At 37.7% G+C, this 54,620-nt stretch carries 68 protein-coding genes and 1 other annotated feature (1 of these 69 running past the window's edge); of the genes, 26 read left to right on the forward strand and 42 right to left on the reverse strand.

Annotated elements, in window-relative coordinates; all coding sequences use genetic code 11:
• Nucleotides 1-115: 115 nt before the first annotated feature.
• From H9648_RS16080 to wecB, 4 genes are read right to left on the reverse strand one after another with little or no spacing between them, the layout of a single operon-like run.
• Entirely contained in the window at nucleotides 116-985 is an 870-nt protein-coding gene (locus tag H9648_RS16080) for an NAD-dependent epimerase/dehydratase family protein (RefSeq protein WP_191754841.1), read from the reverse strand.
• The gene (locus H9648_RS16085) at nucleotides 982-1,788 is read right to left on the reverse strand and encodes a dTDP-4-dehydrorhamnose reductase family protein (protein ID WP_318243552.1); all 807 of its coding nucleotides are present in this window, start codon (nucleotides 1,786-1,788) and stop codon (nucleotides 982-984) included. The genes H9648_RS16080 and H9648_RS16085 overlap by 4 nt, the downstream gene beginning before the upstream one ends.
• A 5-nt stretch (nucleotides 1,789-1,793) precedes the next feature.
• Entirely contained in the window at nucleotides 1,794-2,780 is a 987-nt protein-coding gene (locus H9648_RS16090; RefSeq protein ID WP_191754843.1) for a polysaccharide biosynthesis protein, read from the reverse strand.
• The gene (gene wecB / locus H9648_RS16095; RefSeq protein WP_191754844.1) at nucleotides 2,773-3,864 is read right to left on the reverse strand and encodes a non-hydrolyzing UDP-N-acetylglucosamine 2-epimerase; all 1,092 of its coding nucleotides are present in this window, start codon (nucleotides 3,862-3,864) and stop codon (nucleotides 2,773-2,775) included. The genes H9648_RS16090 and wecB overlap by 8 nt, the downstream gene beginning before the upstream one ends.
• A 175-nt stretch (nucleotides 3,865-4,039) precedes the next feature.
• Between wecB and H9648_RS16100 the strand changes: the two genes are divergently transcribed.
• Entirely contained in the window at nucleotides 4,040-5,098 is a 1,059-nt protein-coding gene (locus tag H9648_RS16100) for a glycosyltransferase family 4 protein (protein ID WP_191754845.1), read from the forward strand.
• A gap of 44 nt (nucleotides 5,099-5,142) precedes the next feature.
• Here the strand turns inward: H9648_RS16100 and H9648_RS16105 are convergent, their stop codons facing one another.
• Genes H9648_RS16105 through H9648_RS16115 form a run of 3 tightly spaced genes read right to left on the reverse strand, consistent with a single transcriptional unit; the run spans nucleotide 5,143 to nucleotide 7,086 of the window.
• Complete coding sequence (locus H9648_RS16105; RefSeq protein ID WP_191754846.1) at nucleotides 5,143-5,853, reverse strand: glycosyltransferase; 711 nt, start codon at nucleotides 5,851-5,853, stop codon at nucleotides 5,143-5,145.
• Between the two features lie 20 nt (nucleotides 5,854-5,873).
• Entirely contained in the window at nucleotides 5,874-6,794 is a 921-nt protein-coding gene (locus tag H9648_RS16110) for a glycosyltransferase (RefSeq protein ID WP_191754847.1), read from the reverse strand.
• 58 nt (nucleotides 6,795-6,852) lie between these two features.
• Nucleotides 6,853-7,086, reverse strand: coding sequence for a hypothetical protein (locus H9648_RS16115; RefSeq protein WP_191754848.1), 234 nt, complete (start codon nucleotides 7,084-7,086; stop codon nucleotides 6,853-6,855).
• Between the two features lie 244 nt (nucleotides 7,087-7,330).
• On the opposite strand from H9648_RS16115, the gene H9648_RS16120 reads away from it, so the two are divergent.
• Nucleotides 7,331-7,705: a hypothetical protein gene (locus H9648_RS16120; RefSeq protein WP_191754849.1), complete on the forward strand. Its 375-nt coding sequence runs from the start codon at nucleotides 7,331-7,333 to the stop codon at nucleotides 7,703-7,705.
• Nucleotides 7,706-7,849: 144 nt separating this feature from the next.
• Here H9648_RS16120 and fabI read toward each other — a convergent pair whose 3' ends face one another.
• The 3 genes from fabI to H9648_RS16135 form a co-directional block, all read right to left on the reverse strand.
• Nucleotides 7,850-8,629 (reverse strand): enoyl-ACP reductase FabI, encoded by a 780-nt coding sequence (fabI, locus tag H9648_RS16125; protein WP_191754850.1) that lies wholly within the window; start codon nucleotides 8,627-8,629, stop codon nucleotides 7,850-7,852.
• 101 nt (nucleotides 8,630-8,730) lie between these two features.
• Nucleotides 8,731-8,877 (reverse strand): hypothetical protein, encoded by a 147-nt coding sequence (locus tag H9648_RS16130; RefSeq protein ID WP_191754851.1) that lies wholly within the window; start codon nucleotides 8,875-8,877, stop codon nucleotides 8,731-8,733.
• A gap of 128 nt (nucleotides 8,878-9,005) precedes the next feature.
• Complete coding sequence (locus tag H9648_RS16135) at nucleotides 9,006-10,847, reverse strand: monovalent cation:proton antiporter family protein (RefSeq protein WP_191754852.1); 1,842 nt, start codon at nucleotides 10,845-10,847, stop codon at nucleotides 9,006-9,008.
• Nucleotides 10,848-10,996: 149 nt separating this feature from the next.
• Here H9648_RS16135 and H9648_RS16140 point away from each other — a divergent pair, with 149 nt between their 5' ends.
• Both H9648_RS16140 and prpE read left to right on the forward strand, forming a co-directional pair.
• Nucleotides 10,997-12,154 carry an FtsW/RodA/SpoVE family cell cycle protein gene (locus H9648_RS16140; RefSeq protein ID WP_137789844.1) on the forward strand — a complete coding sequence of 386 codons (1,158 nt, stop codon included), beginning with the start codon at nucleotides 10,997-10,999 and terminating at the stop codon, nucleotides 12,152-12,154.
• Nucleotides 12,155-12,221: 67 nt separating this feature from the next.
• Nucleotides 12,222-12,962 carry a bis(5'-nucleosyl)-tetraphosphatase PrpE gene (prpE, locus tag H9648_RS16145; protein ID WP_191754853.1) on the forward strand — a complete coding sequence of 247 codons (741 nt, stop codon included), beginning with the start codon at nucleotides 12,222-12,224 and terminating at the stop codon, nucleotides 12,960-12,962.
• 50 nt (nucleotides 12,963-13,012) lie between these two features.
• On the opposite strand, the gene H9648_RS16150 is transcribed toward prpE, so the two are convergent.
• From H9648_RS16150 to H9648_RS16165, 4 genes are read right to left on the reverse strand one after another with little or no spacing between them, the layout of a single operon-like run.
• Nucleotides 13,013-13,912, reverse strand: coding sequence for an RluA family pseudouridine synthase (locus tag H9648_RS16150; protein WP_191754854.1), 900 nt, complete (start codon nucleotides 13,910-13,912; stop codon nucleotides 13,013-13,015).
• Between the two features lies 1 nt (nucleotide 13,913).
• Nucleotides 13,914-14,708, reverse strand: a complete 795-nt coding sequence (locus H9648_RS16155; RefSeq protein WP_191754855.1) for an NAD kinase — start codon at nucleotides 14,706-14,708, stop codon at nucleotides 13,914-13,916.
• A 14-nt stretch (nucleotides 14,709-14,722) separates the two neighbouring features.
• Nucleotides 14,723-15,370 carry a GTP diphosphokinase gene (gene yjbM, locus H9648_RS16160; RefSeq protein ID WP_318243548.1) on the reverse strand — a complete coding sequence of 216 codons (648 nt, stop codon included), beginning with the start codon at nucleotides 15,368-15,370 and terminating at the stop codon, nucleotides 14,723-14,725.
• The gene (locus tag H9648_RS16165; RefSeq protein WP_191754856.1) at nucleotides 15,367-15,765 is read right to left on the reverse strand and encodes a UPF0738 family protein; all 399 of its coding nucleotides are present in this window, start codon (nucleotides 15,763-15,765) and stop codon (nucleotides 15,367-15,369) included. Before H9648_RS16165 ends, yjbM begins: the two co-directional genes overlap by 4 nt.
• Nucleotides 15,766-15,892: 127 nt before the next feature.
• Here H9648_RS16165 and H9648_RS16170 point away from each other — a divergent pair, with 127 nt between their 5' ends.
• The 5 genes from H9648_RS16170 (at nucleotide 15,893) to H9648_RS16190 (ending at nucleotide 18,944) form a co-directional block, all read left to right on the forward strand.
• Nucleotides 15,893-16,474 carry a CYTH domain-containing protein gene (locus H9648_RS16170; protein ID WP_191754857.1) on the forward strand — a complete coding sequence of 194 codons (582 nt, stop codon included), beginning with the start codon at nucleotides 15,893-15,895 and terminating at the stop codon, nucleotides 16,472-16,474.
• 42 nt (nucleotides 16,475-16,516) lie between these two features.
• A complete protein-coding gene (locus H9648_RS20910) occupies nucleotides 16,517-17,191 on the forward strand; it encodes a lytic transglycosylase domain-containing protein (RefSeq protein WP_263600345.1) in 675 nt (224 codons plus the stop codon).
• Between the two features lie 166 nt (nucleotides 17,192-17,357).
• Entirely contained in the window at nucleotides 17,358-17,771 is a 414-nt protein-coding gene (locus H9648_RS16180; protein ID WP_191754858.1) for a globin domain-containing protein, read from the forward strand.
• Nucleotides 17,755-18,657, forward strand: coding sequence for a ClpXP adapter SpxH family protein (locus H9648_RS16185; protein ID WP_191754859.1), 903 nt, complete (start codon nucleotides 17,755-17,757; stop codon nucleotides 18,655-18,657). Before H9648_RS16180 ends, H9648_RS16185 begins: the two co-directional genes overlap by 17 nt.
• A 110-nt stretch (nucleotides 18,658-18,767) precedes the next feature.
• Entirely contained in the window at nucleotides 18,768-18,944 is a 177-nt protein-coding gene (locus tag H9648_RS16190; protein WP_191754860.1) for a hypothetical protein, read from the forward strand.
• A gap of 49 nt (nucleotides 18,945-18,993) precedes the next feature.
• Here H9648_RS16190 and pepF read toward each other — a convergent pair whose 3' ends face one another.
• From pepF to mecA, 3 genes are all read right to left on the reverse strand, one after another.
• Nucleotides 18,994-20,811 (reverse strand): oligoendopeptidase F, encoded by a 1,818-nt coding sequence (gene pepF / locus H9648_RS16195; RefSeq protein ID WP_191754861.1) that lies wholly within the window; start codon nucleotides 20,809-20,811, stop codon nucleotides 18,994-18,996.
• Nucleotides 20,812-20,907: 96 nt separating this feature from the next.
• On the reverse strand, nucleotides 20,908-22,080 hold the full coding sequence (locus H9648_RS16200; RefSeq protein WP_191754862.1) for a competence protein CoiA: 1,173 nt from the start codon (nucleotides 22,078-22,080) through the stop codon (nucleotides 20,908-20,910).
• A 157-nt stretch (nucleotides 22,081-22,237) separates the two neighbouring features.
• Nucleotides 22,238-22,906 carry an adaptor protein MecA gene (gene mecA / locus H9648_RS16205; RefSeq protein ID WP_191754863.1) on the reverse strand — a complete coding sequence of 223 codons (669 nt, stop codon included), beginning with the start codon at nucleotides 22,904-22,906 and terminating at the stop codon, nucleotides 22,238-22,240.
• A gap of 324 nt (nucleotides 22,907-23,230) precedes the next feature.
• Here mecA and H9648_RS16210 point away from each other — a divergent pair, with 324 nt between their 5' ends.
• Nucleotides 23,231-23,899, forward strand: coding sequence for a TerC family protein (locus H9648_RS16210; RefSeq protein WP_191754864.1), 669 nt, complete (start codon nucleotides 23,231-23,233; stop codon nucleotides 23,897-23,899).
• Between the two features lie 92 nt (nucleotides 23,900-23,991).
• Here the strand turns inward: H9648_RS16210 and spxA are convergent, their stop codons facing one another.
• The 3 genes from spxA to H9648_RS16220 all read right to left on the reverse strand — a co-directional run bounded on the left by spxA (nucleotide 23,992) and on the right by H9648_RS16220 (nucleotide 25,514).
• Entirely contained in the window at nucleotides 23,992-24,390 is a 399-nt protein-coding gene (spxA, locus tag H9648_RS16215; RefSeq protein WP_066245987.1) for a transcriptional regulator SpxA, read from the reverse strand.
• A 340-nt stretch (nucleotides 24,391-24,730) separates the two neighbouring features.
• Complete coding sequence (locus H9648_RS20915; RefSeq protein ID WP_255548976.1) at nucleotides 24,731-24,865, reverse strand: hypothetical protein; 135 nt, start codon at nucleotides 24,863-24,865, stop codon at nucleotides 24,731-24,733.
• 34 nt (nucleotides 24,866-24,899) lie between these two features.
• A complete protein-coding gene (locus H9648_RS16220) occupies nucleotides 24,900-25,514 on the reverse strand; it encodes a GNAT family N-acetyltransferase (RefSeq protein WP_191754865.1) in 615 nt (204 codons plus the stop codon).
• Between the two features lie 129 nt (nucleotides 25,515-25,643).
• On the opposite strand from H9648_RS16220, the gene H9648_RS16225 reads away from it, so the two are divergent.
• The 3 genes from H9648_RS16225 to H9648_RS16235 all read left to right on the forward strand — a co-directional run bounded on the left by H9648_RS16225 (nucleotide 25,644) and on the right by H9648_RS16235 (nucleotide 28,348).
• Complete coding sequence (locus H9648_RS16225) at nucleotides 25,644-25,823, forward strand: hypothetical protein (protein ID WP_066393124.1); 180 nt, start codon at nucleotides 25,644-25,646, stop codon at nucleotides 25,821-25,823.
• A gap of 95 nt (nucleotides 25,824-25,918) precedes the next feature.
• Nucleotides 25,919-27,679 carry a UbiD family decarboxylase gene (locus H9648_RS16230; RefSeq protein ID WP_191754866.1) on the forward strand — a complete coding sequence of 587 codons (1,761 nt, stop codon included), beginning with the start codon at nucleotides 25,919-25,921 and terminating at the stop codon, nucleotides 27,677-27,679.
• 129 nt (nucleotides 27,680-27,808) lie between these two features.
• Nucleotides 27,809-28,348 (forward strand): HD domain-containing protein, encoded by a 540-nt coding sequence (locus H9648_RS16235; RefSeq protein ID WP_191754867.1) that lies wholly within the window; start codon nucleotides 27,809-27,811, stop codon nucleotides 28,346-28,348.
• A gap of 41 nt (nucleotides 28,349-28,389) precedes the next feature.
• Here the strand turns inward: H9648_RS16235 and H9648_RS16240 are convergent, their stop codons facing one another.
• From H9648_RS16240 to H9648_RS16265, 6 genes are all read right to left on the reverse strand, one after another.
• Nucleotides 28,390-29,241, reverse strand: a complete 852-nt coding sequence (locus H9648_RS16240) for a DegV family protein (RefSeq protein ID WP_191754868.1) — start codon at nucleotides 29,239-29,241, stop codon at nucleotides 28,390-28,392.
• 130 nt (nucleotides 29,242-29,371) lie between these two features.
• On the reverse strand, nucleotides 29,372-30,370 hold the full coding sequence (locus tag H9648_RS16245) for an ABC transporter ATP-binding protein (protein WP_191754869.1): 999 nt from the start codon (nucleotides 30,368-30,370) through the stop codon (nucleotides 29,372-29,374).
• Nucleotides 30,370-31,389, reverse strand: a complete 1,020-nt coding sequence (locus tag H9648_RS16250) for an ABC transporter ATP-binding protein (protein ID WP_191754870.1) — start codon at nucleotides 31,387-31,389, stop codon at nucleotides 30,370-30,372. The genes H9648_RS16245 and H9648_RS16250 overlap by 1 nt, the downstream gene beginning before the upstream one ends.
• A 16-nt stretch (nucleotides 31,390-31,405) precedes the next feature.
• Nucleotides 31,406-32,428, reverse strand: coding sequence for an oligopeptide ABC transporter permease (gene opp3C, locus H9648_RS16255; RefSeq protein ID WP_191754871.1), 1,023 nt, complete (start codon nucleotides 32,426-32,428; stop codon nucleotides 31,406-31,408).
• Between the two features lie 2 nt (nucleotides 32,429-32,430).
• Entirely contained in the window at nucleotides 32,431-33,357 is a 927-nt protein-coding gene (gene opp3b / locus H9648_RS16260) for an oligopeptide ABC transporter permease (RefSeq protein ID WP_191754872.1), read from the reverse strand.
• A 237-nt stretch (nucleotides 33,358-33,594) separates the two neighbouring features.
• Entirely contained in the window at nucleotides 33,595-35,274 is a 1,680-nt protein-coding gene (locus H9648_RS16265; protein ID WP_191754873.1) for a peptide ABC transporter substrate-binding protein, read from the reverse strand.
• Nucleotides 35,275-35,705: 431 nt separating this feature from the next.
• Here H9648_RS16265 and H9648_RS16270 point away from each other — a divergent pair, with 431 nt between their 5' ends.
• Together H9648_RS16270 and trpS are read left to right on the forward strand one after the other, a co-directional pair.
• Complete coding sequence (locus H9648_RS16270) at nucleotides 35,706-36,077, forward strand: DUF3899 domain-containing protein (protein WP_191754874.1); 372 nt, start codon at nucleotides 35,706-35,708, stop codon at nucleotides 36,075-36,077.
• A gap of 26 nt (nucleotides 36,078-36,103) precedes the next feature.
• Nucleotides 36,104-36,354 (forward strand) — a binding site (T-box leader).
• A gap of 58 nt (nucleotides 36,355-36,412) precedes the next feature.
• Nucleotides 36,413-37,402 carry a tryptophan--tRNA ligase gene (gene trpS, locus H9648_RS16275; protein WP_191754875.1) on the forward strand — a complete coding sequence of 330 codons (990 nt, stop codon included), beginning with the start codon at nucleotides 36,413-36,415 and terminating at the stop codon, nucleotides 37,400-37,402.
• Between the two features lie 308 nt (nucleotides 37,403-37,710).
• Here trpS and H9648_RS16280 read toward each other — a convergent pair whose 3' ends face one another.
• From H9648_RS16280 to H9648_RS16290, 3 genes are all read right to left on the reverse strand, one after another.
• Nucleotides 37,711-38,457: a YjbA family protein gene (locus H9648_RS16280; protein WP_191754876.1), complete on the reverse strand. Its 747-nt coding sequence runs from the start codon at nucleotides 38,455-38,457 to the stop codon at nucleotides 37,711-37,713.
• Nucleotides 38,458-38,594: 137 nt separating this feature from the next.
• Nucleotides 38,595-39,833, reverse strand: a complete 1,239-nt coding sequence (gene fabF / locus H9648_RS16285) for a beta-ketoacyl-ACP synthase II (protein WP_144701151.1) — start codon at nucleotides 39,831-39,833, stop codon at nucleotides 38,595-38,597.
• 44 nt (nucleotides 39,834-39,877) lie between these two features.
• Nucleotides 39,878-40,810, reverse strand: a complete 933-nt coding sequence (locus H9648_RS16290) for a beta-ketoacyl-ACP synthase III (RefSeq protein ID WP_191754877.1) — start codon at nucleotides 40,808-40,810, stop codon at nucleotides 39,878-39,880.
• Between the two features lie 264 nt (nucleotides 40,811-41,074).
• On the opposite strand from H9648_RS16290, the gene H9648_RS16295 reads away from it, so the two are divergent.
• A complete protein-coding gene (locus H9648_RS16295; protein ID WP_066393082.1) occupies nucleotides 41,075-41,374 on the forward strand; it encodes a YppG family protein in 300 nt (99 codons plus the stop codon).
• A 42-nt stretch (nucleotides 41,375-41,416) separates the two neighbouring features.
• Here H9648_RS16295 and H9648_RS16300 read toward each other — a convergent pair whose 3' ends face one another.
• The 3 genes from H9648_RS16300 to H9648_RS16310 form a co-directional block, all read right to left on the reverse strand.
• The gene (locus H9648_RS16300; protein ID WP_066393080.1) at nucleotides 41,417-41,593 is read right to left on the reverse strand and encodes a ComZ family protein; all 177 of its coding nucleotides are present in this window, start codon (nucleotides 41,591-41,593) and stop codon (nucleotides 41,417-41,419) included.
• Nucleotides 41,594-42,011: 418 nt separating this feature from the next.
• Nucleotides 42,012-42,923 carry an NAD-dependent epimerase/dehydratase family protein gene (locus H9648_RS16305; protein ID WP_191754878.1) on the reverse strand — a complete coding sequence of 304 codons (912 nt, stop codon included), beginning with the start codon at nucleotides 42,921-42,923 and terminating at the stop codon, nucleotides 42,012-42,014.
• Between the two features lie 114 nt (nucleotides 42,924-43,037).
• On the reverse strand, nucleotides 43,038-43,775 hold the full coding sequence (locus tag H9648_RS16310; RefSeq protein WP_191754879.1) for an alpha/beta hydrolase: 738 nt from the start codon (nucleotides 43,773-43,775) through the stop codon (nucleotides 43,038-43,040).
• A gap of 393 nt (nucleotides 43,776-44,168) precedes the next feature.
• Here H9648_RS16310 and H9648_RS16315 point away from each other — a divergent pair, with 393 nt between their 5' ends.
• Entirely contained in the window at nucleotides 44,169-44,348 is a 180-nt protein-coding gene (locus tag H9648_RS16315; protein WP_066393075.1) for a YjzD family protein, read from the forward strand.
• 38 nt (nucleotides 44,349-44,386) lie between these two features.
• On the opposite strand, the gene H9648_RS16320 is transcribed toward H9648_RS16315, so the two are convergent.
• Nucleotides 44,387-44,566, reverse strand: coding sequence for a YjzC family protein (locus H9648_RS16320; protein WP_191754880.1), 180 nt, complete (start codon nucleotides 44,564-44,566; stop codon nucleotides 44,387-44,389).
• Between the two features lie 89 nt (nucleotides 44,567-44,655).
• Nucleotides 44,656-44,979, reverse strand: coding sequence for a hypothetical protein (locus tag H9648_RS16325; protein ID WP_191754881.1), 324 nt, complete (start codon nucleotides 44,977-44,979; stop codon nucleotides 44,656-44,658).
• Between the two features lie 98 nt (nucleotides 44,980-45,077).
• On the opposite strand from H9648_RS16325, the gene H9648_RS16330 reads away from it, so the two are divergent.
• Nucleotides 45,078-45,371 (forward strand): HNH endonuclease, encoded by a 294-nt coding sequence (locus tag H9648_RS16330; protein WP_191754882.1) that lies wholly within the window; start codon nucleotides 45,078-45,080, stop codon nucleotides 45,369-45,371.
• Between the two features lie 4 nt (nucleotides 45,372-45,375).
• Nucleotides 45,376-45,543: a hypothetical protein gene (locus tag H9648_RS16335; RefSeq protein ID WP_191754883.1), complete on the forward strand. Its 168-nt coding sequence runs from the start codon at nucleotides 45,376-45,378 to the stop codon at nucleotides 45,541-45,543.
• A 96-nt stretch (nucleotides 45,544-45,639) separates the two neighbouring features.
• Here the strand turns inward: H9648_RS16335 and moaD are convergent, their stop codons facing one another.
• From moaD to H9648_RS16355, 4 genes are read right to left on the reverse strand one after another with little or no spacing between them, the layout of a single operon-like run.
• Nucleotides 45,640-45,879, reverse strand: a complete 240-nt coding sequence (gene moaD, locus H9648_RS16340) for a molybdopterin converting factor subunit 1 (RefSeq protein WP_191754947.1) — start codon at nucleotides 45,877-45,879, stop codon at nucleotides 45,640-45,642.
• Nucleotides 45,879-46,334: a molybdenum cofactor biosynthesis protein MoaE gene (locus H9648_RS16345; protein ID WP_404825766.1), complete on the reverse strand. Its 456-nt coding sequence runs from the start codon at nucleotides 46,332-46,334 to the stop codon at nucleotides 45,879-45,881. Before H9648_RS16345 ends, moaD begins: the two co-directional genes overlap by 1 nt.
• Nucleotides 46,327-46,878, reverse strand: coding sequence for a molybdopterin-guanine dinucleotide biosynthesis protein B (gene mobB / locus H9648_RS16350; protein ID WP_191754885.1), 552 nt, complete (start codon nucleotides 46,876-46,878; stop codon nucleotides 46,327-46,329). Before mobB ends, H9648_RS16345 begins: the two co-directional genes overlap by 8 nt.
• Nucleotides 46,818-48,137, reverse strand: coding sequence for a molybdopterin molybdotransferase MoeA (locus H9648_RS16355; protein WP_225218946.1), 1,320 nt, complete (start codon nucleotides 48,135-48,137; stop codon nucleotides 46,818-46,820). Before H9648_RS16355 ends, mobB begins: the two co-directional genes overlap by 61 nt.
• Before the next feature lie 102 nt (nucleotides 48,138-48,239).
• Between H9648_RS16355 and H9648_RS16360 the strand changes: the two genes are divergently transcribed.
• Nucleotides 48,240-48,431, forward strand: coding sequence for a hypothetical protein (locus tag H9648_RS16360; protein WP_137789879.1), 192 nt, complete (start codon nucleotides 48,240-48,242; stop codon nucleotides 48,429-48,431).
• 3 nt (nucleotides 48,432-48,434) lie between these two features.
• On the opposite strand, the gene H9648_RS16365 is transcribed toward H9648_RS16360, so the two are convergent.
• Entirely contained in the window at nucleotides 48,435-49,211 is a 777-nt protein-coding gene (locus tag H9648_RS16365) for a prolyl oligopeptidase family serine peptidase (protein WP_191754886.1), read from the reverse strand.
• 143 nt (nucleotides 49,212-49,354) lie between these two features.
• Here H9648_RS16365 and H9648_RS16370 point away from each other — a divergent pair, with 143 nt between their 5' ends.
• From H9648_RS16370 to H9648_RS21085, 3 genes are all read left to right on the forward strand, one after another.
• On the forward strand, nucleotides 49,355-50,167 hold the full coding sequence (locus H9648_RS16370) for a Cof-type HAD-IIB family hydrolase (protein ID WP_191754887.1): 813 nt from the start codon (nucleotides 49,355-49,357) through the stop codon (nucleotides 50,165-50,167).
• A 136-nt stretch (nucleotides 50,168-50,303) separates the two neighbouring features.
• Complete coding sequence (locus H9648_RS16375; protein ID WP_191754888.1) at nucleotides 50,304-50,447, forward strand: hypothetical protein; 144 nt, start codon at nucleotides 50,304-50,306, stop codon at nucleotides 50,445-50,447.
• A gap of 2 nt (nucleotides 50,448-50,449) precedes the next feature.
• Nucleotides 50,450-50,842 carry a DUF3813 domain-containing protein gene (locus H9648_RS21085; RefSeq protein WP_191754889.1) on the forward strand — a complete coding sequence of 131 codons (393 nt, stop codon included), beginning with the start codon at nucleotides 50,450-50,452 and terminating at the stop codon, nucleotides 50,840-50,842.
• A 28-nt stretch (nucleotides 50,843-50,870) separates the two neighbouring features.
• Here H9648_RS21085 and H9648_RS16385 read toward each other — a convergent pair whose 3' ends face one another.
• A complete protein-coding gene (locus H9648_RS16385; protein ID WP_191754890.1) occupies nucleotides 50,871-51,458 on the reverse strand; it encodes a GDSL-type esterase/lipase family protein in 588 nt (195 codons plus the stop codon).
• Between the two features lie 149 nt (nucleotides 51,459-51,607).
• On the opposite strand from H9648_RS16385, the gene H9648_RS16390 reads away from it, so the two are divergent.
• The gene (locus H9648_RS16390; RefSeq protein ID WP_144701181.1) at nucleotides 51,608-52,060 is read left to right on the forward strand and encodes a GNAT family N-acetyltransferase; all 453 of its coding nucleotides are present in this window, start codon (nucleotides 51,608-51,610) and stop codon (nucleotides 52,058-52,060) included.
• Nucleotides 52,061-52,086: 26 nt separating this feature from the next.
• Entirely contained in the window at nucleotides 52,087-52,347 is a 261-nt protein-coding gene (locus H9648_RS16395; RefSeq protein WP_066393044.1) for a NifU N-terminal domain-containing protein, read from the forward strand.
• Between the two features lie 65 nt (nucleotides 52,348-52,412).
• Here the strand turns inward: H9648_RS16395 and H9648_RS16400 are convergent, their stop codons facing one another.
• Together H9648_RS16400 and H9648_RS16405 are read right to left on the reverse strand one after the other, a co-directional pair.
• Nucleotides 52,413-53,225, reverse strand: coding sequence for a BsuPI-related putative proteinase inhibitor (locus H9648_RS16400; protein WP_191754891.1), 813 nt, complete (start codon nucleotides 53,223-53,225; stop codon nucleotides 52,413-52,415).
• 140 nt (nucleotides 53,226-53,365) lie between these two features.
• The gene (locus H9648_RS16405; RefSeq protein WP_144701185.1) at nucleotides 53,366-54,232 is read right to left on the reverse strand and encodes a YitT family protein; all 867 of its coding nucleotides are present in this window, start codon (nucleotides 54,230-54,232) and stop codon (nucleotides 53,366-53,368) included.
• Nucleotides 54,233-54,391: 159 nt separating this feature from the next.
• On the opposite strand from H9648_RS16405, the gene H9648_RS16410 reads away from it, so the two are divergent.
• Nucleotides 54,392-54,620: the 5' portion of a DegV family protein gene (locus tag H9648_RS16410; protein WP_225218947.1), read on the forward strand. 635 nt of this gene lie beyond the right edge of the window; 229 of the gene's 864 nt are visible here — the first part of the coding sequence; the start codon lies at nucleotides 54,392-54,394; its stop codon lies beyond the right edge, outside the window.

Raw genomic sequence — 54,620 nt, forward strand, 5'->3', positions numbered from 1 at the left:
GAATACCCCATAAAAAAACTCCCCTTAAGATAAACAGATTTTTTATTTCATCTGTCTACCTAAAGGGGAGCATATCAAAACACAGGGGCGCTTTATTTAGTTTAGGAACTATACATTACGAATTGAATCTATAGTAAGAGAGGATTTGTTTAATTGAAATTTCTATAGGATAGCTTTTTTGCCAATAAAGTTCTCGTATAAGCTTTGAATTCATGAGATGAGGTCTCTTGTCTGGAGCTGTGTTGGTCTCTATAAAAGTAAGTTTTTCTTTCGTATGTGTTTGAAAGATATCCGCAACCTCTTGCAATGTAGTCATATTTTCTGAACCAATTTCGTAGGTCATATTTATTGATCCCAACTTCATTAAGATTTCATAAGCAGATATTGCATCTCTTACATCTAGGAACTCTCGCTCGTTTTCAAGGTGACTGATGCTAATAGCACTTTTATCCTCAAACTTCTCCATCTGAATAATACGGTTTGCTAAAAAAGAAACGAAACCAGGTGATCTGCCTGGTCCGATCAAATTACATGGTTTTGCTACCATAAGCTGAAGATCAAATAGATGCGCCCAGTCCCTTACAAGGTCTTCTTGATATTTTTTACTCACTCCATAAGGATGATCTGTTCCTGAGAGGGCTGAGCTGACAATAACTGTGCGGCACGATGGAACCGCTTTACGTATAGCCTCCAGCAAATAAAGGGTACCTAGTACGTTAGCTTCAATCGTTGATGCAGGATGATCCCATGACCGAGGTACAGAATTCTCACCGGCCAAATGCAGACAGAAGTCAGGTTTATAGGTTTTAAAGATCTCGTTCACTTTTTCTTTGTCTAAAAGATCACATGTTACTGAACGCACCTTTATGTTAGACAGATAACTCCTTGAGATCCCTATCACTTCATACCCTTTATTTGCAAAGTGCTGACATGCATGAATTCCCGTAAATCCTGCTGCACCCGTAATTACGATTCTTTTTTTCATTTCAACCAATCTTTTAAATCTTGCACCTGTTTTTCGTAAGTTGCCACTTTAAATACAGAATCTAACCTCGTGTTATAGAGTGTTCGATCTAATCGTGGCTCGGTATGCGGAATAATATCAACGTCATCCTTTTGAAAGATATCCTTGATAATCTTTAAAAGTTTATATTTTGAAAGAACTTCTGGAGCTGTTAGGTGGTAAAGACCTGTTATCGGATTATCGATGGTATGATCAATAAATTTAGCTAGTTCTAACGTTGTAACACCGTTCCATTTCACATGCGTAAAACCTTTGATGGTTCCTTTTTGTTGTATAAACCAATGAAATAGACCGATACCATTCTTTAACTCAGGACCAATAATGGAAGTTCGAATCGTTAGATGTGGTTGTGTTCTTATTTCTCCAAGCTGTTTTGTTTTAGCATACATCGTGAGTCCATCTGGTACAGATTCCTCGTTGTAGTTGCCTTGGTGTCCACTGAACACACAATCTGTACTTATGTGAATCAGTTTTCCTCCGTACACATTTAGCTGTTTAACTAACTCATGTGGAAGTAAGCTATTAACCAGGATTGCTTCTCTTTGATGGATGGCAGCATACTCATTTAAAAGACCGATGCAGTTAATGATTAGATCTGGCTTGTGATGCTGCACAACTTCAGCAATTTGAGTTAGATTCGTAGCATCAAGCTGAATATGGCCCTCTGTCCCATCTCTAGAAGTCAGAAGGAGCTCATGTGTTGTCTTTGTTTTGAAATAGGAGGCGATCATATGACCAGCCATCCCATTCGCTCCTAAAATCATGATCTTCAAGACAGAAATCCACCTTCAACAAGCATCTTATGAATCTCTTCTTTCGTCATTAGATCAGTCTCAGAACTATAGCTTTCAAGCTCTACTTTTTTGTAAGAAGCATAGTGCTGATTCAATCCTTCAATATCAATAGTCGGAAGAATAACGAAATATTCGTTATCAAAGAGAACGGTTGTTGCACTTTCGTATTCGGATAAAAGGATCTCATGAAGCTTCTCTCCTGGACGTTTTCCAAGTTCGATCATCTTTACCCCTTTTTCCCCTGAAGCATCAATAAGAACTTGTGCTAGATCTGTAATCTTGCATGTAGGCATCTTCATAACAAAGATCTCACCGCCTACACTTTCATAAGTGGCTTTAAATAATAGACTGATCGCTTCTTCTAATGTTAAGAAGAAACGTGTCATTTCAAAGTCAGTAATGCCCACTTGACCTTTGTTCTTAATCTGACTTTTAAAAACATGAATAACGCTACCATTCGTGCCTAAAACATTACCGCCTCTTACGCAGACAAAGCGTGTATGCTTACTTAAAAGGTTTGCATGAATGATTAATTTTTCACCGATTGCTTTGGTCATTCCGTAAAGATTAGAAGGATTCGCTGCTTTGTCAGTTGATATATAAATTACTTTTGTTACCTTATGATGAATAGCGGTTTCGATTACGTTTTGTGTTCCTTGAATATTGCTCTTTAATGCTTCATAAGGCTGGAGCTCACAGATTGGTACATGCTTTAATGCTGCAAGATGATAGATATAGTCAATACCTTCACTCGCTCTCATCAAAGAATCTTTGTCTCTAATATCCCCAATCATAAATGTGAGCTTGGGATTATAATCAAACTGTCTTTGCATCGCTACTTGACTTGCTTCATTACGTGAGAGGACGATGATTTCTTTTGGTTCTTTTGGCAAAAGCTGTTTAACTAGCTCATGACCCCAAGATCCCGTGCCCCCCGTAATTAGAATTCTTTTATTAAACAATACTATTTCCTCCTAAAATAAACTTTACAACTCGATCTGAAACATCTAGATCTCCATAGCCTTCTGGAATGGACCATGGTTTCTTCTGCTTTGTCATTACTTTTACCGAAGCTAAAATTTGTTTTGCTGAAACACCAGATACACAATTGCTGCCGCACTCGACGGTTTCTGGCCGTTCGGTACTATTTCTCATCGTTACGGTTGGCACTTGGAACAAACAGCATTCCTCCTGAACGGTCCCGCTATCTGTTAGAGCACAAAATGCGTGCTTTTCTAACTTCACAAAGTCAAAAAATCCAAAGGGTTCATGAAATTGTACGAACGGATGCATCTGTAACGTACTGCTCTCTAGGATCCTTGATTTCGTGCGTGGGTGAATAGAACAGATGATTGGCATTTTAAAATGTTCAGCAACTAAATTTAGACCTGTTAATATTTCATTTAAATGAACCTGATTGTCCACGTTCTCAGCACGATGGGCTGTGACCAACATATACTTTCCTTTTGAAACATTTAACTTTTCTAGAATTCTGCTATTATCAATCTGTTCTTTAAATTGAGTTAACACTTCATAGATCGGGTTACCTGAAACCATGATTCTGTTCACAGGAACACCTTCTCTTATTAAGTTCTCTCGGCTGTATTTGGTATACGGCAGATTAAAGGTAGAGATGGCGTCGATTACTTTTCTGTTTTTCTCTTCTGGTACATTGAGGTCAAAACATCTGTTACCCGCTTCCATGTGAACGACCGGTATGTTCAATCTTTCTGTAACGATAGAAGAAAGAGCACTGTTCGTGTCACCTAGAACCAAAACTTTATCAGGCTTCTCGTGTAACAATATTCTTTCTAACTCTGAAAACAGATGTGCAATTTGATTTCCGAAAGAAAATTGTTGTTTCATTAAAATATAGTCTGGCTTTCTGAGTTGAAACTCTTGGAAAAACACATCGTTTAATGATGGTGTGAAATTCTGTCCTGTGTGAATTAATACATGTTTATCCGCTAATTGATCTAGTTTTTTGATGATCAAACTTAGCCGTATGATCTCTGGACGTGTTCCAAGAATAGTTACTATTTTCAACGAAACTCTCCTTCCATATTAAAATTAATTCTTTATATTAAACTATGATTGTGTTCCCGATGTGGACTAGACCTCTACCCGTTTCATAAAAAAAAGGCGGCTATTTAACCTACCTTATTTAACAACTTTCAAGGATGTTCATATGATGGCTTATAAGGTAAAAAGGAGCTATCAAATGACAAAATCAAAAATTCTCTTTGTCTTTTATTTACCGAGCGGCGGAATGGAAACCCTAAACCGTCAACGCTGTAAAGCACTACAAAAATATGATATTGAATGTCACTTACTTTATTTACAAAATGGAACCGGCATGCAGAATATATCTTCAATACCTACGTATGTCACGAATGCCGATGCTGAGATTAAGAAAATTCTATCCAAAAACTTTGATGCCATCTTTGTTAGCTCTGACATGTATATGCTAAAAAGAATTCGTGATCTTGGTTACAAAGGAAAATTAATCTATGAAATTCAAGGATTAGGTAGTGTGAAAACTGCGGAAAAAATTTTAACACAAGCGGTACCGTTTGTGGTAAATTATTCAAATGGCATCCTATATCCAAAAACATCACACTTAATGAGATTAATGGATACTCTTTATCCCTCCACTCCAAAATATTGTTTTCACAACTGTTTTGATAGTAAAGAATTTGGATATCGTTCAATTACTCGTACGCCTTACCCAATCATTGGCTGGATTGGAAGATTAGAGCTAAATAAAAACTGGGATGAATATCTTATGTTTGCTATGCGTTTCATAAAGCAGAAACCTAACGCAAAATTTTGGATGTTTATTGATGATACCCTTGGAAATCACCATGAGAAAGCACGATTTAATAAATTGTTAAACAGATATAAACTAACAAACTCTGTAGTCGTTCATGCCAATATTCCTCATAAACAAATGGCGGACTATCTTTCAATCATTGGAGATAGTGGGGGATTTTTATTATCTACATCTAAAGTAGAAGGTTTTGGTTATGCTGTTGTAGAGGCGATGAGCTGTAAATGTCCGGTTCTCACTTCAGATTCAGATGGCGTAAAGGCGTTTATCACCCATAATACGACTGGGAAATTCTACATGAATGAAAACATTGGGTCAGCCGTTATACAGGGAATTGAATTAATAGATAATCTTGAGCTTAGAAATAACATTGTTAAACATGCACTAAATCATTTGTCTTTATTTGATTTAGATACGTATGCAAATGAATTTATGAAAATATTAAATTAAAAATGCCGCAAAAATAGCGGCCTTTTTAATTTACTTTTATTCTTTTAAAGAACAGACTTTACTAAAGCATTTATTTTTGTTAAATGCCGTTGAATTGTTGTTTGAAGTTCTTTACGAATCTCTGTCTTATGTCTTTTTGTACCCATATTCTCATGCACTCTATAATGAACAAGTGCATCTGGAAAATAATAAAAATGAAAATGTGGCAAGATCCGCAGCCAAAAATCATAATCCTGTGTGTAAAGTAAACTTTCGTCGAATAGACCAAACTGTTTGAACACATTCATATTTAACATAACCGTACATCCGTTTATCACACACCCTCTTCGCATTCGTTTTAAAAATTGAACTTGATTTGAAAAACCTATACCTTGAGGATGAGAAACAATGGATCCCTGATTATTAATTAAATAAAAGTTTGAATAGCTGGCCATTGCATTGTTTTGCAACATAAAGTGAAGCTGTTTTTCAATCTTAGTTGGCTGAAAGAGATCATCCGAACTAAGCCAAGCAAAATAATCACCAGAAGCATTTTTTATACCTGTATTTAATGCTGATGCTGTACCACCATTTCCTTTTTCAAGATAAGTAATTCTACTTAAATAGGGGATTATTTTATCATTGTGCATGGTAGAACCATCATTTACTACAATCACCTCGATATTCTGATACGTTTGATTTAATGCGCTTTCTATGGATTGTGCAATAAAAGGACAATTAAAAAAGGGGATAATTATACTTACTTTGATGTTCAATGAATGAACTCCCTTCTTTACTATCTATTATTTTGTAAAAATTGTTGAATCGTTTGAACCATTTCTTTAGCTCTAATTTCAGTGGTATGTTTTTGACGTATTAGTTGTAAGCCGTTCTGAATAATTTGTTCACGATGAAAGGTGTTATTTAAGAAGTAGTCTAACTTTTCTTTAAAATTCGTTTCATTGATTTCCACGAAAGTTTGACCATCGATAAAGCCTAAGTCTATTAGTTCATCTGAAGCTGGAGCAGCAAGAAGTGTTCCACAAGCTAGTACTTCAAAATACTTTAGTAGAGGGAAATGATGAATAGAATCACAAGTTAGAAAAATTTTAGCTCTACTTATGGTTGTAGCGTACCTTACACCAGCTATACTCTTTCCTGCGATTCCGTAGCCTGGGTGAGAATAATACACAAACCTAGGATCACTTTTTAATTGTTGAAGTAGAAAATGCCGGAAAGGATAGATATGTGGAAATGTAGCTCCCATTAGTAAAAGCGGAGTCTCTTTAGGTATTGAATACGGTTGGAATATCTGTTCAGGCACATGATGTGGAAACCAAACAAACCGATTGATATGGTCTGGCAGCCACCTATTAAAAGCCTCACGGTAATGGCAAAAAATGAGGGCAGGTTTTTCTTGGTGAATCAAAACATTTCTTTTTGATAATTTATAATGAAGATCATGCATCAATGTGCCATGGGGTATCGACAAATTTTTTAATCCTCTTATAAATGGCCGATACTCAGGTTTATAATCATTTAAAAGAATGAAATCAGGTTTAATAGAAAGTTGATCTAGTATAAATTTAATGTCGCCATCATGTTGCCATGTTATGAGATTAGTAAGTTTAGCGAGTTCTTGTTCTAAATAAAAACTGCTTCGTTCGAGCTGCTGTGAACGGTCTTTAGTAATAAATAGAAGGTTAATCTTCCTCATTTCTATCTCCTTTTCAAATTAAATAACTCCACGCTTAAGCGTGGAGTTACATTTTAATCTACAGCTCAACCAATAGAATTTTGTCTAATGAAACGTAAGAACGAGTAGCACCTGCTGAACCTGCTTGTGTAAATACTACGAAGTCTCCCCCAACTTCTAGCACTCTTACACCTGTTAAGTCAGGTGTACCTGCTGGCTGGTTTGAGTCAACAAGAAATACTTCTGAGATCAATTGTTGAGTAGCTAAAAGCTGAACAAAAAGGTAACGGTAAGGACCAAAATAATTTGACATTGTTATTAAACACTCCTTTAACACTTTGGGCACCTTGATAAGCCCTACTTTACTATATTCTTTTTATTCATATTGGTTTGGACAAACGTCTTTCTTTTCAAAAATGGACTACTCTAGCAAATGCCCATTTAAAGTAAAAATGGTTTAATATCCCATTCCATTTCGTACAAACATCCATATAGTATAGTAACCTGATAACTGAGAGAAATCAGGTACATGTATCTATTTCAAAGGAGGAAATACATTGAGTTTATTTAATAATGGCTCATGTTGTGGCAATGGCAATACAGCTGGCACAACGAAATCTAAGTGCGGTGGCTGTGTGTGTGAACTTTTAAACCAGATTGCTAACGCTAGAATGAACGGTAACTTCTGTTCTATGGGACAACAGCAAGTAGTTCAGCTTGTACTAAAGGGTGCTCAAGAACCGCTTAGCGTATCACCTGGACCTACTACTGAATTTACTGTTGTAAGTTTCGACCCTGAAACTTGCTGTGCAGTCTTTTCATACCGTCAAACTGGTAACGAAACACGCACAATCGTACTAGATTGTCGTTGCATCTGTGGAATCATTTGCGTTCCACAATACAACGGCGGCGGCGCGCCATCAGCACTGTAATCCACTACACTCTCCACTAGGCTGAAGAGTATAGGATACAGCCACAACAAAAAAATAGGACTGATGAGAATAGGATACAGTCCAAGACACGAAAAAACCCCGAATCCCATTGAGAGCATTCGGGGTTTTGTCTATTTACTTTTATTAACGCGCGATCGTATTATAACCACTGTCTACGTGAAGAATCTCACCTGTAATTCCACGAGCCAAGTCACTCATTAAGAACAGTGCTGCATCTCCGACTTCTTCCTGCGTATTTGCTTTGCGAAGTGGTGATTTTTCTTCAATCTCTTTCAATACAGAGTTAAAGTCACCGATTCCTTTAGCAGCAAGAGTACGTATAGGTCCAGCTGAAATGGCGTTAACACGAATACCGTCTTTACCTACGTCACTTGCAAGATATTTCACACTTGCGTCTAGTGAAGCTTTAGCTACACCCATAACGTTGTAGTTCGAAACCACTCTTTCTCCACCAAGATATGTTAGCGTCACGATGCTGCCACCCTCTGTCATGAGTGGACGAGCTTCTTTTACTACTGCAGTGAGTGAATATGAAGAAATATTATGAGCAAGAAGGAAGCCTTCACGCGTTGTGTTTAAATACTCACCTTTTAATTCTTCAGTATTAGCAAAAGCGATACAATGAGCAAGTCCGTGGATCACGCCAACTTCTTCTTTTAACGTAGCGAAAGTCTTTTTAATTTCTTCATCATTCGTAATATCACATGGAAGGACGATTGAATCATTTCTTCCTAATGATTCTGCAAGATCTCGTACGTTCTTCTCTAATCTTTCCCCTGCATATGTAAATACTAGGCGTGCACCTGCGTTTGAAAGAGATTGTGCAATTCCCCAAGCAATACTTCTCTTATTCGCAACACCCATTACAACAAACGTTTTGTTTTCTAATGAAAGTTTATACATATCAAAAATCCTCCCCATCTATCTGTTCATTTTATTTATTAGTAATTGTTATTAGTACCAAGTACTAATTAGTATAACAGAAGTAGAGAGGATTTTCACTATTAACCTTTACTAGTTTGAATATCTTTCACTTCAAAACCGCATGAATCACAGCGATAGATTACATTTTGATTCGACTGAGCGATTAAGACGTCTTGGTTTAGATCATGATCTTTTCCGCATTTCGGACAATGAACAACTGGCATCATATCATTTCAACTCCCTATTTTTTTATCGTTACGTTACGCTTAGCATGCTCATCTTTTTAGTAATTTAGGACTTATCTTTTAACGGCAAATAAAAAAACACTGACTTTAAAAGCCAGTGCTTTTTGAAATTAACCAAGTATTTGTCTCATCTGCAACACTTGTTGCTTACTGCCCGTCACAACCATCTTGTCTCCTAACAAAATCTCCGTGTCACCATGCGGAACGATCGACTCTTTTCCTCGGTAGATTCGAACAATAATGCTATCGCCAAGAAAAGGAAAGTTTCTTAAAGCTGTTCTGTGGTAGGCACTATTTTCAACGAGAATTTCATTCAGACTATTATCAGAGGTTGTAAGTATATCCACTACTGATGGGTTCTCGATTAAAGCTTTTAACAATACTTGAGAAGAAAAGTATACAGAATATACTTCAATCCCTTTGTCCTTGAGCGCATCTCTCTTTAAAGGATTCTCTATACGAGCGACCACTCGTTCCACACCTTCGTCTTTTGCGATCAAAGCAAGGCTTTCATTCGTCTCATCGCTTCCAGTTGCCAATACAATTATATCTGTATCAAAAACATTTGCCTGGATCAACGTTGATGTTTCGTAATCATCCAGTTCTTGAATTTTAAAGCTATCCAATTGTTTTTGATCTTTTTCTTCTTGCTTCGTATGATACAGACGATATTCAAACCGTGATTGATCGAGTTCTGTCGTTAATGGAAGTGTAAATTGATTCGCTCCAACAAAAACAAGCTGTTCTTTCCCGACTTCTTCTTCCTCTTTTCTAGGAAACAGTTTCTTAAAGAAGATAGGTGTAATGATGGCGCTAATAACAGCAGTTAAGATCAATGCAGATGATGTTCGAGCATCAATAACATTGATTCGTTCCCCGATCTTTGCGGCAGCGATTACCAACGAAAGTGTCGATGTTAATAAGAATCCTGCAGCCGTTACCGTTTTCCAGTCATACCATTTTCGAAGGTACAAAATAGGTAAAAATTTTGAAATAAGCAATGCGATCAATAATAACGGGATGAGCGCTAATGCTTTAGGATCCGCAAATATGGAGCGAATGTCGAGCTCTACCCCTACCATTACGAAAAAGATGGGAATTAAAAAGCCATATCCAAAAGAATCAAGTTTATGAACAAGTTGTTTATTCGGTGAAAGAAGTGAAACAAGAACACCTGCTAAGAAAGCTCCTAGTATGTTCTCAGCCCCGACGGATTCAGACAGTCCGACCAACACGATAATCAATGTGAAAACAGCTCTGGTATCTAACTGTATCGTTCCTTTTGACATCGTATCTAAAAACGAACGATTCCTCATCTGCTTTCCGATGAAATACAAAAGAATACCCGCTGCAAACAGAATAAGTAAAAGCCACATTCTGCTCGGATCTCCTGATTCCATGGAAACAAATAGAGCGAGTAGGATCATCGTTACTAAATCTGCAATAACCGCGACTAGTAAGATGATCTGACCAATCGTTGTCTTAGAAAGCTTCTCTTCTTTTAATGTCGGTACGACTACTCCAAGGGAGATCGTTGATATTACAAGTGTCATAAAGAAGGCACTCTCTGTAAATCCACCCCAAACAAATAGAAGAGATAATCCATACGACAGAATGAGTATGAAGAGAAAGATAATACTCGAAACAACAAGTCGATTCGGTTCTTTCTTTTCTTTCTTTTTCTTAGAATTAGATTCACTTGCAAAGATACTAAAATCAATCTCAAGACCACTTAAGAACATTAAAAAAATAAAGCCAAGTACAGATAAGATCTCAAGCCATGCTTCAGAATGAACGACATCAAAACCGCTCTTCCCTAAAATAATTCCTACAATAATTTCAGCTACGACTACAGGTATTATACGCAACCGAAATTTGTTTAGCAGAATAGGAACAAAAAATGCTGTAAGAATGACTAATACTAATGAAGTAAAGGATGCATGTTCTTCCATAAAACCTCCGTCGTTTCTTTAGATTATTGGTTTACTATAGTAAAGCAGAAAAAGAAATGTCAAACGATTATGCTCAAAATGATTTGCAAACCCACCGATTTTAGGTAAGATAATACATGTTATTGTTTTACTTTAAGGAGTCGATCCATATGCAAAATAACCACAAGTCACCATGGCAGCAACTCGATTACAATCTTTTGTTTCTATTGTTCTTAATGGTCATCACGAGCTGTGTTGCCATCTATAGCGCGCAGATGATGGATCAATACGGCAGCAACTTCGTCATAAAGCAACTCGTTTGGTACTTTATCGGCGGAATCGCTGTAGTAGGCGTTATGGTATTAGATTTCGATCAGTTTAGAAAATTATCTTGGTACGTATATGGATTCGGTATCCTATTACTGCTTGGTATTCTAGTCGCTCCTGAGAGCATCGTTCCAAATATCAATGGTGCGCAGAGCTGGTACAGATTCGGTCCTTTCGCATTGCAGCCTTCAGAGCTTGTAAAAGTGGCACTCGTTATTGCGATCGCCAACACAATTGCTACTCATAATGAAAAGTATATTGTGCGCTCTTTGCATGAAGACCTTTTATTGCTAGGAAAAATTGCTCTAATCGCTGGTTTTCCTACACTTTTAGTTCTTATGCAGCCTGACTTAGGTACGAGTCTCGTATTTATGGCGATCACCGGAAGTCTTTTACTTGTATCAGGAATCAGATGGAGAATAATTGTTATCCTTATTCTTTCCTTTATCTTGTTCATATCAATCCTAGTTTGGATATATTTTACCTTTCCACAATTTTTCGTGGATCACATTCTTGATCAATATCAGCTAAATCGTTTCTACGCTTGGTTGGAACCTTATGAACACAAAGATGCAGGATATCATACAAGAAACGCACTACTTGCAATCGGCAGTGGAATGCTTTTCGGTAAAGGCTTTACAGAAGGTTCAGTTTATCTGCCAGAAGCACAAACTGATTTTATCTTCTCCATCATTGGTGAAGAGTTTGGGTTCTTCGGAACAAGTATCGTTATCTCTCTATTCTTCTTGATGGTTTACAGAATGATCAATACGGCTCTTGAGAGTAATGAAGCTTTTGGAAGTTATTTATGTGCAGGAGTAATTGGCATGCTAACTTTCCAGGTGTTCCAGAATATCGGTATGAACATTCAAGTAATGCCGATTACAGGTATTCCCTTACCGTTTATCAGTTACGGAGGAAGTTCGATTCTCGCTTACATGATAGCCTTTGGTCTCGTTCTAAACGTTCGGTCGAGGACCACTAAATATATGTTTGAATAGCACCTGATATTTATCAGGTGTTTTTCTTTTGTCTTTGAAGTATCCTAATGATTGTGAGGTGATAGATATGAAATTTGATATTATCGGTGACATTCATGGATGTTTTAGAGAATACAAAGACCTTTTAACGAGGCTAGAATATGAATGGACTAACAACCTTCCTGTACATAGAGACAACCGAAAACTCGTATTTTTAGGTGACTTGATGGATCGTGGACCAGAATCAATAAAAGTAATGGAACATGTCTATGAACTTGTACAAAATAATCTAGCCTTATACTCACCAGGTAATCATTGCAACAAGCTGTATCGATATTTTTTAGGACGCAACGTTCAGATTCAACATGGACTTGAGACAACGGTTGCAGAACTTAACGCGCTCTCACCTGATGAAAGACAAGAAGTTAGGAAGCATTTTTGTACCCTTTATGAAAATGCTCCACTTTATCTGCATCTCGATCACGGTAAGTTAGTTGTTGCTCACGCTGGCATTCGAGAAGATTATGTTGGGCAATTTCATAACAAAGTGAAAACTTTCGTCTTATATGGAGACATTACAGGGCAGTCAAATCCTGACGGAACACCTGTACGAAGAGATTGGGCAAAAAAACACTCAGGAAAAATCACCATCGTTTATGGACATACCCCAGTCGAAGAAGTGCATCATGTTCAAAACACTTGGAACATTGATACAGGATGTGTTTTCGGTGGTAAGTTAAGCGCGCTTCGATATCCTGAAATGGAGACGGTAAGTGTCCCGTCAACCATGCCCCATGTTCCTGAAAAATTTCGGTCTTTCCACGATTAAAAAAAGGAGTGCTCAGCCTTTAGGCAGCACTCCTCTTTTTTGTGTGAACGTTACCGATGTTTCCAAAGACTTTTCATATCTAGAGGCAAATCATCAACTAACATGATGTGTTTCTCTGTAAAAGGATGGATGAACGAAGTTTTCTCACTATGCAAAGCCTGACGCTCAATCCGTTCTAATGTACCTCCATACATGTCATCCCCAAGTAAAGGGTGGCCGATTGAAGACATATGTACTCTAATCTGATGAGTTCTCCCTGTTTCTAAACGTAAGGAGATAACCGTGAAGTTTGTTTCTTCCACATAATCTATTCTTTTATAATGAGTGATCGAGCGCTGGCCATCTTCACTTACCATTCTTTCGATGATACTCTCTGGGTTCCTTGCGATTGGACGATCAATAGTTCCATTTTCATCCTTCAATTCACCATGAACAAAAGCAATATATTCTCTCTTTATGACTTTATCTTTTTGTTGTCTCGACATGAGCGAATGTGCGAATCGATGTTTCGCTATCAAAACAATCCCTGAAGTATCCTTATCCAATCGGTTTACCGCATGAAATGTACCCGGAATATCATGTTGATGATAATAAAATAAAACGGCCGAAGCAAGAGAACCTTTCGGCTGATAGAGAGATGGAATGGTTGGCATACCAGCAGGTTTATGAACCGCAATAAAATGTTGATCTTCATAAATAATATCTAAAGGAATATCCTCCGCTTCCATTGAGGAGCTCTTTTTTTCTGAAGGAAACCATACTGTGACCTCGTCACCACCATGAAGTTGTGTCCTTACAGTCACTTCTTTTTTGTTCACAAAAAGAGCGCCGCCGTGAAACTTAATATCGGTCAGCGCTGCTTTAGAAATCTGTTTCTTTTTTAAATACTCCCGTAAAAGAACGGGAGCTTCTTCATTTTGTACATACCATGTAATAGTAAATGTATTCATATTAATCTCCGACGAATGATTCTTTAACTCTTTTCCAGAATGGAAAAGGACGAAATCGAGCAAAACGAATCTTTTCTTCAGCTACTCGATATTGAATAGACTTTACTTTTTTCTGAACTAAGAATCGATGGTCGATCGTAATATGGAAATCTACATCGTTTACGGGTTTTAGTATACACGTATGATGCTGTGGCAGAACGAGCGGTGAACCTATCGTTCGGAAAACTCGATTGTTTATAGAAGCCATTTCTGATAATTGTATAGATGCAAGGGACGGGTGGATGATCGCTCCACCGAGTGCTTTATTATACGCAGTACTCCCTGAAGGGGTTGAAATACAAAGTCCGTCACCTCTGAACGTTTCAAATTTTTCTCCCTTGATCTCAACATCCATGACGAGAGAACCTTCTACACTTTTTACCGTACATTCATTAACGGCGAGATATCTTTTCTCATCTAACCCATCAATATAACGGACAGTAACTTCGAGTAAAGGATATTCAACAATCTGAAAAGGTGTTTTTGCGATATGTATAACAAGCTTTTCCACCTCTTCAGGCAACCAGTCTGCAAAGAAACCAAGGTGACCGGTATGGACACCAACAAAAGCGGTTTTGTCGATGCGATGTACATAATGATGGAACGCGTGAAGCAATGTTCCATCACCACCAACTGTTATCACAATCTCAGGCTCTTTTTCTTCATAAACCAGTTCAAATTCTTCAAGATATGCCCGAATTTTTTCTGTTAAAATATTGGATTTATTATCTCCTTTTGATACGATGGCAAATTTCATTGTCTCTCCATCCTTTATGATCCTAAATTAGTTTCATTGGATTTATCATTGCGTTCCAAAAACACAAGCTGAGCTTCTTGAATTTCCCCTTTGATCTGAGACATCTCTTCGTCTAATCTGTTTGCAGCTTCTGCCGCTCTTTGTAACCTTTGACGAATATCTTCAGGAATTTGTCCTTGATACTTATAGTTCATAGAGTGTTCGATCGTAGCCCAAAAATTCATAGCTAGTGTTCGGACTTGAACTTCCACAAGAATCTTCTTTTCTCCATCTAATACTTGAACGGGATACTCGATAACAATATGGTACGAACGATAACCACTTGGTTTTTTATGTGTGATATAGTCGCGTTCTTCTACAATCGTAAAATCATTGCGCTGCCTGAGAAGATTGATCACTGTCTTAATATCATCAGTAAACTGACACATGATTCGAAGTCCCGCTAAGTCTTGAATTTCCGTTTCTAAATGTTGATCGGGAATGTTCTTTTGATAAGCCTTGTTCACGATTGACTTGATGGGTTTCACTCTTCCAGTAACAAACTCAATCGGACAATGCCTATTTGATTTTTCAAATTGCTCACGCATTCCTCTGAATTTAATCTTAAGCTCATCAACAGCTTGCTTGTACGGAATTAATAGCGCTTCCCAGTCCATGCTCATTGGGCTTTTTCCTCTGTTCCAAATATCTTGATCACTTCATCTTCCATCTGTTGCCCATAGTTAGCATTTCCTTGTATGTTGTCTGTTAAGAAGTCCATTTCTCTAGAGAAAGCAGTAAGTTCAAGCTCTTCTCTTTTGTCATTTTGAACAGCGAAAACGGCATCTTTTTGAAGAGCACTTTTCACTTCGTTCCAATGATTATGATCAATTGAGATATAAATGAATCCATCTTCATCCTCAAGAACATAGATGAATGCTAACCCATCAGAATCGACCAGCATTCTTTCGCTGTCTTTCCAGTCAGAAATTCCTGTGTTTTCTTCATTCTCAATAAGCAAAATGAGCTTATTGTCTTTCCATGCAGTTGACTGCACATTCAATCGTCGTGGCATCATGTTAACAACCTCCTGTTTCTTCTTTTTTAGTGTAACACAAAATAGGAGTTTAATAAGAAATTGAGATGCTGGAATCGCTATGAGATAATAAGTTTACTTAAGTATAGCTACAGGGGGGATAAACCAAGTGTCTCAAGAAATTGAAATTGAGTTTAAGAATTTGTTATCACACATTGAATTTTTAAAACTTATCGACGAGTTTGATGTGAAGCAAGAAGCTTTTCACAAACAGACCAACTATTATTTTGATACCCAACAATTTGACCTGAAACACCACAGAAGTGCTTTGCGTGTTCGAACAAAAAATAACGAATATACACTCACGCTAAAACAGAAATTAGATAAACATATTCTTGAAACCCATCAAACTGTTTCCAAAGATATTTTTGAAGGTTTATTAAATGGGAAAACATTGCCTTCTGGAGAGGTTTCTGATCACATAAAAAAAATGAATATTGATGTGAAGAAAATTACATATTTAGGTGAACTCACAACATTTCGTGCTGAGTTTCCTTACAAAGATGGCCTTCTTGTTTTAGATGAAAATCATTATTTAGGTAAAATCGACTATGAAATTGAATATGAATCTGCCGATTATACAAGTGGACTAAATAAATTTAATGATCTGCTAACGATTAAACAGATCCCTGTTAGAGATACAGACAGCAAAATTGCCCGTTTCTTTAATGAAAGCCTTAGAAATAAGTAAACTGATCATTTTAATACGTTAATCGATTTAGGAGGATATCTCTTGAATATTCAATCGTATAAAGCACTAATGGAAATCCAGGCACTGCAGCAGTTGAATCTAAATACGTCTTCTTCTGTTTCAAGTATGCAAAATACCGTATCAAGTCCTTTTGCAGCTTTGTTGCAAGAGGCCTATTCTAGCGCTGGTAGTACAGCCGGGACGGCGGATGCAGCAACTTTTAACCTTAAGGCTACACAAATGCTCCAACCTCTCACTGCAAATACTAGTGCTCAATATTCATTACCAGCAACACCATCGGTTCCGATCACAACTGAAAAGTTAAACATTCCATCAAAAAATTTAGATGGGTTGATCGAAAACACTGCTAGAAAATTTGGTGTAGATCCTAACCTTATCCGTTCCGTCATCAAACACGAATCTAATTTTAAAACGACTGCCGAAAGTCATGCAGGTGCTCAAGGACTTATGCAACTGATGCCTGCAACAGCCAGATCGTTAGGAGTTACAAACCCTTTTGATCCGATACAGAACGTGGAAGCGGGAACAAAATATTTAAAGATGATGCTTGATAAATATGATGGAAATCAAAAGCTTGCTCTTGCTGCATATAATGCGGGTCCTGGAAACGTCGCAAAATATAATGGTATCCCTCCTTTTAAGGAAACCATTTCTTACGTAAATAAGATAATGAATACGTACCAATCACTCGTATAACCCTCACATGCTGAGGGTTATTTTTATGGACTCTACACGCTAATTTACGCCATTTTTTAAGAGACTTTGGAAAATACAAATATCCTTGTCTGTTCATATTGTTTGCTTACCATTCATGAACCTTGCTACAATAAAATTACAAATTGACGCAAGGAGCTTTTGGACCATGTTTGAAGAATCAAAAACACCATATGATCTATTAGGAAAAAAAGAGGGCATTGAAAAACTGGTTACGACTTTTTACAGCTTCGTTAGTAAAGACTCATTGCTATCTCCACTTTTTCCTGATGACTTAACTGAGACTGCCTATAAACAAACTCAATTTTTAAGTCAGTTTTTTGGCGGACCTCCATTATATACTGAGGAACATGGACATCCTATGCTCAGAGCGCGTCACATGCCTTTTCCAATAACAAATTCTCATGCAAAAGCTTGGATAGCTTGCATGGAAAAGGCGATGACGATTCAAAAAATAGATCCTGATTTACAAAACATACTGTTAAGCCGATTAAAAATGACTGCTTTTCATATGGTTAATACAGAGGATTCAGAAAGGGGCGAGAATGCTGACACTGTATAATTCCAATTCCTTTTATGACGAACAAGAGAACAATAAAAACTATGCCTGTCAAAAGCCATTGGAAATCTATTCTGTCATCGATCCGCTATGCCCAGAGTGCTGGTCATTAGAGCCTGTTCTAAAAAAATTGCAAGTTCAATACGGCCATTATTTTACATTACGCCATTTTGTAAGTGGCAGCCTTGAATCACTCAATACGTACGTTCCTCGAAAAAAGGGGATAAATACTGCTGAACAGATTGCTGAGAAGTGGGAAAAAACAGCTTCCATTTCTGGTATGAGCTGTGATGGAGATGTGTGGTTGGAAAACCCTATTTCTGCTCCTCATAAAGCAACACTTGCCATAAAAGCTGCTGAGCTTCAAGGCAAGCAACAAGGCATGAAGTTTCTAAGAAAACTTAGAGAGAACTTGTTTTTGAATAAACAAAACATCGGAAACGATGAGGTCTTATTAGATATCGCCCGCTCGGTAAACTTGGATGAAGATGAATTTTTAAGTGATCTTTCATCTGAAGCAACAATTAAAGCTCTTCGTTGTGATTTGAAATTCACCCAAGAAATGGATGTTACTCAAATACCAACGCTTATTGTTTTCAATGACAAAACAGATGACGATGGGATTAAGATATCCGGCTGTTATTCTTATGAAGTTTATGTAGAGATCCTAAAAGAAATGTCTGAGGTTCCTTTAGAGCCCTCTCCGCTTCCTGAATTAGAAGACTTTCTTTCTACTTACTCATTTGTAGCAACAAAAGAGGTCTCAGTAGTATATCAAATCAGTTGTGAAGAAGCTGAAAAAAGATTAAAACGCCTCGTTCTGCAACAAAAAGTTGAACGTGTACCGGTAAAGTACGGAACATTTTGGAGATACCTACCAAACCGCTGATTTTTTTCAGCGGTTTTTTTATTATTTAACAAGAGCCTTTATTATTCGGACACGCTTTGCATATCCTGTCCCTACATGAATAAACATGTATAAAGGGAGGGAGATTGTTTATGTATTTGATCATGTTTTTGCTTAGCTTACTTTCACTTGCAGGGAGTTTTTATTTCTTTGTGCTCTCTCTGCTAAACATGGCACCAAAAATTTTAGCAATACCTGGACTCTTTATCGCCGTACTACTCACAACACTCTGCTATAACTATCGATCAAAACTAAGAAGAATAGGCTAGAACAAACATAACAAAATCCTGCCCAGAAAATTGGACAGGATTTTTTTGTTTATTTCTCAAAAAGCAGTTCTTCCATCTCATCAAGAATCGATTCAAAAACTTTAAGAGCATTTTCAATTGGTTCTGGTGTAGTCATATCAACACCAGCTTTTTTCAATACTTCGATCGGATAATCAGAGCTTCCTGCTTTTAAGAAATCTAGGTAACGGTCAACAGCTGGTTTTCCTTCATCTAAGATCTGTTTCGATAAGGAAGCTGCCGCGCTAAATCCTGTTGCGTATTGAAAAACATAGAAATTGTAATAGAAATGAGGAATTCTAGCCCACTCTAGACCAATTTCCTTATCAATTACGAGATCTTCACCAAAATATTTAACGTTTAAATCGTAATAGATTTTTGTTAACAGTTCTGGAGTTAGCGGCTCACCATTCGCAGCACGAACATGAATTTCTTGTTCGAACTCTGCGAACATCGTCTGACGGAAAACAGTGCCTCTAAATCCTTCTAAATGGTGGTTTAACAAGTACAATTTTTCCTTCTTATCAGAAGTTTTCTCTAACATATAATGATTCAATAGAGCTTCATTACAAGTCGATGCGACTTCTGCAACAAAGATCGAATAATCCGCATAAGGATAAGGCTGATTCTCACGTGTATAGTAACTATGAACAGAATGCCCGATCTCATGAGTGAGTGTGAACAAATTGTTTACGTTATCTTGCCAGTTCATAAGGATATACGGCATTGTTCCATAAGCCCCTGATGAGTAAGCACCACTTCGCTTACCTGCATTCTCATGTACATCGATCCAGCGCTTCTCATAACCTTCTTTTACGATCTGTTTATACTCGTCACCCATTGGATCCAAACTGTCTAGGACAAGCTGCTGAGCTTCCTTAAAACTCACTTCCATCTTCGCATCTTTTACAAGAGGCGTATAAAGATCATACATATGGAGTTCATCTAATCCTAGTGCTTTTTTACGAAGGCGAACATAACGATGCAACAAACCAAGGTTATCGTTTACTGTTTTAACTAAATTATCATAAACTGCTTCAGGAATGTTATTGTTGTTTAGTGCTGCTTCACGAGCTGAACTAAACTTTCTTGTTTTCGCAAAAAAATTATCTCGTTTTACTGTTCCAGCAAGTGTGCTCGCAAATGTATTTTTGTAAGAATCATATGTGCCATATACAGCTTTAAAAGCATCTTCTCTCACTCTGCGATCTGAGCTTTCTAAAAAGCGGATATATCGTCCATGAGTAACTTCGATCTCTTCCCCGTTCTCATCTTTAACAACTGGAAATTTAAGATCAGCATTATTCAGCATACCAAATGTGTTGCTTGACGTATTTGCTACTTCTCTAACATCCGCTAAGAGTGCTTCTTCTTCTTTAGAGAGTACGTGAGGACGCTGACGGTTAATCTCATCTAAAGCCTGTTTATACAACTTCAAAGGTTCGTGACTTTGTAAAAATTGAACCAATGACTCTTCAGATAAAGAAAGAATTTCTGGCACTGCAAACGACACTGTACTGCTAACTTGTGTCGCCAAGTTCGAAGCACGGTCATTCAACCCTTGGTAAAAGGAGTTCGTTGTATCTTGGTCGTATCTCATGTGAGCGTATGTATAAAGTTTACCAAGCTTTTTAGTTACTTCATCTTGCTTTTGGAAATACGAATAAAGGATTTCCGCAGATTCTCCAAGTTTACCTTGAAAAGATTTTAATTCAGGCAGCAAGTTTTTCGTTTCATCAAATTCTTTTTCCCATACATCGTCTGTCGCATATATTGCTTCTAAATCCCATGTATCTGAAACAGGGACTTCATTACGTTTAGGCAATGATTTTGTTTTTGTTTGAGACATACATACACCTCCAGGTAGATTAAAGAGAATAGTAGGATTACTTTCTCCTTATATATATCTACATATTACCAGAAAATGCTTATGCAAAGTCAAAAATTACGACTTTTCACTGAAAATTTCGTCTAGTTTAAACGCCTCATCCAATGTTTTTGGATAATGAACATACTGAATCCTTCTATATGTTTTCTCGGACACTTTTTCAAGCAAATGATGATTTACTAAGAAAGAAAGATAGTTCTCGACGGCATCTCTCCACGATTCTTTAAGATAAGGAAAATCTCGTATCTGAAGAACACGTTTTTGAATCAATCGTTGAAATTCCTGTTCGATAAAATTAGTGGAAAATAATGAGGTCGGCAACTTTTCAATTAAGAACAACATGTAAGTCTGCCATAAATAAGGTGATGTTTCGATGTGATAAAAGTCATCAGTGGAAATACCTGCAACAGAGGGAAACAACGTTAGGGAATGATGATTGAAATACAAAACTTTCTTCATATACATAACAGCTGGAGATGTATTCTTAAAAGCTGTTGTTCTCCACGTGTATTTTTGCTTCTTCCAAAGAACGTTATGATTTACGTTATGAGTTTTTAGATTCAAAAACGTTCGTGACAACCATAGGACATCACAACACTTCTTTTTTGAAAAAGCATAACCATGGGCAGCAACTTTCTTTTGGGATAGAGGAATAATATTTCTAAGTCGAAAAAACTGTTCTTTAAGAGGACAATAATAATTGAGATATAGCTGGCCATTGCTATCTTTTTTAGCTGCCGATAGATCGGAGCTTTGGATATAATAAAGATCTGGTCCTTTTTGTTTGATCCGTTTCATACCAAAGATCCAGTCGGAAGCTATGTTAAGAGACTGATAACCTGAAATTCTTTTTCTCAGATCTTCAGGTGTGACCGTTGCACACTGAAACTCGATGACATGCTGATTTTCTTGAAGAAACAAATCAGGACGCTGCTTAATATCTCGGATATAATACTCCAGAAGCGTTTTTTCATTTACATGTGTAAGCCATTTATACAAGCCTTTTTTCCCAAGAAGATGATAATCCGTTTCTCCTTCATGAAAACCTTCACATTCTTCAAAGGAATGATGAGCAAAGTGCCATGTCTTTTTTGTTCCACATTTCGGTATTACTTTATTTTGGCAAACGGGGCATCGTAATTTTCCTGACTTATTTTTCAGATACCATTCTTCCTTTGTTATTTCTCCAACCATATCAACGTACTGATCATTAAAAAGAGCGACTAACAATTTGTTTCACCTCCACACTCATCATAATGAACGATGATTGCAGAAACTTCACTTCTTCATTTTCTCTAAATCGTTATTGAAATGATTGATTTCTGATAAAAACACTCAGTAAAAAAAAACAAAAACCGATTTCAAGGTAGCTGAAATCGGTAATATCTTATAATTTAAAATATTGTTGTACGTGCTCTAATGCTGCCTCAGAAACAATTGTTTTTCCATACTCTTGTATACGGTAAACAGATAGATCAGAGTCATTTCCGTATTCCAATAGTTGGGCTAAAAGATCGTCTTGTTCGCGATCTGAAGTTTCCACATTAAATGTCACATACAAATAATATTTACCCTCGAAATGAAACAGCGAATTCTCAAAAGACGAAGAATCAATCGTATGACTTAAAGAGATAACATCTTCAAAGTCACCAAAAGAAATGAGGAAGGATAAATAGTCTTCTTCTGTTTCTTCTAATTCATCAAAATCTTCTTCTACTTGAAACTGTTGATCTAATATTTGTTCAATATTCTGATCAACGGGTAAATCCAATTTATCATCGCCTATAGGAAGCTCAATCTTTTTACCATCTTTGGACATTTGAGCACGAGTTACAATTATTTCAAGACCTTTATCCAGAGCCTGAACTTGAATCCACAGTGGACCTTCTAATGGAAACTGCTCTTGCTGATGTGCTTCGTCCATCATTTCCCAAAAGAGTTCTTCTCCTCTTTCGCGATCAGACCATATTTCTTCACGATCGAAACCGCGATCTTCAATATCTCTGTACGTAATGAAAAATTTAATGGTGAACTCATTCACTCTTTCAATTTCCATTTCTGCTTCTCTCCCTTCTCTCCGGTTTGTTCGTGAAGGGATAAATACCCCTAGAAAAAAGCAATTCTTATTTCCAATCGTTCTCCGTCGAAAATTACATCAATCACATTTAAACCTCTTGTACCTTATTCTATGACAAAACGGAAAATATGGAAATAAAAAAGGCCTGTATAAACTGCCCTTTTTTGCACCTGTACACACGTTGAATCTTAAGCTCTCAACTTGACGGAGCAGGTCAAGCTGGACTATAATTCAAAGGTCTTTAAGGTTAACATATTGTACCATAATACAAGTGAAATTTCATTATTTACGGGGGGTTTACGTTTGGAAACAGAATTTCTGATATCATTGTTGCAGATCATTGCAATTGATATCCTTCTTGGCGGAGACAACGCTATTGTAATTGCCCTTGCCAGTAGAAACTTACCAGAAGCCCAAAGAAATAAAGCTATTTTCTTAGGAACTGGACTAGCTATTGTTGTTCGTGTAGTACTAACCATTGTAGCTGTTTATTTATTAAATATTCCATTCTTATATCTTGCAGGAGGAATTTTACTTCTAATTATTGCTTATAAGCTAATTTTAGAAGAAGATGACGAACTTGATGTTAAAGCGGGTAAGAACCTATCTGATGCTGTAAAAACAATCGTTTTTGCAGATATTGCAATGGGACTTGATAATGTACTAGCAGTTGCCGGTGCTGCACATGGAAATATCGTGTTAGTGGTGATTGGACTTTTAGTTTCAGTTCCTATCATTATATGGGGAAGTAAGATAATATTGCACTTTATGGAAAGATTCCCTGTTTTAATTTATATTGGTGCTGGAGTACTTGCTTTCACATCAGCAGGAATGATCGTTGAAGAACGAATGGTTCATTCTGTATTTGAAGGTAACGATGTTCTGAAATACGGTTTATATGTCTTTTTAGTTGTAGGCGTGATTCTTGCAGGTATCTTAACGAATACTTTCAAAAAGAAACGAGCCAATTAGCATAAAAAGAGTCCATGCGTTAAAAATGCATGGACTTCTTTTTATAAAAGTACAATAAAAAACTTCCGCTATCGGATAGCGGAAGTTTTTCTTTATTCATTGACAAGACGCTGTGCTTCCATAAGCTGAAATGTACGTACACGTCTTGGTAAGAAACGACGAATTTCGTCTTCATTATAACCAACTTGCAAGCGTTTTTCATCCAAGATAATAGGTCTGCGCAATAATCCAGGATGGTCTGCAATCAATTGGTATAAGTCTTGCAATGGCATGGATTCGAGATTGATGTTAAGTTCCTGGAACGTTTTTGAACGAGTAGAAATAATCTCGTCTGTACCGTCCTCTGTCATTCTCAAGATTTGCTTAACTTCTTCTATTGATAAAGGTTCCGAAAAAATATTTCTTTCTTGATAAGGAATGTCATTCTCTTTTAACCATGCTTTTGCTTTACGGCATGATGTACAGCTCGGCGAAGTAAATAGTGTGACCATAGTGGAACTCTCCTTCCCCTCTCTCTGATTTAGGCACTTTAAAAAAGTTATTAAATCATTCATAGTATACTACACATTTTACATTTTCGGTAGAGGTTATACAGACTTTTGTACATTTTTACGAATTTGTCATACAAATGTAATACATCTACAAAATATTCTACACAACTTTTCCGTATCTACATATATATAGACGTATTACCCAAGAATAAGTTTCATAAAACATAAAAAAAGAATATGTTAATTAATCGTTTGTTTCATAGCGTATTTAATCATGATTAAGGTAAATCAAAAAAAGGGGCTGTCAGAAGGAGCAAACCCTCCTTTCAACAGCCCTATATTATGCGATTGTTTTCTTTACTTGTGAAGCAGGGCCTTTTCTAGAAATGCTTGGGTTAAATTTCTTAAGATTCTTCTTAAGCATTTCTTTCCATAGTTCTCGTTTTGTTTTTTTCTTCTTGTCTTTTTGTTTCATGACATTTCATCCTCCTTTAAAAAGGAAAATCGTATTACTCTGAAGCAGGTTTTCCCGAAGCATCTGTTGACTCATCATCAACGACCTCAGGCTTAGGTACTGCATTCTCTGTATCTAAAGTTAACACTTCACTTGCAGGCTGATAAGACTTGCCGTACAATTCACTATCTTTGTACGTGTGTATCTCATTATACGTCTTTTTCATGTTTTCATAAATAGTTTCTTCGGATTCTTTAGTTGGTGACCAAAAAAGAATCTCCATCTCATTTACTTCATCCGTAGCGAGTGAGCGTCTTCTGTACCCTATACTAGATGCATGTTCAAATCCTTCACGAGTGTAGAACCGTAACCTTTTTTCTGTATCTGTATCTTCATAATCGACCGGCTCAACTTCTAAGATGATCGGTTTCCCTTTTGCTTTTAACTTTTCGATAAGTTTATGGCCGAGACCTTGACCTCTAGCATCTTTTGACACAAATAAGTAATCAATAAAAACAAAATCAGTGAGTTCTACATACATCAAAACGTGATATTCGCCTTCATCTTTGTGATAGATGTCACTCTTCTCGTCTAATAATAACTCCATGTGTTCTTTAGATTTCATCTCTTCAATCGGAAAATATTGATTTAATTTCTCATACCAGTTCATTTTTTCCCCATCAGCTCCTTAGATTTTGGTGATAATATATAGTTTTCCCTCTTTCTTCCTTTGTTATCATGAGATACAATAAAGAAAGAAGTACGTGGTGAACTCGTTGTAAAAAGGAGGAGTCCTCATTTGATTTCATTCTTTACCGATTTAACCTTGTTAGCACTATGTGTTGTTGGAATCACAGCCCTGATGGGAAGCATCTCCCAATTCATTGCTGTAAAATTGTTCGGCGGTAAAAAAGTTTTTCACTTTGTGGATAAATCGAAGTCTTTTCAAGAGAACTGGAGTCCTGTTAAAAGAAGATAAAATGCGAACAACCCGTGAATTTTGGGTTGTTTTTTACATTTCAAGTCCGAACTACTTTATAATATAAGGGTAGCATACATAATAGAGGTGTACAAATGCATAGAAACCTTAGAACATTCATCAACCAATTAAGATCTGAAAAAGAAATTGTAGAGATTCATACAGAAGTTGATCCTTATTTAGAAATTCCTGAAATCCATAGACGTGTGATCTCAGAAGAAGGACCAGCTCTTCTGTTTACAAATGTTAAAGGAAAGAATATTCCAGTTGTAACAAATCTATTTGGAACGATTAAGCGAGTAGACATGGCCTTCGGTCCAAAGCCAGAGCAGCTAGTAAAAGAACTAGTTGGATCGATCGATGAATTAATGCCTCCATCTCCTTCTGTATTATGGAAGAAAAAAGGCATGATCAAGGATGTATTATCACTCGGCACGAAAACAGTAAACAAAAACAAAGCACCAGTATTAGAAACTTTTACGACGAATGTGAACATGCAGGACCTGCCGGCATTAACGGGATGGCATTTAGACAGCAATCCATTCGTAACACTGCCACTCGTATATACAGAACATCCAGATAAACATGAACATAATCTTGGTATGTACAGAATTGAGATCAAAGAAAAAAATAAGACGGGAATTCACTGGCAGATTCACAAAGGTGGAGGCTTCCATCATTATGCCGCTGAACAAAAGAATGATGCTTTGCCTGTGACGCTGTTTCTAGGTGGACCTCCTTCCCTGATGATCTCAGCGATCGCTCCTCTTCCTGAAGCAGTTCCTGAGCTTATGTTTTCATCTATGTTAATGGGAGAAAAACTAAGTCTTGCACAAGTTGATGGGCACCCTCATCCATTAATCGCAGAAGCTGAATTCGCGTTTGGAGGAATCGTTCCTCCGCATGTCCGAGAACCTGAAGGACCTTTTGGCGATCATTATGGTTATTATTCATGGGCACATGACTTCCCAGTATTCAACGTTGAAAAAATGTGGAAACGCAAAGATGCCATCTATCCTGCAACAGTGGTCGGAAAACCAAAACAAGAAGATTATTTTATCGGTGAATACCTGCAAAGATTGATGAGTCCACTTTTCCCCGTTGTAATGAACGGTGTACGAGATCTTTGGACGTATGCAGAAACGGGCTTTCATGCACTAGCAGGGGCTGTTGTTCGTGAATCATACTATAAAGAAGGTTTAGCACACGCTTTCCGTATTATGGGTGAAGGGCAGCTGACGCTTACTAAATTTCTGATGGTAACGAATAAGCCTGTAAACCTTCAAAATTTCGCTGAACTTGCTGAAGGTGTACTTGAAAGGTTCCTACCTGAACGAGACCTTTTAATTATCCATGATACTTCTATGGATACTCTTGATTATACCGGCCGAAAGTTCAATACAGGTTCAAAAGCTATTATGACAGGACTTGGAGAACCTGTCCGCGAACTTAAACGCACTTATGATGGTGGTACCATTTCAGGCATCCATGACGTTGGCGTATTTTGTGGTGGCTGTTTAACAGTAAGTGGACCATCATTTGAAGAAGCACCTGACTTTGCAGAAAAACTGCTTGAGAATGGTCACGACTCTTTCAAAGATTGGCCGTTAGTTTTCCTTGTTGATGATGCATCCATTGCAGCAACACAGGCAGAATTTTTGTGGACAACTTTTACACGATTCGATCCAGCATATGATGTATACGCGAAGAGTACGATAGACAGAAATCGTATTAAATATGAAGGAACAATCATTATTGATGCCAGAATGAAGCCATTCTATCCAGATGTGGTTGAAACTCGTGAAGATATAGATAAATTAGTGACTGATCGTTGGGAAGAGTACTTTAAAAAGTAATCCTCATTATACCTCAGCAGCAAAATAAGAAGCGATTCCGCTTCTTATTTTGTTTATTTTAGTTGATAAATTGTCCAAATGATGTTATTGTATATAACAATATACATTTTTAGAGAAAGGAGAAATCATATGCGAAATATTAGCTTACTTGATTTATATAACCATCCTCATGTACAAAAATATGTTAAGCGATCTGGAATGGTTCATGCCATCTCAACAGCCTATCATGCATACCGTATGTCTCAAAAATATGGAGTGGATCCTGATTTAGCGACAAAGGCTGCTTTTCTTCATGATATTGGTCACTATACATGGTATAAAAACGGTCATTGGGACTATGATATGTACAAAGAGAATGATATTCATGCGATTAAAGGGGCAGAACGCGCACATCGAATATTAGTGTCTTTAGGTGAAGATCGTAAAAATGCAAAAGAGATTGCTCTTGCTATTTTATTGCACACTGATTCCTATCTGCCTGCTGGCTCACTTAACCTCAATCCGTTGCAAAAAGTTGTTGCTTTAGCTGACGAAGCAGATGAAGAACCAGGCGGAAGCCACCACTATCGTACGATTAGTGATATGAAAGCTATAACCATGATCAAAAAATTAGATGAAATGGTAGATGAATATCATGAAGAAGAAAAAGTAAAACACTCTGTTTCCTAAGGAAGGAAAAGAGTGTTTTAAATATTTCTTACATATTTTTTTTAATAAGCTACAAATCCAATAGCTTTTTCACTCGAATACGTTCCGATCGTGCTTCCAAAACGAGTATAGATCACTTTTGGAAAACTAGATAATGAGAATAATTCTTCAAATTCTTTTATCACTTCATCCGTAGAAGGAAAACTATGGATAAGGTAAAGTGTCTTTTCAGGGTTTTCTTCTCTCCATTCAGAGATATATTCTTTCATTTTCGAAAGACCCTTCTTACTTCCTCTAAACTTACCAATCGTTTCAACCACGCCATCAATAATCGAAATCATCGGTTTAATATTTAACATTCCAGCGATTGCCCCTTGAACAGCAGATATTCTTCCACCTTTTTTCAAGTTTTCTAACGTTTCAAGCAGTACATACGCTCTAATGCCTGATTTCGTCTTCTCTAAGTTACTCACGATTTCACTTAATGATTTATCTTCACGTGCTAATTCAATCGCTTCATTTAATAAGATTTGTACACCACCTGAAGCGATCCCTGAATCAAGAATGATCACTTTTTCTTGTTCTTCTTCAGATAACATACTCTTTCCGATCGTTGCACTTTGAACCGTTCCACTTAAGTTAGATGAGATGCCGATGTATAGGACATCATGCCCTTTATCTACTTCCTTTTGAAAGGCTTCATAAAAAGATTGTGGAGATGGCTGACTAGTTTTAGGCAGTTCTGGTTCCAGACTCATGCGTTTATAAAATTCATCTTCAGTAATATTCACGCCATCTAAATAATGGTCTTCTCCAAATTGTACATTCAAAGGTACAACGGTTAACGAATAATCCAGTTTCTCAAGATCTATTTTAAGGTCACTTGCGCTATCCACTATAAAACTAAGGTTCATATTGTTCTACCCCATTTCTGCTTCTCAATCAATTATTAGGGATGTATAAAGAATTGTATACGCTTTACACACTTCTATTAGTTTAACATAAAAACGACCTCCTGTATTATAGGAGATCGTTTTAAATGTGTTAATTCTGTTGCTTTACAGCTTCTTCATCATAAAGGTGACATGCTACCCAATGACCTTCTCTAGCTTCTTGCCATTTAGGCTTAACAGCTGCACACACATCCATTGCGTGTGGGCAACGTGTACGGAAACGGCAGCCACTTGGAGGGTTGATCGGACTTGGAACATCTCCCTCTAAGATGATACGTTCACGGCTTCTTTCAAGCTCAGGATCCGGGACTGGAATCGCTGATAAAAGAGCTTGTGTATATGGGTGAAGCGGCTCTTCGTAAAGTTCATCGCTTGTTGTAAGCTCTACGATATTACCTAAATACATTACACCTACACGATCAGAAATATGTTTAACCATAGATAGATCATGGGCAATAAATAGATAAGTAAGTCCACGCTCTTTTTGCAGTTCCATCATCAAGTTAACAACTTGCGCTTGAATGGATACGTCTAGAGCGGAAATCGGCTCATCGGCAATAATAAAGTCTGGATCTACTGCTAGTGCACGAGCAATTCCGATACGTTGACGCTGTCCGCCTGAAAATTCATGAGGGTAACGGTTTGCGTGTTCTCGGTTTAAACCTACTGTTTCGAGAAGTTCATAAACACGATTTTCACGATCTTTCTTTGTTTTTGCTAAATCATGAATATCGATTCCTTCAGCAATAATATCCTTAACCGTCATACGCGGATTTAGAGAAGCGTACGGATCTTGGAAGATCATTTGCATTTTTCGGTTAAACTTCTTTAATTCAGAACGAGATTTTTTATCATGTACATCTACACCTTCATATACTACTTCACCTTCAGTAGCATCATAAAGACGGATGATCGTTCGACCTGTTGTAGACTTACCACAGCCAGACTCACCTACAAGTCCTAATGTTTCACCTTTATAGATATCAAAGGAAACATCGTCTACAGCTTTTAAAACACCTTTTTTCCCAGCCGGAAAGTACTTTTTAAGGTTTTTAACTTCGAGTAATTTTTCTCTCTCTACTACTGACATTAACGAGCACCCCCAACTAATGCCTCTTCAGGCGGTTCAACTTTTGGAGCTCGCTCATCAAGTAACCAGCAAGCTGCTTTGTGTGATGAAGTAACATTAGTTGCTTCAGGCATATGATCCACACATACTTCCATTGCATATGGACAACGCGCTGCAAACGGACATCCTTTCGGAGGATTCATTAGATCAGGCGGTGTACCAGGAATAGCTAATAATTCTTTAGATTCTGAATTGATTTTAGGCATTGATGCAAGCAATCCCCATGTATATGGATGCTTCGGCTTATAGAAAATCTCATCAACCGTACCTGTCTCTACTACCATGCCTCCGTACATTACGGCAACACGTTGAGCCAAGTTTGCTACTACACCTAAATCATGTGTAATTAAGATGATTGCTGTACCCGTTTTATCTTGCAGATCGCGCATCAAATCTAGAATCTGCGCTTGAATTGTAACATCTAGAGCTGTTGTCGGTTCATCAGCAATCAATACTTTAGGATTACAAGCTAGTGCTATGGCAATAACTACACGTTGACGCATTCCACCTGAAAATTGGTGAGGATATTCATCCACACGAAGTTCTGGATTAGGAATTCCTACAAGTTTTAATAGGTTGATCGAACGCTCTTTTGCTTCACTCTTGCTCATGTTTTGGTGCTTACGAAGCCCTTCCATGATTTGTTTGCCGATCGTCATCGTTGGGTTTAAAGATGTCATCGGATCTTGGAAGATCATAGATATTTCTGCGCCACGAATTTTTTCCATTTCGCGCTCAGTAGCTTTCGCTAGATCTTTCCCTTGAAAGCGAATAGCACCTTCTTTAATAGAACCAATTTTGTTAGGTAATAATCTCATTACGGCTTTGGAAGTAACAGATTTACCAGAACCTGATTCTCCAACGATTGCAAGTGATTCACCTTTATCTAATGTAAAGCTAACTCCGCGAACGGCTTTAACTTCTCCCCCATACGTATGGAAGGAGACATGCAAATTATCTAACTCTAATAATTTTTCCATTTAAAAAATCTCCTTCCTATCTTCTCATCTTAGGATCTAGTGCATCACGCAAGCCATCACCTAGTAAGTTAAAGCTGATCATTAAAATACACATAATAGAAGCCGGATAGATTGCTAAGTGTGGATAAATTCTCAACGATCTAAATCCATCTGCAATCAATGCACCTAATGAAGCAGTTGGCGGCTGAATCCCTAGACCGATGAAGCTTAGGAAAGCTTCGAAGAATATCGCGCCAGGAATCGTAAAAGTACTCGTTACGATAATGGCACCTAGCGTATTAGGTAACAAGTGTTTTGTAATCAACCTGCCACTAGTTGATCCTAGTGTTTGTGATGCAAGAACGAATTCACGATCTTTTAATGCTAATATCTGAGCACGAACGATACGTGACATTCCAATCCAACCCGTAATAACGAGGGCTAGCGTGATCGATAATATTCCCGGATCGAGTATGATAATGAACAAGATAATTACCACAAGATTCGGAATACCATATAGAACTTCAACGACACGTTGCATTGCATTATCTACTCTGCCGCCATAAAATGCTGAAATTCCTCCGTAAGCTACACCCACGATTAAATCAATAGTTGCTGCTAAAAATGCGATATAAAGTGAGATTTGAGTACCTTTCCAAACACGTACCCATTGGTCACGTCCAAGTGGATCTGTACCAAACCAGAAATTTTGATCTTTCGCTACATTTTTCATTTCATACTGATCTACACCGCGAATATCGACTCCATCTACTCCAAGGAATCCAATTTTCTCTAGTCCAGGAATCTTTGGAGGAAGATTGGCTCTCATCAGCTCTTGATCGTCCATACCATACTTACTTAATGATGGGGCTATAAGAGAGAACACGATGACGAATACAATTGCGAAAAGTCCGATCATCGCTCCTCTGTTTTTTCTTAAACGTCTGAAAGCATCTTGCCAAAAACTTAAGCTCGGCTTGGAAATCTCTTCACTCTTGTTAGCATCTAAATTTGCACGACGAAATAAATCTGGTGTAAGTTTTCTTTCTGACATGCTCATTCTTATTTACCTCCTGCTACACGAATACGAGGATCGATGATTCCATAAAGAATATCCACGATCAAAATGATGACTACGATTAAGAAACTATAGAAAATTGTAGTACCCATGATAACTGGATAGTCATTTAAGTTAATACTTTTTACGAACTGTTCACCGATTCCTGGAATCGCAAAGATGTTCTCGATAACTAGTGAACCAGTAATTAGTCCTATAGCCATAGGTCCTAAAATCGTGATGATTGGGATCATACTATTACGTACACAGTGCTTAATGATGACTTCTTTTTTGCTAATTCCTTTAGATCGAGCCATTAATATATAGTCCGTACCTAAAATTTCAAGCATTTCAGTTCGCATAAAACGAGCAACAGTTGCGATTACTCCAACGGATAAAGAGAATGCAGGCAAGATGTGATATTCTGGACCATCCCAAAATGCTACAGGCAGCCATCCTAATTTTACACCTACGTAATATTGTAAAAGACCTGCAAAAACAAAGGATGGAATTGCAATACCGAAAACAGCTACGATCATGGCACCATAATCTACAAATGAATTGTGTCTAAGGGCGGCTATAATACCTAGAAACAACCCTATAAATGTACCAAAGATTAAAGCCTCGAAACCTATCGTTGCTGATGGTCCCATACCATTTGCAATCATAGAGTTAACGGTACGTCCGTCAAACTGAAACGTATATCCTAAATCACCCTGTGCCAATTTACCTAAATAATTAATATATTGAACAGGCACCGGGTCATTTAACCCGTATTTTTCGTTTAGAGCATAACGCTGGGTCTCAGTTAACTTTTCTTGATTGTTAAATGGAGAACCCGGTAGTAACTTCATTAAAAAGAATGTAATTGTTGCAATGATCAGCAGTGTAATAAACATGGAAAACACACGCTTAGTTATATAACGCAACATTACACGCACCTCCCCCAAATGTTTCAAACTTAATATTTTGAAATCTTTCTGTAATATCTATCTTAAGGGACAAAATATTTTATATCAATAGAAAATATTTTTTTTTCGACATTTTCTGATTTCTTTTGATATTTCCATATATCTGCCAAATATTGTTTTCAAGGCAAAAAGGAGAGTACATGTCAGGAATACATGTACTCTCCTGAGAAACACTATTTACTATTTTTTACTAACTGCTTATTGCTTTCCTTCAATATAAGCCCACTTGTAAGAAGTATCTGCTCCGAATAAGTGATGAGCAAGTCCTTTTACGTATGGCTTTTGAAGTCCAGTTACACCACGTTGATAAAGTGGAGAGATCGCTTGATCTTCGAAAAGAACTTTCTCTGCATCAAGCATCATTTGCCAACGCTTCTTCTCGTCTGTTTCTTTCTTAGCGCCTTCGATTAACTTGTCATACTCAGGGTTTGAATATGCCATTTGGTTATGAGCTCCATCTGTTACGAACATGTCAAGGAACGTCATTGGATCTTGGTAGTCAGGACCCCAACCAGCATATGAGAAGTCATACTCCCCTTTTGTTTCAAGGTCAAGCTTTTGTTTGAACGGTTGTGCTTTAATGCTAACTTTGATTCCAGGAAGGTTCTTTTCAAGTTGGTTCTTGAAGAACTCACCCATTTTCTTAGCGCCATCTGAATCGTAGTTTAATAGTTCAAGCTCTACAGAATCTTTTCCAACTTCTTTTAGACCAGTAGCCCAAAGTTCTTTTGCTTTTTCAAGGTTGTACTCACCAAAGTTACCGTTCGTTTTACGGTAGTCTTCACCATCTGGACCAGGAGTGAACTCACCAGGAACTAGATAGTAAGCTGGAGTAGAACCGTTGTTAAGAAGTACATCTACCATTGATTGCTTATCATAAGCCATGTCGATCGCTTTACGAATGTTTGCATTCTTAAGTACTTCTGATTTTTGGTTTAAACGTAGGAAGAATACTGTTGCTTCACCACGCGTGTATAGGTCATCGTTATCTTTATATTGATCAACATATTCCATGCTTAGACCAGCGATATCTGTTTGACCAGTTTCATAAAGGTTTACACCTGTAGCAACGTCTTTAACGATCTTAACGTTGATCTCATCTAGCATTACGTTGTCTTTATCCCAATAGTTATCGTTCTTTTTATACTGCCATCCTTCGTTGTGTTTCCACTCGTTAAGTACGAAAGGACCATTGTATAATAATGTATTAGATTCTAATGCATACTTATCAGCTTGCTTTTTAACAAACTCTTCTTTTTGCGGGTAGAACGTTGCAAACCCAGTTAGTCCTAGGAAATAAGGAGCTGGAGCTTCAAGAGTTACTTCTAGAGTTGTATCGTCAACTGCTTTAACACCTAATTGATCCACTTTACCGTATAATGGGTCACCATCAGTTTGGATCGCGTTAGCGTTCTTAACAGGTCCCATGATGTAAGCATACTCAGAAAGTGTATCTGGAGTTAATGCTTTTTGCCAAGCGTATACGAAGTCTTTCGCTACTACTTGTGATCCATCGCTCCATTTAGCGTTTGGATTTAACTTAAATGTGTAAACTGTTCCATCTTCGTTTACTTCATGTTTTTCAGCAACACCTGGAGTTGGTTTGTTGTCTTTATCAAGACGGTATAAACCTTCCATTACGTTATTCATTACTTCAAAAGATACTGAATCAGTTGCTTGTGAAGAATCCATTGAAGGAATTTCCTCTCCATCAAGCAAGTTAAGTACTTGTGGCTCACTTGGCTTTTCAGTTGCTTTCTCGTCTTCGCCGCCTTTAGAATCGCTTGCCTTGTCTTTGTCTCCACCACTACAAGCAGCTAAGAACATGCTTAGTACAAGTACTAGCGTAAGAAGCAATGACCATTTTGACTTCTTCATGAGTCGACCTCCCCTTTTTATCCTGTTAAATTGTTAGCAGATAAAAGCATCAAGAATTATCAGACATTTTCATCTACAACTTCGATTATACAAGTTTTCAAACAATTGTGCATTTATTTTTTTTTAAGAGTTTTACAAAAAGCCTATTATATTTACTTTTCCTTAACAAAAAATAGGTATATAGACCTATTACTAAACAGGGGTTATTTTCTGATAATTCTACAAATTTTACCAAAATTATGTGTAAACTAGCATGAATATTACATTCTCGATTTTTTGTGAGGATAGAACATGCTTCACTTTGTAAGATAATTCGTCATTTTTATATTTCATTTGTTACAATGGGGATAAAGTCTGACGGTATATATCAAAAAATATGGTACATTTTATGATGTTTATGGAGTAATTCTTACTAGATGGAGGCATTTTTAATGAATTTACTTTTAAAGAGGATCTTGTTTATATCAGCATTTCCAATCTTTTTAGCACTAGGAGTTAGTTTGTTTACTTCCAGACCTTTTACCCTTGAAAAATACGTAAATACTTTATTTTATTTTTCATTGTCGATCGCTCTTTTCGGTCTTGCCCTTTATGTAGTTAAAGGTGGTTTCTTTGATTTTTTTTCCTACAGTTTCAAAAGAGTAGCTAAGGCTTTATCAAGAGCTCCAGAAATTGACGATGAGATTTCATTTAAAACAAACTTTCAATTATCAGAGCGAGTAAATGTTTCTTATATGAAATCATTTCTTTATAGTGGCTTACTTTTATCATTCATTACGATTGCCGTTGCATATCTTTTGTAATTTGTGTATACTACAAAAAATAAATGTTATATGCGATGAGAAAGAAGAGTACATGATGTGAAGCTCTCAGAGAGCCTGTGGTTGGTGAGAACAGGCAGTGAATCATGATGGAATGGGCTTTTGAGCATTCTGACCGAACCTTTATAGTAGGCTCAGGCGTGTAGATGTCCGCACGATATAATGGACAGCGTATCGGTTCTTCACCTGTACGTGTTAAAGTGATTTTCGGTATGTATGAAAATTATAAGGGTGGCACCGCGGTCCATTCGTCCCTTGCATGAGGCGACGAGTGGGCCTTTTTATATTGATTTTTAAAAACAAAGGAGAGATGAATCATGTCTGTAATCTTCTCAGGCATTCAGCCGAGCGGAAATTTAACGATCGGCAACTACATTGGAGCGATGAGGCATTTTGTTGAACTTCAAAATGAACACGAATGTTATTTCTGCGTGGTTAATCAGCACGCTATTACAGTGGCACAAGATCCGGTTGAATTAAAAAGAAACAGCCGAAATTTAGCTGCTCTTTATTTAGCTGCAGGAATCGATCCCGAGAAATCGACAATTTTCATTCAATCTGAAGTTCCTGCTCATACGAAGATGGGATGGATGATGCAATGTGTTACGTATATTGGCGAACTAGAGCGCATGACACAGTTCAAAGATAAATCAAATGGAAAAGAAGCTGTATCTGCAGGATTATTAACCTATCCCCCTCTTATGGCAGCAGATATCCTTCTCTATAACACAAGTATCGTTCCAGTAGGAGATGATCAAAAACAGCATCTTGAGTTAACTCGAGATATCGCTGAACGCTTTAATAAGAAGTATCGTGATATCTTTGTGATTCCAGAGCCTCGTATCGCTTCGGAAGGTGCAAGAATTATGTCACTTGTGGATCCTGAGAAAAAGATGAGTAAATCAGATCCAAATCAAAATTCATTCATCTCTATGCTTGATGATGAATCTGTTATCTTAAAGAAAATTAAGCGTGCTACTACTGATTCAGAAGGTGTAGTTGCTTATGACAAAGAAAATAAGCCAGGCATTTCAAACCTTTTAACGATCTATTCACAGTTATCAGGAGAAAGCATCAAATCTCTTGTTGAGAAATATGAAGGAAAAGGATATGGCGACTTTAAACAAGGTGTTGCAGAAGCTGTCATTAATGCTCTTAAACCTATCCAGGAAAAATATAAAGAATATTTAGCATCAACTGAGTTAGATGACATTCTTGATCGTGGTGCGGAAAAAGCCAACTTTGTAGCGAATAAAACGTTAAATAAAGCAGAGCGTGCAATGGGATTAGCTCGTAAGAGAAATTAATAACGGATTCTGAGGCGTTTTCACAAAATTATATAGACGAAGCAGTCAATAACAATAAGCCAGTGGAGAAAATCGTTGCACTTCTTCACTGGTTTATTTATTTTAGACTGTTTATTGCAGAGGGTACTCATATTTTTTGAATGAAATTCGTTTCGTATGGAATCCCTCATAAACCTCGAGAATAGCTCGTTTCCAGCGAGCTTATATTCCACTCATGAGGATATTGCTTACTCTCCATCTGCAGACCCTCATCCTTAACCGTAAAAAGCTGGCTCCTCGTTTTGGAGAGCCAGCTTATTTAAGTCCTTTTAGTTCACTTGAGTACCGTTCTCAAGCTCCCAAATCTTTTCAAAATACGGTTGTCCTTTTACTAACCGTTCACACATATCCATATGCTGTTTGGACCAACCGCTTTTCAACTCACAGTATAACGCATCCCAAGCTTCGTCAAAATCCATCCTTTGAATTCTTCCGTATTGCTCTGGCATCCACTCTGTACACCAATACCTCATCTCAGCAACATTTTTTGTTGAGTGAAGCTGATCTAAAGCCATGAATAAAAGTTGCTTCAGCTGTCTCTCTTTGCGAGTTAACCCTCGCATGCTGTCTGGATTTGGAGAAAGAATGTGATATTCCTTACTTAATTGCTTCTCACTGAACGTATAGACTTTTGTCTCGGTCTGCTCTGCCATCTCAAATACTAGCTGTTCTTGTCTTGGTATGAGTCTGCTCTTGCGGATTGGTATTCTATAACCCATCGTATCTATGATGAGAGATTTTTTTTCATCCGTAATGATAAAGCAATGTTCAAGTTGCACCCGTTGGTTGTTCTTCCTAACGTAAGCTTTTTGGTGCACCTCTTCAAGAAGGGAATCCGGCAGATCATTTAAATCGTTCTCGATATAATGAAAGAGTGTGGATTCTACTTTAATAATTGGTACTTGATCCAATAGTTCAATATAATCGTCTTTTCTCCATTCATGAAACTCACAAACGTTATAGCCGTTCTCTTCTCCTTCAAACCAGTTGACCCAAACATCACGTAAATATAACATCTGTACCCCTCACTTCTTTGCCGATTTGTATTTAAAATCAGTATAGTCAGAGGTTGTCCTTTTTATTCTAAATAAAGGTAATTAACTCGAAGTATGCAAAACCCCGCTTTCATAAGAAAACGGGGTTTGATCATATACTATTCTTCGATTTTTTTGAACACTAATGATGCATTATGTCCACCGAAACCTAGTGAGTTACTAAGAACAGCTTTCACTTCTGCCTGTCTTGCTGTATTCGGAACATAGTCCAGATCGCACTCTTCATCCGGTGTTTCATAGTTAATCGTAGGAGGAAGAATACTCTCTTGAATCGCTTTTACGGAAAAGATTGCTTCGATCCCACCAGCAGCACCTAATAAGTGTCCTGTCATTGATTTTGTAGAGCTGACCGGAATCTTATAAGCATGCTCGTTAAACACAGCTTTAATTGCAGCTGTTTCAAACTTATCGTTGTAATCCGTACTAGTTCCATGCGCGTTAATGTAAGAGATTTCTTCTGGAGCAAGACCGCTATCTTCAACTGCTTGTCTCATCGCACGTGCTCCGCCTTCTCCGCCTGGAGCAGGCTGAGTAATATGATAAGCATCTCCTGTTGCTCCATACCCTACGATCTCTGCGTAAATTTTAGCTCCGCGTTTTTTCGCAAATTCGTATTCTTCTAGAACTAGAATTCCAGCTCCTTCACCGATGATAAAGCCTGTTCTGTCCTTATCGAACGGACGGCTAGCTGTTTTTGGATCTGGATTCGTTGAAAGTGCTCCTGCTTGGCAGAATCCTGCTAATGCCATGTCTGTGATTGGTGCTTCTGTTCCACCTGTAACCATTACATCTGCATCTCCACGTTGAATCACTTTGAATGCATCTCCAATTGAGTTTGCACCAGATGCACAAGCCGTTACGGTACATGAGTTCATACCTTTTGCACCGATTGTAATTGAAACTTGACCAGATGCCATATCTGGAATCATCATCGGAACGAAGAATGGGCTAACACGTCTAACACCTTTTGCTTCAAAAATACGGAATTGTTCTTCATGAGTATCCATACCACCAATTCCAGAACCGATCCATACCCCTACGCGAGGTGCAATTTCTTCTGTAATATCTAAGTTTGCATCTTTAACAGCCATAATGGATGCTGCAACCGCAAACTGCGTGAAACGATCCATACGGCGTGCTTCTCTTTTATCCATAAAATCTTCCGGATTAAATTCTGTTGCTTCTGCAGCAACTTTAACAGGAAATTTCTCTTTATCTCTTCTTGTAAGTGGACCAACACCACTTTGACCTTCAACAATCTTTTTCCATGTTTCTTCTACACTGTTTCCAAGAGGAGTTACGGCTCCTAGACCAGTTACGACTACTCTCTTTTTCATTGTAAAACCAACTCTCCTTTGTACACATTTGCGGTCATTAATGATTATCTTCCCCAACGAAGTGCAACAGCACCCCAGGTTAAACCTCCACCAAAGCCAACAAGTACGATTGTATGATCTTCTTTTATTCTACCATCTTTTAGTGCTTCTTTTAATGCCATCGGTATGGAAGCTGATGACGTATTACCAAATTTGTCTATTGTCATGACCATTTTTTCTTTCGGAAGTTCTAAACGCTCTCGTGAAGCTTCCATGATTCTTATATTCGCTTGATGCGGAATTAAGAAATCAACGTCTTCTTTACTCAGACCTGCTTTATGAACGACATTTAATGAAGTCTCACCCATCTGACGAACAGCAAACTTAAAAACTTCTCTGCCGTTCATGTGGATAAATTCATTTTGATACAGATGTTTTGCTCCTGTTCCGTCTGAACCAAGCTCAAACGAAAGGATGCCTCTACCTTCACTAACATTAGAAAGGATAGCCGCTCCAGCTCCGTCTCCGAAAAGCACAGCTGTATTACGATCTTTCCAATCTGTTATCTTAGATAGCTTTTCAGCACCAATGACTAGAACATTTTTATATGTTCCCGTTTCAATAAATTGCTTTCCTACGACCAAACCATAAATAAATCCTGCACACGCAGCACTTACATCCATACCTACGGCGTTCTTCGCACCTAATGATTCTTGCAATTGACATGCTACTGACGGAAATGGATTGTCTGGTGTAACCGTCGCTACCACGATAAGATCAATATCTTCTGCAGAGATGCCAGCATCTTTTATCGCTTCTTCCGCTGCAAATCTAGCCATATGAGACGTTTTCATCGATTCGTCTGCAATTCTGCGTTCTACGATCCCTGTTCGAGTTCGAATCCACTCGTCACTTGTATCAACCATCTTTTCCAGGTCGGAGTTCGCTAGAATTTTTTCAGGGATATAGCTTCCCATCCCTATGATTCCTGCATTCATAACATTACCCCTTTGGCTTCGTTTATTTTTAAAATAAAGGTTTTTTGCTCGTTCCCACTGGAATGAGTAACTTGAAATAACGATTTACGTAATAAATGAAAAATTGATTTATAATCAAATATTATGACCTGGTACTAATTTTATGATATCTCTTATATTTTGTCTAGTTAAAGTTCTTTTCTTTCACCAATATAAACTTTAGGGCATATCCTGTATGGAAGAAAAGTGTAAGTTTAGTGAAATTGATATTAGGAGTGGTTCAATATGCATAATCCCCAAGCTAGACAGCAACCGATGTATCCTCCGCAGTTTCCTGGACGTTTTCCAATGGGCCAAAACCAGCAGCATATGCAGCAAGGTTTTCCACCACCACAACATTTCGGTGGCCCTGGTTTCAGAGGTATGCCGGCACCGTTTCACCAACCGATGCCTCGACCATTTCTACATTCTTTTCGAACGCAGGAAGGCTCTTTAGATTATAATAAGATTTTTTCCGTTATCGACCAATCCGTAAAAGTCGCACAACAGATCTCACCTATCTTTTCTGCGTTTAAGAAGAAGTAAAAAAAGCCAACCCGAGCTGGTTGGCTTTTCTTTGTTTATTTCTTATTTTTCTTCTTTTCCAAGTTCGTAAGCATCATTCATCACGTTCATTAAGAGCTGAAGCATCGGCTGCACATCTTCCATGCCGATCTCAATTCCTTTTTTCTCTAAAAAGGCTTGTGCTTCTGGCATATGCGACATAGCGATCTGCATAAATTTCATGTTGCGTTCTGTATCCATTTTCAAGTTCCTCCTTCACTTTATGTACACGGTTTTTAACCCATTATCTATTATAAAGAAAAATGAACGGTGGATAAACGTTTTGTGATTATTTTACGACCCAGTTTGGAGCTTTTCCCCGATCTCGGTGATTTTTTTTCCATAATAGTCATCTACTCCTGCGCTAATCCCGAGGATTCATTATACCGGCTGGGGTATCTATACAATTAATTCAAGAAATTTAAGAAATAATTCTAGAAATATTGATTATAATCCGGCGAGTTTTTGCATTAATTCAGCGAGTTTTCCTCATTTATCGGCGAGTCGACACATAACGACAAAGATTAGACTTCTATATACCCTCTCTCCAACAAACATCATTCACTAAATTAAATACTAAAAGGTGATCCTTAAAAATCATCAGGATCACCTTCATTTGTCAAATCTCTTTAGAATTGGGCTTTGATTTTTTATTTCTATTTCTAAAATGCATAATCTGTTTCATGATACCTTCTTTTATTTTTGTTTTAGCACGAAACCCGAGTTCATTTTCCGCTTTCTCACCTTTTATCCGCATCTTTCTTTTTTCTTTGAATGTTATTTGGTCGGCTTTTAATTCGGTTAACCCTTCAAGCCATTGGTTCTGGTTGCCACTTGCTATGTTGTAGATTTCATTTTTTGCAGCTGATTTACCTGCCAAGAATAATGCTTCAGCGGCGTCATCCACAAAGAGTACATCTTCTGTAACTGAATCTTTTGATATCGAATCGTTCCTTTCCTGATCTTGATCTTCTGTGGATATTACCTGTTGGTACGTATGATGTTCAGGCTGACCGGGTCCATATACAGTTGGCAATCTCATGATAACGAATGGAAAATCATGCTGTTCAGCAAGTTGTTTCACGATATTTTCTTCTGTTAGCTTAATTAGACCAAAAAGTGACTCGGGATTTTTTGGTGAAGTTTCCAAAACATCTCCTTGACGTTTTCCGTATACATCATAGGATGATACATAGATCAACTTCGTTTCACTGTTGGCTAACGTTGCGACTTTTTTAAGAACAGAGACGTTCCGCTGTACTTCATCTTCTATATTAGCCCATGGTGCTGTTGGCTTGACTGAACAAGCGAGATGGAAAATCACATCACAGTCATTTGTATGTGGTTCAAGATCCGTTTCGTTTATATCATAAGGAAGGTACTTAAATCCGGCATGACGAGCAATGAAATCAATCCGGTCTGGAGATTCTGCCATATCTATGCCGACGACGTCCACTTCTTCATCCAACAAACGGCTGCATAAATGGTAACCGATAAACCCTGCCGCTCCTGTTACAAATGCCTTTTTCATGTAAGAGCCTCCAGTCCATTTTTCTCCTCTTACTATCCTATGGTCTTACCCAAAAGAATACGATACTTTTTTTACACACAAAAACCCCATTACAGCATTCACATAATGAGGTTTCTACAACACTTTTTCATGGTTTTTAAAAAATTCTTGAAAGGCCCTTGCCGGATTAAACGTAGCTTCAGGAACATGTATAGAAAGTGAAATAGGTGCTGCTAATTCTTGTCTTCTCTTCTCATAAGGTCTGCTGTGGTCTTTAAAATTAAATGCAACACCACGTGCCGCATGCCATATTTGAACTGGTGTAGTCGCTGTAAAGTGATTGGTTTGAGGTAGATTATGAATGAGTAATTCTATATCTTCTTCTGTATCGTAAGCTGTTATGATTTCTCGAATCAGTCGTTTGAAAAATAATCGGTTCTGTCTTTCATGTTTGAAATGGTGCTGCAAATCGATACATGGATTGATAAATAAGGATGAGCGTATATTTTTTTCCATATCCTCCATGAGCTGCAGTGCAACAAGTGATCCCATACCCTCTGCGATCAAATGAATATTCGGGTTTAAAGTTTCATGCTTCATCACATAGTGGTAAAGTCGTTTTGCCAGAATGACTGCTTTCGGACTACCCCAATGTCTTCCGTATAGATTAGAATAAAAAATGGTATATCCTTGATTTTTGAGGGATTGAATGAGGTTTGCACGTTCAGTGTTTTGTTTCCAAAGACTTGTATGCTCATCAACATAATGACTGCAATCACCGATGATCATCACGGCAAAACCGTTCGGCTGCTTTGGTAGGTGTATGATATTCCATTGATTGTCTATTTGGAAAGTGCGTTTGTCGATACTCACATTTCTCCCCTCGAATTCGCTTTTCTTAACTAATGTATGCAGGGGAAAAAATTTAGCTAAAGTTATCTGCCTAAGTATTTAGTTCTTTTTTCAGTTTTTCTAACGTTTGTTTTCCTTCAACCGTTAAATTCTTCTCTTCCTGTTCTTCCAACGCTTTCAACTCTTTCAACTTTTCTTCCATACTAAAAGATCCCTCCATGAAACCTGAATTAAGTGTGTACCTTCTTCTTCGCAACCGTCCCTTATCCTGTTAAGCTTGAACAATTTATGAAAATTTTTAACATTTAAGGCTTATTGGACGATTATTTACATAAAGAATCTTTCCCTTTATCTCAACTTTTGTTACTATACAGAAGGGTAAAGAATTCGTTTACATAAAGAGGTGAATGTGGCATGCGTTATATTTGGACGTTAATCTGGTCTTTATTATTAAGTAATATGATTTTTTATGTGCTCGTTTCAATGCAAGGCGGAACATTCGATTTCGTTAAAGCTTGTATTTTCGGAGTAGTGTTTACAGTCATAATTTCTATTCTTGGTGAGTTATTGCCGGCAAAAAGCGAAGAGATATAAAATAAAAACCCGGTTTATATGCCGGGTTTTTATTTTTGCTATGGCTTTCGTTTATATGTCCAAACTCTGTTATGATTCGTTGTTTCTGGAAATCGATCTCCGGCTGATAAATGAATCTGTTGCGGATCATTTACCAAACTCCCCGTCTCACCGATCTCTACATACATCCCGTTATTGGGTGCTTTCTGACCATGTTTAAAATGTTTATGCTGCCCCATATGTTGATGTACCTCCTTTCTTTTATAGGTTACCCGCGCTCTCATTGATAACTCTTGCTAAAAAAAGAAGGATTCCATCAAAATTTCCCTTAAAATGCCCCGTTTACCCCTGCCACAGCATGAAGCGGAAACATACATCGATAGATCTGATATCCCCTTACATCATACTGCGCTTCTGGGTTTCGATTTTCTTGCGTTTCTTCTACATACGGTATGGCAAAATAGACGTTCTGCTGGTCGACATATTCAATAAAACCTGTATATGCTGCACCATCCATCAACATTAATTGCACATGCTGATTTTTGTTTTTTAAGCATGTTTTATACATTTTTTTAAATGGTGACCGACCCATTCCCGCCGATTGTCCACCAAAATTTTGTGAAGCTCCATATGGATATGGTTGTGGATACATATTACCCCCTCCTTCTACCACATCCTATTCAGAGTAAAAGAAGATGGTACATTTATCTATAGACAGATATTCATCAACTTGAAGGGATTGAGTAAAGCGTGGAGAAAGGTACATGTGAACTTTGTAGAAGAGAACCAGTAGAATTAACCGTTCATCACTTGATTCCAAAAGAAGAAGGCGGCAGATTTTCAGAAACAGCAAATCTTTGTGCTCCCTGTCATAAACAGATTCATTTTTTGTATACAAATTCTGAACTAGCATCACTATACAGCACGATTGAAAAACTAAGGGATACTCCTGAACTTAAAAAATTCTTAAAGTGGCTTCGTAAACAGCCGGCATCAGCGCTTCCTCGTATGAAAAAGTCAAACCGTTTAAAGCGAAGGAGATGAAGGTATGAAGGAACTAGTTGGAACATGTTCAATTTGTGGTGTGCAGTTATTTTGTGTAGATGGTTTTTTTCAAGGTCATATCGTTAATAATCAGAATTTCTGTCTTTCTTGTCGGCCAAATAACGAGCGTGGAAATTCGCGAACGATCAAAAAAGCTGAGGAACGAGCATAAAAGCTGAGGAGTATATAAAACTTTGAGCAAATTAAAAAGAAACCTGCAGACTAACAAGTGGCAGGTTCCTTAAACTTCCCATTTGCTTTTGGCTCATCAACCCCCACTAACAGGAGGTATGAAAGCTACAGTGTCACCATCATTCACTTGATCTGTTAACTCTACATATTCCTCATTTACAGCAAGTAATGCATTTTCAATACCAGAAAGTTTACCGACTTCATTTTGCAACAAGGTTCTTACTTCTTCTACGTTAAGAGGAAAATGAACTTCAATCGAAATTCTTTCTGTTTCGGCTTGCTGAGCTAAATCTGCAAACAATAAGATGTTGATCATCATTTTACAACCCCCTCTGGATGTCCAGCAGGATAAGTTTTTGTACCTTTTTGATTACCTATCCACTCTTCCCCGTCCGTATAATGCTCCTTTTTCCAGATGGGCACTATCTCCTTGATGCGCTCAATCGCATAACGACTTGCTTCAAAAGCATCTTGTCGATGAGGAGTAGATACTGCGATCGTTACTGCGATATCGGATATTTGCAGCGTTCCAATTCGATGTGTAATCGCCGTGATCGCACTAGGCCATTTTTCTTGAATTTCGGTTCCAATTCTTTCAAGTTGTTTTTCGGCCATAGGTACATAAGCTTCATAATGAAGGAATTTGGTTTGTTTTTGTCCTGTCATTTCTCTAACCGTACCGATGAATACAGAAATAGCTCCTGCATTATGGTGAACGACAGAATCAATAACGTCTTGATTATTTATTGGTTCAGATGTTATCTTAAACATTTTCATGATCCACTCTCCTTCGATGTTCCTGAGTGATGTAGGTGATTAAACAGTTCAGCCATCCTTCTTCATCGTCCCGTATGAATTGGGGGCTATTTAATTCCTGCAAAATAGCACCCTTAGGTTTATTGGAATGTATGGCTGCAATCACTTCATGAGAATTCAGCACAAGATCCATATCTTCTATCTCGTTTCGCAAAAGAATGACTCGAGGAAACGGAGTATGTTTATATCCTTCTATTAGAATACAATCCATTTCAATTGTTTCGTTTAGGGCGATTGCTTTATTCAATGGTAATTCTGAATTTATGGTTAATATAGAGTTATTAGAAGAAGTAACACATGTTATATAGGCACCAGCATCTCTATGTTGCTCTGTATCTTTTCCAACATCATTAAAATCTACACGATCTCCGTGACCATGGTGTTTAATGACTCCAACCTGCAGGTGGCATTTCCCTAACTCCTTAAGTAGCTTACTGATTAAAGTTGTTTTTCCACTGTTTTGATAGCCGACGACTTGGAGAATAACGGGTGATCCCACGGCCATTCGCTCCCTTCGCCATGCCAAGTGATTACACCAACTTCGCTTCCCTTTTCCCACCCCCGCGTACCTCCAGGCAAAGCGATCAGACAATTCGCTTCAACTAAAGAGGAGACAGAACTGGACTTATCTAGACCAGCTGGTTTTACAACGTTTCCATCGATCTCCTCAGATAAAGTAGCCCTAACAAATCGCGTAAACGGATTTGGTTTTGGAAAATCCCTTGAAAGTGTAGCCTTTGTAACTCTGCAGTGTGGCTTTAGCATATTCATTCCTTTTAAGATCACAGGCCTCACAAAAAGTTCAGCGCCAACAAAACAAGCTGAAGGGTTTCCAGAAAGTCCAAAAAGCCATTTTTCTTCGAAGACCGCAACGGTCGTTACACTGCCTGGTCGCATGGCAACCTTATTAAATAGAACTTCTGCACCGAGCTTTTTGTATACTTCCGGAAGAAAATCATAATCTCCAACAGATACTCCTCCTGTTGTGATCAAAACATCGGTCTCTTGCAGTGATTCCTTGATGCTTTTATACAAAGAGTCAAAATTGTCTTCACGATGTTGATAGATTCTAACTTCTGCACCCATCGCTCTAACTTGAGCTGCACACATGTATGCATTGCTGTTTCTTATTTTTCCTGGTTGCAGATCTTCATTTACGTCAAGTAGTTCTGTTCCTGTTGAAAGAATGCCAACAACTGGCCTTTTGTAAACTGAAACAGTGTGGTATCCGAACGTGGCAAGAATTGCAACAATTCCTGGCGTGATCTTAGTTCCTGCTTTCACTAAAACAGTGCCCTCTTGTGTGTCTTCACCTTGAAAAGAAATGTTCTCATCCTTTTTAACAGATCTTTTAATTTGGATATGGGTTTCGCCATCAATAATAAGCTCTTTTACTAGTTCTAACATGATAACTGCATCAGCACCATCGGGAATTTTGGCTCCTGTCATAATCCGAACTGCCATTCCGCTTTCTATTTCATGTTCTGCAACTTGTCCTGCTCCAATTGTTTCTACAACCTTCAATGTGATGGGATGATTCATTGATGCATGTTTCGAATCACTTGAACGAATAGCGAATCCATCATAAGGAGAACGATTAAAAGGAGGAACATCATGGGTAGCTGTAAGATTCTCTGCCAATATACGATGATCACACTCGGTGATCGAAACATCTTCAATTCCCCAAAATCGGGTGTGATTCATGATTTTATTTACAGCCTCTGCAACTGGTAGTGGTGTTCGTTTAGTAACCGGCAAAATTTCACCTCTTTTAATTTTCAGAATATAAACACTTTTCAGTTTACTTTTTCACCTATCTTTGTTATTATTTTTTTAAATTATGGAAAGGATGTTGATCGAATGAAGGTTTCTTATGAATATTACCACCGTTCCGGCTATAAAGTAACCATTACCGACATCCCAGAAGAATTTAACGAACAGGGAGTTTTTTCCCTGCGTATCATGCATTCTCTGCAAAAGCAAATTGACGAAATCGATCATATGTATCAGCCTAAACGAACATATCGGCTAAAGCTAGAAGAAACGGGGTAGTACTTACACCGTTTCTTTTTTTGCTTTTAATTGTTGTGCGATCCACTCTACTGCGTTTAAATAGGCAGCACGTGAAACTTTATGACCAGAAGTTTTGTCGTTCATGTACACAGATGCACTATTCTTCTCGGTTAAGGTTTGTACGTATGGCTTTGCGAACTCATATGGAATTACAGCATCAACTTCACTATGCCAAATAAATAACGGACGATTGTTTAGCCTGTCAAGGTTACGTGTCAGGTCGTAATCCTTTAAGGAAGTAATAGAATTCTCAAGCTCTTCAACTGTGAGAGGAATATCGTAACCTGCATTTTGAATTCTTTCGACCTGCCATCTTGCAAATTTCTCATGAGCTGGCGTTCCCATAAGTGCACATCCAGCACTGATCTTCGGATTGTTAACGAGTGATCCGTAAGTGATGATAGCCCCCATTGAAGTTCCACCGACAGCTACTTGATCTTCTAGAACAAACTCGTTTTCTGTTGCCCAATCCATAATAGTATTTACATCTTGAATGCCTTGTTGAACGATGTTCCAAAAGTCATATTCCATCGACTTGGGTGGATTCGCCACGATTCGCTCTCCATGATGTAGGGCATCTGGTAAGATTACTCGAAAATCTTTTTCAGCTAGTGAATAAGCAAAATGTAAATTATGTTCTTTTGCACTCGTATATCCGTGTATGAAAATGAAAAGCGGCAACGGTTTACCTGCATTCTCTGGTTTTTCCGCAAGTAAAAAAGGAATATCGCCGACCGTTCCTTTTTGTATTGACACCATGTGTATATCTCTCCTCTTTCTCTTTTTTTCCATCTTATCATGAGACATGTTTCTTTTTCATGAAAGACGCCCTGTATGAATAGACTTTTTGTATGTAAAATAATACACTTTATATAAGCATCCTAAAAAAGGCAGGTACTTTCGTGACTCAACCTTACTTAATTGCATTAGATCTTGATGGAACCTTATTAAATGATGAGAAAAAAATTCCAAGAAAAACAAAAGAACTACTTTTTCAACTGATCGATCATGGTCATCATGTTTGCATTTCCACTGGTCGCCCATTTCGTTCATCTAACATGTATTATGAGGAGTTAGAACTCAACACTCCGATTGTGAATTTTAATGGCGCTTTTGTTCATCATCCGCATGACGCAGGGTTCGGTATTCACCACTCTCCGCTCGAACTAGACGTTGCAAAACGTATTATTTCAGCATGTGAGACGTTTAAAGTGAAGAACATCATGGTCGAGGTTCTTGATGATGTCTATTTAAAGAAACCCGATGAAGTGATTGTGAATACATTCATCATGAATGAAAATCCTCTCCAGATTGGCGATCTTCATAAAACCTTGCAAGATGATCCGACGGCTATTCTAGTTCATCCAGAAGATCATCACATTCCAGAGTTAAGAGCGATGCTCCAAAAAGAACATGCTGAAGTTGTTGATCAAAGAGTATGGGCTGCACCATGGAACATCATTGAAGTCATTCGTTCTGGTATCAGCAAAGCCACTGGTCTTAAAAAGATTGCTGAATATTACAATGTCCCACAAGATCGGATTGTAGCTTTTGGTGATGAAGACAACGACTTTGAGATGATTGAATATGCAGGTCATGGTGTTGCGATGGGAAATGCCATTGATGAACTTAAAGCACGTGCTAATTATGTAACACTTACAAATGAAGAAGAAGGCATTGCTCATTATTTAAAAAACATCTTAAAACTTGTTTAAAATGATAAAGATCTTCAAGCTGAACCTCAGCTGAAGATCTTTTTTCCATTTCTTTTTTAAGCATTTGATCCTTCTGATTACATATTGTACTTCTTACAGTAAAAACTAAACGTACGGGAGAAAAGGAGGAATTCCAATGAGTAAAAAGAGTCGATCCAAACGTGCTACTAAGCAAGGTGCCGATATGGTGAGTCAGGAAACAACAATGGCTTTTAGTAAAGATGAGCAACAAGGTCGCAAACGCGAAAAAGAAGAAAGAAATTCATTAGGAGGCATATAACGATGGCAAACAGACTATTTCAAATCGCGAGAAATGCCGTTCAACAAGCTGTAGGAAAGGTTCAACATTCAACTCATGAATTAAATAACCAGATTTCTAACAGCGGAAATGCCGATCATGCTGAACTTTCTGGTCATGACAAAGAAGTAGCACAGAATGCTCTTTCTTCTGCAATGGCTAATTCTTCTGATGCAGAGCGTGCTCAATTGGCTGAATTTCAAAAAGAATTGGATAGACACTCTGGTGTTTCGTCTCATGTGAATTCTGGTTCACAACATGCAGAAAACCAGCAGCACTCGGAAACAAGTCAGCCTCAGTCATTTACTCAAGCAACTGGCTTAAGTTTAGAAGACGCAGAGAGCTTGTTGGAAGAAAACCCTGATCGCCTAAACTAAATAGTTAAAAGGAACAGCTTTCTCTATTTCAAGGAGAAAGCTGTTTTTTTGGAAATGTGATGGCAGTCAAAGTTTTAATTTTTCTTAACACAAGTTCACTAAGCTGTTCATATCCAAATTTATTAAAATGAAGACCATCATCAATTACATATTTTTGAATGTTCTTATCAACTAGTGTTTCAAACAATGGTATATAAGATGTCCCCTCAAGTTTCGCTACTTTTTTAACGGTTTGTGCATATTTTTTCATCCTATCATTCGTCCGAGCTTTCTGTTGGTCTTCAAACACGGGAGCTGGACTGATCAAGATGACTTTATCCGCTCCGATTTTATTTACCATATAGGTTAGGTTCTTTTCGTATTCTTTTAATGGAATAAGTCTATGATCGCTCGAATCGTTGGCACCAAAAAGAATGGTGACAAAATCAGGATGATGCCGAAGAACGTCATCTTGCAGTCTCACAAGGGCAGCTCTAGTCGTCTCTGCAGGTATCCCAGCATTCATTACAACCCACTCGGTTAATTCTTGTCTCAAACGGGAAGTTAATCTAAGTGAGCCATCTTTACTCTTTTCTTTTGAAGTGATGCTGTCTCCAAAACAAACAAGAGTCTTCATTTCTTACTCATCTCCTCTATTGAATATCTCTAATTAAACTATTCGAAAGAAATTACCATTTATCAAACGTCAAACCTCCATTATTTTTGTTATAATGTGTTATGTGAAGAAGATATCTTATGTTTTTAGAGTAATTTTGGGGGCATTGTATGAAAATATATCGCGTAACGAATGAAGCTGAATCTCATATCATTGAAGAAATTGCGCATTTATTCTTACAGCAGCGTACGATGGATGGTGAGCCAGAAGAAAAAACCAGAACGTTTGCTGGTATTAAAATGGCGCTTGAAAACCCAGAGAAAAGCGGAATCATCATTGCAGAAGAAGAAAATTCTGTTATCGGACTTGCCTTCTTTAACTTAGGAGTAAGTCTTCGTATCGGTGGACCTTATCTTTGGTTGAATGAGCTTTATGTACATGAAAAGCATCGCAACAGAGGAATCGCACGTAAACTTTTGTTACACTTGATCTATTGGGCTGAGAGAGATGGTATCAAATCCATTGAACTTGAAACAGGGATCAACAACTCTGTTACGAAGCATCTGTACAATTCATTGGATTTCCATGATATCATCTCTAAGAGATATGCATTTCATTTTTAATACTATTATTTGAAGGAGTGTTCGTAATGGCAGTAGAATTTTCGATCCAACCAACACCGAACCCTAACGCAATCAAATTTGATGGTTCAGAGAAATTTTTAGAAGGAAGACTTTCTGCACGTGTAGGTGATGATTCAGACTCCCCACTTGCTAAAGCACTGTTATCCATTGATGGAGTAGAATCGATTTTTGGTTTTGAAAACTTTATTACAGTAAATAAAACAAACGACAGTGACTGGAACGAATTGATGCCAGAAATTCAAAAAGCATTAGAAGAAAATGCTTAAGTTGTTTACACCAGCCTTTACGACCGGGCTGGTTTTTTGTTGGTGATTTTTTGTGGAAATTTTTTTTATTTAAAAGACTGAAGCGGCACCGCTAGTGTATCTGCTCTTTCCCCGTTCTTAGGACTATAGTAAAACAGTTCGAGCATGAGCGTACCGTTTATAGGCAGATCATCCTCTGGAATTTTAACTTCAAACGAAAATGGAGCCCAATCTGGTCCGCCTTTCTCAATTCTTTCACTCTTTTCAATAAAAACGTTATGACCATCAGAAACAGAATAGGCAAATGAGCCTTCAAACACTCTTGCTTCTCCTGATACTTTGTAAGTACCGTCTTTCCCTGAAAAGTGTATTTTTCGAAATGTATTATTCATCTTTTCTTCAGATCCGCCTTGAAGAGTAAGCGTTTCTTCAACTGTTAGACTCTTCGTTCTCAATGATCCTGGTGCTATTTTATTAGGTAGAAAATTAGCTTTAACCGTATATATACCTGCTTTATTATTCTCTGCAGAAATCTTCCACTTTGTTTTCCAAATATGACTTGCCCCAGCTTTTATATGTACGTCCTCTCGTTTCTTCTCGTAGTTCTTTCCTTTAGAATGTCTGAAGACTTCTTTTTTCGAAGAATCCAAGATCGCCACATCAAACATCTTTGAACGATTAAAAGATAAAGTTACCGTATGATTGCTATGATTCTCAAGAACGGCGAGCACATCAATCCCATCGTTTCTTTGCTGGATGGATAGAACGGGACTGAGTTGAGAAGTTACTTCACCGGGTTTACCTTTAGGCTTATCCTCTTCTTTGTTACAAGCTGACAGTAAGAAGATAATGGTACATACAATTAGTAAAGCGATAACGGATGTTTTAAATGACTTCATGTTTTCAATCACCTCACTTTCATTTTTACCTTTATATGGTGTTTTTATTGAAAATATTCGCAAAAAAACACACTGTATGGACCTTGTCCATACCGTGTGTACAAAAATGAATGGTTTGTAATTGTATGGGGTCAGACCCCTTAGTCATTTCTGAAGAAGCCGTAGATGCCTGTTGTGTGAACGATATTTGTGAAGGCATTCGGATCTACCTCTTTAAGCACTTGCTCTAGATCATATAATTCATAGCGTGTGATTACGATGATGAGCATCTCTTTATCTTGCTTAGAGAATGCGCCTTTTGCGGGTACTATTGTAATGCCACGAACCATTTTTCCGTGAATGGCTTCTTGGATCTCATTACCCTTCTTCGTAACGATCATCGCTGTTAGTTTTTCATGACGCGTATGTACAGCGTCAATAACGCGGGATGAAACATAGAGAGCTACAAGCGTATATAACGCCTTCTCCCAACCGAATAGGAAACCTGCAGCAAGTATAATCAAACCATTAAGGATAAAGAAATAACCACCGATTGGCTTGTTCTTCATTCTTGATAAGATCATCGCGATAATATCAAGTCCTCCTGTTGATGCTCCATACTTCAATGTTACACCAACACCTAAGGCAGCGATAACTCCGCCGAAAACCGCATTCAAGAGTATATCTGATGAAACGACTGTAATAGGTATGATCTCTAGAAACGCGGTGATCATGATGACACTCAAGAAACTATATACCGTAAATGACTTTCCTACTTTCAGCCAGCCTAAAATCGTCACAGGAATATTAAATAATAAATACAAAATACCAGTGCTGATCGGAAAAGCCGTATTAACGAGCAGTGATGAAATCAGCTGAGAAACACCTGTAAATCCACTCGCATAAACCTTTGCCGGTATTAAGAACATGTTAAGCGAGACGGCATTAAGCAGGGCTCCTACGATTATAAAAAAGATCTTTTTAAGTTCAGTTATCCCTAGATCTTTTAAGCGAAAACGTTCTGTCATGAGTGAGAGTCCCTCCTTTTTTCATTAATCCAAGATTCATTTTTAACAGATAAAGATACCCCGCGTCAATAGTCATAAGAGCTATTTTTCAAACATGATCATTGCCTTTTCATTCCATCACAAGTTAAACTATAGAAAAAGCCAAGCAGGTGAACAATAATGACTACCATAATAACCGATACAGGATCTGATCTACCTAAACAATTATTGGACGAATACGAGATTATCATGCTGCCTCTAATCGTACAGGTCAATGATGAAGAGTATCTAGATCGATCTAACATCGAACCAAAACAGTTATATACATATATGAAGGAAGGCGCCGTCCCAAAAACAGCTCAAGTTCCTCCCTCAATCATTAAAGAAACATTAACTTCATGTGCGAGAA

It is taken from the genome of Fictibacillus norfolkensis, assembly GCF_014836645.1.
Classification (GTDB): domain Bacteria; phylum Bacillota; class Bacilli; order Bacillales; family Fictibacillaceae; genus Fictibacillus; species Fictibacillus norfolkensis.

What these genes read in the sequence shown, in the direction of transcription:
- H9648_RS16080 (WP_191754841.1), bottom strand. Translation starts at nt 985, where the DNA reads ATGAAAAAAAGAATCGTAATTACGGGTGCAGCAGGATTTACGGGAATT.
- H9648_RS16085 (WP_318243552.1), bottom strand. Translation starts at nt 1,788, where the DNA reads ATGATTTTAGGAGCGAATGGGATGGCTGGTCATATGATCGCCTCCTAT.
- H9648_RS16100 (WP_191754845.1), top strand. Translation starts at nt 4,040, where the DNA reads ATGACAAAATCAAAAATTCTCTTTGTCTTTTATTTACCGAGCGGCGGA.
- H9648_RS16110 (WP_191754847.1), bottom strand. Translation starts at nt 6,794, where the DNA reads ATGAGGAAGATTAACCTTCTATTTATTACTAAAGACCGTTCACAGCAG.
- H9648_RS16115 (WP_191754848.1), bottom strand. Translation starts at nt 7,086, where the DNA reads ATGTCAAATTATTTTGGTCCTTACCGTTACCTTTTTGTTCAGCTTTTA.
- fabI (WP_191754850.1), bottom strand. Translation starts at nt 8,629, where the DNA reads ATGTATAAACTTTCATTAGAAAACAAAACGTTTGTTGTAATGGGTGTT.
- H9648_RS16130 (WP_191754851.1), bottom strand. Translation starts at nt 8,877, where the DNA reads ATGATGCCAGTTGTTCATTGTCCGAAATGCGGAAAAGATCATGATCTA.
- H9648_RS16135 (WP_191754852.1), bottom strand. Translation starts at nt 10,847, where the DNA reads ATGGAAGAACATGCATCCTTTACTTCATTAGTATTAGTCATTCTTACA.
- H9648_RS16140 (WP_137789844.1), top strand. Translation starts at nt 10,997, where the DNA reads ATGCAAAATAACCACAAGTCACCATGGCAGCAACTCGATTACAATCTT.
- prpE (WP_191754853.1), top strand. Translation starts at nt 12,222, where the DNA reads ATGAAATTTGATATTATCGGTGACATTCATGGATGTTTTAGAGAATAC.
- H9648_RS16150 (WP_191754854.1), bottom strand. Translation starts at nt 13,912, where the DNA reads ATGAATACATTTACTATTACATGGTATGTACAAAATGAAGAAGCTCCC.
- H9648_RS16155 (WP_191754855.1), bottom strand. Translation starts at nt 14,708, where the DNA reads ATGAAATTTGCCATCGTATCAAAAGGAGATAATAAATCCAATATTTTA.
- yjbM (WP_318243548.1), bottom strand. Translation starts at nt 15,370, where the DNA reads ATGAGCATGGACTGGGAAGCGCTATTAATTCCGTACAAGCAAGCTGTT.
- H9648_RS16165 (WP_191754856.1), bottom strand. Translation starts at nt 15,765, where the DNA reads ATGATGCCACGACGATTGAATGTGCAGTCAACTGCATGGAAAGACAAT.
- H9648_RS16180 (WP_191754858.1), top strand. Translation starts at nt 17,358, where the DNA reads ATGTTTGAAGAATCAAAAACACCATATGATCTATTAGGAAAAAAAGAG.
- H9648_RS16185 (WP_191754859.1), top strand. Translation starts at nt 17,755, where the DNA reads ATGCTGACACTGTATAATTCCAATTCCTTTTATGACGAACAAGAGAAC.
- H9648_RS16190 (WP_191754860.1), top strand. Translation starts at nt 18,768, where the DNA reads ATGTATTTGATCATGTTTTTGCTTAGCTTACTTTCACTTGCAGGGAGT.
- pepF (WP_191754861.1), bottom strand. Translation starts at nt 20,811, where the DNA reads ATGTCTCAAACAAAAACAAAATCATTGCCTAAACGTAATGAAGTCCCT.
- mecA (WP_191754863.1), bottom strand. Translation starts at nt 22,906, where the DNA reads ATGGAAATTGAAAGAGTGAATGAGTTCACCATTAAATTTTTCATTACG.
- spxA (WP_066245987.1), bottom strand. Translation starts at nt 24,390, where the DNA reads ATGGTCACACTATTTACTTCGCCGAGCTGTACATCATGCCGTAAAGCA.
- H9648_RS20915 (WP_255548976.1), bottom strand. Translation starts at nt 24,865, where the DNA reads ATGAAACAAAAAGACAAGAAGAAAAAAACAAAACGAGAACTATGGAAA.
- H9648_RS16220 (WP_191754865.1), bottom strand. Translation starts at nt 25,514, where the DNA reads ATGAACTGGTATGAGAAATTAAATCAATATTTTCCGATTGAAGAGATG.
- H9648_RS16230 (WP_191754866.1), top strand. Translation starts at nt 25,919, where the DNA reads ATGCATAGAAACCTTAGAACATTCATCAACCAATTAAGATCTGAAAAA.
- H9648_RS16235 (WP_191754867.1), top strand. Translation starts at nt 27,809, where the DNA reads ATGCGAAATATTAGCTTACTTGATTTATATAACCATCCTCATGTACAA.
- H9648_RS16240 (WP_191754868.1), bottom strand. Translation starts at nt 29,241, where the DNA reads ATGAACCTTAGTTTTATAGTGGATAGCGCAAGTGACCTTAAAATAGAT.
- H9648_RS16245 (WP_191754869.1), bottom strand. Translation starts at nt 30,370, where the DNA reads ATGTCAGTAGTAGAGAGAGAAAAATTACTCGAAGTTAAAAACCTTAAA.
- H9648_RS16250 (WP_191754870.1), bottom strand. Translation starts at nt 31,389, where the DNA reads ATGGAAAAATTATTAGAGTTAGATAATTTGCATGTCTCCTTCCATACG.
- opp3C (WP_191754871.1), bottom strand. Translation starts at nt 32,428, where the DNA reads ATGAGCATGTCAGAAAGAAAACTTACACCAGATTTATTTCGTCGTGCA.
- opp3b (WP_191754872.1), bottom strand. Translation starts at nt 33,357, where the DNA reads ATGTTGCGTTATATAACTAAGCGTGTGTTTTCCATGTTTATTACACTG.
- H9648_RS16265 (WP_191754873.1), bottom strand. Translation starts at nt 35,274, where the DNA reads ATGAAGAAGTCAAAATGGTCATTGCTTCTTACGCTAGTACTTGTACTA.
- H9648_RS16270 (WP_191754874.1), top strand. Translation starts at nt 35,706, where the DNA reads ATGAATTTACTTTTAAAGAGGATCTTGTTTATATCAGCATTTCCAATC.
- trpS (WP_191754875.1), top strand. Translation starts at nt 36,413, where the DNA reads ATGTCTGTAATCTTCTCAGGCATTCAGCCGAGCGGAAATTTAACGATC.
- H9648_RS16280 (WP_191754876.1), bottom strand. Translation starts at nt 38,457, where the DNA reads ATGTTATATTTACGTGATGTTTGGGTCAACTGGTTTGAAGGAGAAGAG.
- fabF (WP_144701151.1), bottom strand. Translation starts at nt 39,833, where the DNA reads ATGAAAAAGAGAGTAGTCGTAACTGGTCTAGGAGCCGTAACTCCTCTT.
- H9648_RS16290 (WP_191754877.1), bottom strand. Translation starts at nt 40,810, where the DNA reads ATGAATGCAGGAATCATAGGGATGGGAAGCTATATCCCTGAAAAAATT.
- H9648_RS16295 (WP_066393082.1), top strand. Translation starts at nt 41,075, where the DNA reads ATGCATAATCCCCAAGCTAGACAGCAACCGATGTATCCTCCGCAGTTT.
- H9648_RS16300 (WP_066393080.1), bottom strand. Translation starts at nt 41,593, where the DNA reads ATGGATACAGAACGCAACATGAAATTTATGCAGATCGCTATGTCGCAT.
- H9648_RS16305 (WP_191754878.1), bottom strand. Translation starts at nt 42,923, where the DNA reads ATGAAAAAGGCATTTGTAACAGGAGCGGCAGGGTTTATCGGTTACCAT.
- H9648_RS16315 (WP_066393075.1), top strand. Translation starts at nt 44,169, where the DNA reads ATGCGTTATATTTGGACGTTAATCTGGTCTTTATTATTAAGTAATATG.
- H9648_RS16320 (WP_191754880.1), bottom strand. Translation starts at nt 44,566, where the DNA reads ATGGGGCAGCATAAACATTTTAAACATGGTCAGAAAGCACCCAATAAC.
- H9648_RS16325 (WP_191754881.1), bottom strand. Translation starts at nt 44,979, where the DNA reads ATGTATCCACAACCATATCCATATGGAGCTTCACAAAATTTTGGTGGA.
- H9648_RS16335 (WP_191754883.1), top strand. Translation starts at nt 45,376, where the DNA reads ATGAAGGAACTAGTTGGAACATGTTCAATTTGTGGTGTGCAGTTATTT.
- moaD (WP_191754947.1), bottom strand. Translation starts at nt 45,879, where the DNA reads ATGATCAACATCTTATTGTTTGCAGATTTAGCTCAGCAAGCCGAAACA.
- H9648_RS16345 (WP_404825766.1), bottom strand. Translation starts at nt 46,334, where the DNA reads ATGTTTAAGATAACATCTGAACCAATAAATAATCAAGACGTTATTGAT.
- H9648_RS16360 (WP_137789879.1), top strand. Translation starts at nt 48,240, where the DNA reads ATGAAGGTTTCTTATGAATATTACCACCGTTCCGGCTATAAAGTAACC.
- H9648_RS16365 (WP_191754886.1), bottom strand. Translation starts at nt 49,211, where the DNA reads ATGGTGTCAATACAAAAAGGAACGGTCGGCGATATTCCTTTTTTACTT.
- H9648_RS16375 (WP_191754888.1), top strand. Translation starts at nt 50,304, where the DNA reads ATGAGTAAAAAGAGTCGATCCAAACGTGCTACTAAGCAAGGTGCCGAT.
- H9648_RS21085 (WP_191754889.1), top strand. Translation starts at nt 50,450, where the DNA reads ATGGCAAACAGACTATTTCAAATCGCGAGAAATGCCGTTCAACAAGCT.
- H9648_RS16385 (WP_191754890.1), bottom strand. Translation starts at nt 51,458, where the DNA reads ATGAAGACTCTTGTTTGTTTTGGAGACAGCATCACTTCAAAAGAAAAG.
- H9648_RS16390 (WP_144701181.1), top strand. Translation starts at nt 51,608, where the DNA reads ATGAAAATATATCGCGTAACGAATGAAGCTGAATCTCATATCATTGAA.
- H9648_RS16395 (WP_066393044.1), top strand. Translation starts at nt 52,087, where the DNA reads ATGGCAGTAGAATTTTCGATCCAACCAACACCGAACCCTAACGCAATC.
- H9648_RS16400 (WP_191754891.1), bottom strand. Translation starts at nt 53,225, where the DNA reads ATGAAGTCATTTAAAACATCCGTTATCGCTTTACTAATTGTATGTACC.
- H9648_RS16405 (WP_144701185.1), bottom strand. Translation starts at nt 54,232, where the DNA reads ATGACAGAACGTTTTCGCTTAAAAGATCTAGGGATAACTGAACTTAAA.